The following is a 57,671-nucleotide window of genomic DNA, read 5'->3' as shown; positions in this document are numbered from 1 at the left end:
GGTCTGGCGCACCTCTTCGTTGACGATCAGGTCGACGTAGCGCTGGCGGTAGCGCTGCTCGGTGTCGGTCAGGCCGTGGTGCTTGTCCGGCAATGGGCGCAGGGACTTGGTCAGCAGGCGCACGTTGGTCATTTCGACGTACAGGTCGCCCTTGCCGGAGCGGGCCAGGGTGCCTTCGGCAGCGATGATGTCGCCCAGGTCCCAGGTCTTGACGGCGGCCAGGGTTTCTTCCGGCAGGGTCTTGCGATTGACGTAGACCTGGATGCGCCCGGTCATGTCCTGAATCACCATGAACGAACCACGGTTGAGCATGATGCGACCGGCAACCTTGACCGGAATCGCCGCCTCGGCCAGCTCTTCCTTGGTCTTGTCCGCGTACTTCTTCTGCAGGACGTCGCAATACGCGTCGCGGCGGAAGTCGTTGGGGAAGGCCTGGCCCTTGGCGCGCTCGGCAGCAAGCTTTTCCTTGCGCAGGGCGATCAGGGAGTTTTCTTCCTGTTGCAGGGCTTGCGGGTCGAGTTCTAGGTCGCTCATGTCTTTAAGGTTTCCATCACAGGTTCGTTGCCCCCGGCCCCGGGGCCGGAGTTTGCGGGCAGGCCTCGCTCCCATGGAAGCGTGCCTGCCCACCGCGTGGGTGTCGCGTTACAGCCCTTGCTTGAGGCTGGCGATCAGGTATTCATCGATGTCGCCGTCGAGCACTTTGTCGCAGTCGCTGCGTTCGATGCTGGTGCGCAGGTCCTTGATCCGCGAGGCGTCGAGCACGTACGAGCGGATCTGGTGACCCCAGCCGATGTCGGACTTGGTGTCTTCCAGGGCCTGGGACGCGGCGTTGCGCTTCTGCACTTCCTGCTCGTACAAGCGGGCCCGCAGCATCTTCATCGCAGTGTCTTTGTTCGCGTGCTGGGAACGCTCGTTCTGGCAACTGACCACGGTGTTGGTCGGTACGTGGGTGATCCGCACGGCCGAGTCGGTGGTGTTGACGTGCTGGCCACCGGCCCCGGAGGAACGGTAGGTGTCGATGCGCAGGTCGGCCGGGTTGATCTCGATTTCGATGTTGTCATCGATTTCCGGCGAGACGAATACCGCCGAGAACGAGGTATGGCGACGGTTGCCGGAGTCGAACGGGCTCTTGCGCACCAGGCGGTGCACGCCGATCTCGGTCCGCAGCCAGCCGAAGGCGTATTCGCCCTTGATGTGCACGGTGGCGCCCTTGATCCCGGCGACTTCACCGGCCGACAGTTCCATGATGGTCGCGTCGAAACCGCGTTTGTCGGCCCAGCGCAGGTACATGCGCAGCAGGATGTTGGCCCAGTCCTGGGCTTCGGTGCCGCCGGAACCGGCCTGGATGTCCAGGTAGGCGTTGTTCATGTCCATCTCGCCGCTGAACATGCGACGGAATTCCAGCTTGGCGAGGTTCTCGTCCAGGCGCGTCAGCTCGGCGACGACATCACCGACCGCGCCTTCGTCGTTCTCTTCGACAGCCATGTCCAGCAGGTCGCGGCAATCGGCCAGGCCACTGGACAATTCGTCCAGGGTCTCGACGATCTGCGCCAGCGCAGAACGCTCGCGGCCCAGCTCCTGGGCGTACGAAGGGTTGTTCCAGACATTCGGATCTTCAAGCTCGCGATTGACTTCGGTCAGGCGCTCATGCTTTTGATCGTAGTCAAAGATACCCCCGAATAGTTTCGGAGCGCTCGGACAGGTCCTTGATGGTGTTCAGGATCGGGTTGATTTCCATGGCGGGCAGCACTCGTTGGCGAACTTTTGAAAGCCGGCGAGTATAACGTAATCAGGCGCCAGCGGCAGCCCGCCTGGCGGCTTTAGGGGGAATGAGATTCAGCGCACTGTGGCGAGGGGATTTATCCCCGTTGGGCTGCGAAGCAGCCCCAAATGCAGTCAACTCAGTTTTCCTGGCACACCGAGTTGCCGGGTTTTAGGGCTGCTTCGCAGCCCAGCGGGGATAAATCCCCTCGCCACAATAAACCGCTCCGCCACAAAGGGAACCCTGCCAAGCCGGAGTTTATTCGACTCCAACCCGATTGCGCCCATTGTGCTTGGCCATGTACAGCCCCTTGTCCGCCGCGGAAATCAACTCCCGGCAATCGCTGCCCTGCTGCGGAGTGAAGGTCGAGACGCCGATGCTGATGGTCAGGTTCTCGCCTCCGTCAGGCGTGGTGTGGGGGATTTTCAGGGCGACGACGCTCTGGCGCAGTTTTTCGGCCATCAGCCGCGCACCGCCAGGGGACGTGCCAGGCAAGACCAGCGCGAACTCCTCGCCGCCATAGCGGGCCGGCAGGTCGGAAGGCCGACTGCATGACTCGCGGATCGCCGTGGCGACCTTGCGCAGGGCTTCATCACCCTCGAGGTGGCCGAAGTTGTCGTTGTAGGACTTGAAGTAATCCACGTCGATCATCAACAACGACAGCTGAGATTGGTCCCGCAGCGCCCTTCTCCACTCCAGTTCCAGGTATTCATCGAAGTGCCGGCGGTTCGACAGGCCGGTCAGGCCATCGGAGTTCATCAGCCGTTGCAACACCAGGTTGGTGTCCAACAACTGCTGCTGGCTGACCCGCAACGCGCGAAAGGCCGCGTCGCGCTGCAAGAGCATTTTGTAGGAGCGGGAGTGATAGCGGATGCGCGCCACCAGTTCGATGTTGTCCGGCAATTTGACCAGATAGTCGTTGGCCCCGGCGGCGAACGCCGCGCTCTTGATCAACGGGTCCTCCTTGGTCGACAGGACGATGATCGGAATGTCACGGGTCGCCGGATGACTGCGGTACTCGCGCACCAGGCTCAGGCCGTCGAGGCCTGGCATCACCAGGTCCTGGAGGATCACCGTCGGCTTGATGCGCACGGCGTGGGCGATGGCCTGGTGCGGATCGGAGCAGAAATGGAAATCGATGTTCTGTTCGTTCGACAGCCCGCGTCGCACCGCCTCGCCGATCATCGCCTGGTCGTCGACGAGCAGCACCATGGCGGCATTCTCATCGCGCTTGAAATCGTCGAGCTGTAGATCATTCATGGGGGCTCACCTGAATACTGCCTAGGGTGCGGGGGTTGGTCATTGGGTGAAAATCTCCACCAAGCGTGGCGCTATTTTATCCAGCGCCAGGATCTGCGCAGCCGCGTCGATGGCCACCGCCGCCTTGGGCATGCCGTATACCGCGCTGCTCTGCTGGTCCTGGGCGATGGTCACGCAGCCCTGCTGACGCATGAGTTTAAGCCCTTGCGCACCGTCGCGGCCCATGCCGGTGAGCAAGACGCCCACCGCATCACCGCTCCAGAAGTTGGCGACACTCTCGAAAAACACATCGATGGAAGGCCGATAGATCTCATTGACCGGCTCGGCGGTGTAGGCCAGCGTGCCATTTTTCAACAGGCGCAAATGATGATTGGTCCCGGCCAACAGCACCGTGCCGCTTTGCGGCGTCTCGCCCTGGCGAGCCAGGCGGACGTTGAATCCCGACACGCCGCTGAGCCACTCGGCCATGCCAGCGGCGAACACCTCGTCCACATGCTGGACCAGCACGATCGCCGGGGCGAAGTCGCGCGGCAGCCCCTTGAGCAGCACTTCCAACGCCGCCGGGCCGCCAGCCGACGATCCGATCGCCACCAGGCTGTTGCGTGACACCGACGCCCGCTGGGCAGCCGGCGTGACGCGCTCGCGGTTGCCACGCTCGCCGATCAGCCAGCCGATGTTGGCGATCTTGCGCAACAGCGGTGCCGCGGCGTCCTCGGGCCTGCCGACGCCCAGGGCCGGGGTATCGACCACATCGAGGGCACCGTGGCCCATGGCCTCGAACACGCGATGGACGTTCTGCTGGCTGTCGCCGGTAACGATCACGACGGCGCATGGCGTGTCGGCCATGATCCGCCGGGTCGCTTCCACGCCGTCCATGATCGGCATGAACAGGTCCATCAGGATCAGGTCCGGCGTGTATTCATGACAACGCTGCACGGCCTCGGCGCCGTTGGCGGCCACCCAGACCAGCTGATGCGCGGGCTCGAACGCCAGCGCACGGCGCAGGGCCTCGACCGCCAGGGGCATGTCATTGACGATGGCGATCTTCAAGCGCGTGCTCCTCCGATCAATTCGACCACGGCGTCGAGCAAGGCGTCGTCATGGAAGCTCGCCTTGGCTAGATAATAGTCGGCCCCGGCGTCCAGGCCGCGGCGGCGATCTTCTTCGCGATCCTTGTAGGAAACCACCATCACCGGCAGCGATTGCAAGCGGTTGTCGCGCCGCAGCAGCGACACCAATTCGATACCGTCCATGCGCGGCATGTCGATGTCGGTAATGAGCAAATCGAAATCCTCCGAGCGCAACGCGTTCCAGCCGTCCATGCCATCCACCGCCACTGCCACGTCATAGCCGCGATTGAGCAGCAGCTTGCGCTCCAGTTCTCGCACCGTCAGGGAGTCATCGACCACCAGGATCCGCTTGCGCGGGGCCTGGGCTTCGTTTTGCCGGGCAATGCGTTCCAATCGTCCGGTATCGAGCAGCTTGTCCACCGAGCGCAGCAGGTCTTCCACATCGACAATCAGCACCACCGAGCCGTCGTCGAGCAATGCCCCGGCGGAAATGTCCTGGACCTTGCCCAGGCGCTCGTCCAACGGCAACACCACCAGCGTCCGCTCACCGATGAACCGTTCCACCGCGACGCCATAGATGACCTCCCGTTCGCGGATCACCACGACCTTGAGGACCTGGCCGTTGTTGGGCGTCACCGGACGATTGAGCAATTGCGTGGCGGCCACCAGGCCAACATGGCGCCCCTCATGCCAGAAGTGCTGGCGGCCTTCGACCTGGACGATGTCTTGCGGCGCGAGGTCGCACATGCGCTCGATATGGGCCAAGGGGAACGCGTAGGCTTCGCCGCCGACTTCCACCACCAGGCTGCGCACCACCGACAACGTCAGCGGCACTTCCAGGTGGAAACGACTGCCGGCGCCCGCCGTCTGCTCCAACACCACCGCGCCGCGCAACTGCCGGACCATATGCTGGACCGCATCCAGGCCGACTCCGCGCCCGGACACTTCAGTGACCTTGTCCCGCAGGCTGAAGCCCGGCAGGAACAGGAAGGTCAGCAGTTCCTCTTCGCTCAGGCTGGCGGCGGTCTGCTCGGGAGAAAGCCCGCGCTCGACAATCGTCCGCCGCACCCGCTCCAGGTCCACGCCCGCGCCATCATCCGCCAGCTCCAGTACCAACAGGCCGGCCTGATGGGAGGCGCGCAGGCGAATCAAGCCTTCGGCGGGCTTGCCTGCCAGCACCCGTTGCTCGGGCATCTCGATGCCGTGGTCGACGGCGTTACGCAGCAGATGCGTCAGCGGCGCCTCGAGTTTTTCCAGTACGTCGCGATCGACCTGGGTTTTCTCGCCTTCGATTTCCAGGCGCACCTGTTTGCCCAGGCTGCGCCCCAAGTCCCGGACCATCCGCGCCTGCCCCGCAAGCACATCGGCAAACGGTCGCATGCGACAGGCCAGTGCCGTGTCGTACAACACTTGTGCCCGCTGGCTGGCCTGCCAGGCGAACTCATCCAGCTCAGCGGTTTTCTGCGCGAGCATCTGTTGGGTTTCGGCCAGCAGCCGCCGCGCATCGTTGAGGGCTTCCTGGGCTTGCAGGCTCAGCGCGTGATCCTTGAGATGCACGTTCAGGTCTTCGAGGGCGCGCAGGCCATTGCTTTGCTGGCGCCTGATCCGTTGCATCGTCGCCAGCCAGGGCTTGAGGCGCTGGGTTTCGACGAGGGATTTGCTCGACAGGTCCAACAGGCTGTTAAGGCGTCCGGCCGTGACCCGCAAGACGCGCTCGCCGCCCTCGGTGGTGCGTTTTTTCTTGGCGGTCGGTTCCAGCGGTTCCATGGACATCGGCTCGGGCGCTTCGCTACGCACGGGTTCGGCGGGTATCTCGATGGTCGGCGCCATGACGGTGGGAGTCGGAGCTGGCGTTGCGGACGGATCCAGCAGGTGTCCCAACAACCCGACATAGGCCTCGATGTCCTCGGCAGAAACGCTGTTGCCGGGGGTCGCGATACGCGTCAGCAAGTCCGTGCCCTGCAGCAGCGCGTCGATATGCTCGGCGCGCAAGACCAGCCGCCGCTCCTGGGCGCTGACCAGGCAATCTTCCATCACATGGGCCACGCTGACGCCGGCATCGACCCCGACGATTCGCGCCGCGCCCTTGAGCGAATGGGCCGCACGCATGCACGACTCCAGGTGATCGGCCTGGGTCGGATCGCGCTCCAAGGCCAGCAAACCGGCACTCAATACCTGGGTCTGGGCTTCGGCTTCCAGGCTGAACAGCTCCAGCAACGAGGCATCGCGCATCTGGTCGGGGGTCATGACAGGCTCCGGGACACCGCGGACAGCAATTGCTCTTCGTCCAGCCAACGCAGGCTGCGTCCTTTGTACTGCAACACGCCACGGGTGTACTTGCCCGCCGATGGCGAAGCGTTCGCCAGGATGCGCTCGTCGATGGCATGGATGCCGTCCACTTCATCGACTGGCATCAGCACCGGCCCACCTTGGGCGGCGACGATCAGCATGCGTGGCATGATCCGCCCACCGGAGGGCGCCGGCGAACCCGGCTCCAACCCCAGCAGTTCTACCAACGACAGGCAGGCCACCAGGGCGCCGCGTACATTCGCCACCCCCAGCAGGGCTCGCGAACGCTGGTGGGGCAACGAATGGATCGCCTGCAAGGGCGCCACTTCCACCAGGCTGCGGGTGCTCAGGCCGAGCCACTCTTCACCCAGGCGGAACATCAGCAGCGAGCGCGTGACAATATCGCTGTCGACCGGGGCATAAACCAGCTCCCGCTCATCCTGGCGCAGCGCATAACGGTCGAGCAAACGGGTGGCCGCCGCCGAGTACACCGAGCAGTTGCGGCAATGGATGTGCTCGGCCAGCAAGGGACAGGACTTGTCGCCATGCACGCCGATGCGGTTCCAGCAGTCGTCGATGGCCTGGGCGTCGTCATGGGTCACGTTATAGGAAGCCGAACCGCTCATCGTTTGTGCTCACTGTCTGCCGCGCGACCACTGCGGGCCGCACGTTCCTGCAATCGACGGGCGCCGACCGCGTCTCCCTGGGAAGCCAGCAGCGCCGCCAGATGCACCAGGGCCTCGGCGTGTTGCGGCTCAAGATAGAGCGCCTTGCGATAAAACCCCTGGGCCTCCAGCGCATTGCCGGCCATGTCGCTGAGCAGGCCCAGCCAATAGAAAACCTGGGCGTTCGGCGCGTGGCTGCGCAGATATTCTTCGCACACCGCACGCGCCTCGGCGCTCTTGCCACCGTTGGCCAGGGCGGCGATGTTGGCCAGCAACGTCGCGGCGTCGCTGCTTTTCGGTTCGGTAATCGGCGTCACACTCGCGGCGAATGGTCGCGGCCGACTCACGGGCGCTGCGACGCGCGATGGCGGCTGGCGGATCGGCAGCGGCGTCGGCATCAACGTGGGCAACGGTTGCGGCTCCGGTGCGCCCTGGCGGCTGAAGGCGAACGACTGGGCAATGCCGATCGAACGCATGCCCAGCCGTCCGAGCAAACTGCCCTCGGCGGGACCGATGAACAGCACGCCGTCCTGATGGGTCAGGCGCTTGAGCACCTCGAACACCTGCTGCTGGGTCGGCTGGTCGAAATAAATCAGCAGATTGCGGCAGAACACGAAGTCGTAGGGGGCCTCGTTTACCAGCAACGCCGGATCCAGCACGTTCCCCGTTTGCAGGCGCACCTGTTCGCGTACCCGCTCGTCGAGGCGATAGCCTTCGTCTTCGGCATTGAAATATCGCTCCCGAAAGCCAATGTCCGCGCCACGGAAAGAGTTGCGGCCATAACGCGCTTGCCTGGCCTTGTCCACGGACAAGGGACTGACGTCCATGCCATCGACCTTGAACTGGTGCGGCCCCAGGCCTGCATCGAACAAGGCCATGACGATCGAGTACGGTTCCTCGCCGGTGGAGCACGGCAGGCTGAGGATACGCAGGGCACGCAGGTGCTTGATGTCGGCCAGGCGCTGGGTTGCCAGCCGAGCCAACGTCGCGAAGGACTCGGGGTAGCGGAAGAACCACGTCTCCGGAACGATCACCGCTTCAATCAGCGCCTGTTGCTCCTGGGCGGAGTGCTGCAAGCTTTGCCAGTAGTCATCGGTGGTTCGACCGGGCACGGCAAGGACCCGCTGGCGCACAGCCCGTTCGATAATGGCGGGGCCGACGGAGGTCACGTCCAGGCCGATGCGTTCCTTGAGGAAGTCGAAGAATCGCTGGTCGCTGTTCATGCCCGTTCCTCGAAGTCATCGGGACTTAGCGGCGGCGAGGGAAACAGCAGCGCGCGAACGGATTCGTCGAGCAAGTCGTTGACCCGCACCCATTGCATCATTCCTTGTGCATCTTCGCGTACCGGACCGAGGTAAGGCGCCTGGCGATTGTCCAGGCCATAGGGTTTGAAATCCGCCGGATCACAGCGCAAGGTGTCGGTGGCCTGCTCCAATATCAAGCCCAGCACCTGTCCGGTTTGCTGCGCCCCCGGCCGATACTGCACCAGTACCAGCCGGGTGCTGGTGCGCGCCTCGGCGCTCTGGCCAAAGGTCAACGCGCACAGATCGATCACCGGCACCACCACGCCGCGCCAGGCAAATACCCCCGCGACCCAGGACGGCGTCCGGGCGATCGGCTTGAGTGGCAGGCGCGGCAATACTTCCACCACATCGGTGGCTTGCAGGGCGTAGCGCTCGTTACCGATGCAAAACATCAGGAACAACGTCTGCCGGGCCGCCGAAACGGCGCCACGGCGGGCTTCTGGCTCGCTCATCAGACTTTGAAACGCGAAACGCCGCTGCGCAGTCCCACGGCCACCTGACTGAGTTCGTCGATGGCGGAACTGGCCTGGCGCAGGGACTCCACGGTCTGGCTGCTGGCATCGCCCAATTGCACCAGCGCGTGGTTGATCTGCTCGGCACCGGTGGCCTGGGCCTGCATGCCCTCGTTGACCATCAGCACCCGCGGCGCCAGGGCCTGGACTTGATGGATGATCTGCGACAGCTGTTCGCCCACCTGCTGCACTTCGGCCATGCCTCGGCGCACTTCCTCGGAGAATTTGTCCATGCCCATCACGCCAGCCGAAACAGCGGACTGGATTTCACGGACCATCTGCTCGATGTCGTAGGTGGCAACAGCGGTCTGGTCGGCCAGGCGGCGCACTTCGGTGGCAACGACGGCAAACCCGCGACCGTACTCGCCCGCCTTCTCGGCCTCGATGGCGGCGTTGAGGGACAACAGGTTGGTCTGGTCGGCCACTTTGACGATGGTCACTACCACCTGGTTGATGTTGCCGGCCTTCTCGTTGAGGATCGCCAACTTCGCGTTGACCAGGTCGGCGGCGCCCATCACCGAATGCATGGTGTCTTCCATGCGCGCCAGGCCTTGCTGTCCGGAGCCGGCGGCGACCGAGGCCTGGTCGGCGGCGGTGGACACTTCAGTCATGGTGCGCACCAGGTCGCGGGACGTGGCGGCGATTTCTCGGGAGGTCGCACCGATCTCGGTGGTGGTCGCTGCGGTTTCAGTGGCCGTGGCCTGTTGCTGCCGGGACGTCGCGGCGATCTCGGTCACCGACGTGGTGACCTGGACGGATGAGCGCTGGGCCTGGGACACCAGGGCAGTCAGCTCGGCCATCATGTCGTTGAAACCGGTCTCCACCGCGCCGAATTCGTCTTTGCGCGCCAGGTTCAGGCGTCCGCTCAGGTCACCGCTGCGCATCACTTCGAGGATTTCGACGATGCGGCTCATCGGCGCCATGATCGCGCGCATCAGCAACAGGCCACACAACAAGGCGATGACCAGCGCAACCAGGAATGACAGGCCCATGGCGACCTTGGCGGCCGTCACCGCATCATCAATGGTTTGCATGGCCGTTTCAGCCAGGTCACGGTTGCGGTCGATAATCTGATTCAAATGTCCGCGGCCACCCAACCATGCAGGCGTCAGCTCTTTATCCAGCGCCAGCCGCGCCCCTTCGTAATCCTTGCGCTGGTAAAGATCCAGGACCTTGGCCACGGCCTGGTTGAAGGCTTGGTGATAGCCCTCGAACTCATCGAACGACGCCTGGTCGGCAGGGTTCTGTATCAGTTTTTGATAGTTCTGGATTTCTTCGCGCAGATGCTGCTCGAAGCCTTGATAGCGGGCCTTGTCCTCCGCGGTGATTTCCCGGTTCCCGGAGAGGCCGACGATCTGCTGGGTCAAGACATAGCTGTCTACCCAGCCGCCACGGATCATGGAGCTGTAGTAAACCCCGGGCACCGCATCGACCCGTACCTTTTCTTCACTTTCCTGGATCTTCCACAACCGTGAAAACGAGACAACCACCATCAGCAGCATGATGGCGATGATCACCGCAAAACTCGCCAGGATGCGTTGGCGCAATGTCCAATTCTTCACAGTAAAACCTCGGGACGCTTTGAATTGCCGGGAGTATAGCCGAGGGAGGCGGTGCGTCTGCATGGCGGTTGAGGGAGATTTTTGAAACCGTTTGCTCAAGCGTGAAACACGCACCGTGCCGAGGGAGCTTGCTCCCGCTCGGCGGCGCAGCCGCCGTCAACCGACCGAAAGGGTCCATTGGGAAACGCTGTTGGGGCGGCTTCGCCACCCAGCGGGAGCAAGCTCCCTCGCCACGGTGCGGTGAACTCAATAACATTGGACAACACAACACCATTGAGGGAGGTTAGGCAGCAGCCTGGCGCACCTGCTTCTCCAGTTCTGCCTTCAGCCCCGGCTCCAGCTTGAGTTGGCGCGCCAGTTCGTCGAGGTAGGATTTCTCCATGAAGTTTTCCTCGTCCACCAGCATCACGCTGGCGATGTACATTTCCGCGGCAATTTCCGGCGTGCTGGCCGCTCGGGCCACATCGGCAGGGTCCAGGGGTTTGTTGAGTTCGGCGTGCAACCAGTGCTGCAGTTCCTGGTCGTTGTCGAGCTTGGTGAATTCACCTTCGATCAATTGCCGCTCCCGCTCGTCCACATGGCCGTCAGCCTTGGCCGCCGCGACCAGGGCCTTGAGGATCGCCTGGCTGTGTTGCTCGACTTGCCCCGCCGGGACGCGGTCCAGGGTCTGCGGCTCGGTCTTCGGCGCGTTGCCCTGCTGGGCCTGCCAGTTGCCATAAGCCTTGTAGGCAATCACCCCCAACGCAGCCAAGCCGCCATAAGCCAAGGCCTTGCCACCGAAGTTGCGGGCCTTCTTGTTGCCCAGCAGCAACCCCATGGCCCCGGCGGCCAACGCTCCGCCGCCCGCGCCGGAAAGCATTCCGCCCAGGTTGCCGGAGCCGCCGAGCAACCCGCCCAGGCCGGAAGACGGCTTGCCCTGCGAACCGCCCGCCTTGTTCTGCAGCAGTTCCTGGCCGGACTTGAGAAGCTGATCGAGCAATCCACGGGTGTTCATTTGTTGCCTCCACGTTTTCAGGTCAACTTGAGGCCACCAGCCTAGATCGAAAGTGCCCTGTCGCCCTTGGCGAGATTGCTTCCAGATGTTGCCTGGCACGTCCAGCGTCAGCGCCGGCTCCCATTCTAAAAAAACGATATACACTCGGGGACATCGATAAATTCGCCCCCGGGTATCCCGCCATGATGACGCTGCGCCAGATCCGCCATTTCATAGCCGTGGCCGAAACCGGCTCGATCTCCGCCGCTGCGCAGACTGCATTCATCTCCCAATCCACCCTGACCCTGGCCATCCAGCAATTGGAGGAAGAGATCGGCGTCAGCCTGTTCAGTCGGCACGCCAAGGGCATGACATTGACGCACCAGGGGCACCAATTCCTGCGCCAGGCCCACCTGATCCTGGCCACCGTCGACAATGCCAAGCGCAGCCTGCAACAAAGCACCGACCAAGTGGCTGGCCAAGTCACCGTCGGCGTGACCAGCCTTGTCGCCGGTTACTACCTGGCGGACCTCTTGACCCGTTTCCAGCGCGCCTATCCTAACGTGGCGATCCGCGTCATGGAGGACGAACGACCTTATATCGAGCATCTGCTGGTCAGCGGCGAAATCGATGTCGGCGTCCTGATCCTGTCCAACCTCGAAGACCGCCACGCCCTGCAGACCGAAGTGCTGACCCACTCACCGTATCGCCTATGGCTGCCGGCCCAGCATCCGCTGCTGGAACACGACAGCATCAACCTGGCGGACGTGGCCCGGGAGCCGCTGCTGGAACACGACAGCATCAACCTGGCGGACGTGGCCCGGGAGCCGCTGATCCAGTTGAACGTCGACGAGATGGATCGCAACGCGCAACGCCTCTGGCGCGGCGCAGGCTTGCAGCCGCAGGTCACGCTGCGCACCGCCTCGACCGAAGCGGTGCGCAGTCTAGTGGCCGCCGGGCTGGGCGTGTCGATCCAGCCGGACATGACCTATCGTCCGTGGTCGCTGGAGGGCGACATCATCGAGGCACGCCCGATTGCCGACCTCAACCAGACGCTTGACGTCGGCCTGGCGTGGCGCCGGGGCACGGCGCGACCGGCGTCGGTCGATCCATTCCTGACCGTCGCTCGGGAGCAACGCCCAAGCGGGCGCAAGCCATCTATTTAATCGAACGCAGCCTTGAGTATTTCGAATTTGTCGGCCTTGCGGCTGAGCACTAGTCTTGCTGCATCGCCACAATCCCTTGTGTGAGAACAATCCATTGTGGGAGCGAGCTTGCTCGCGATGGCGGTGTGACAGGCGACATCGATTCGACTGATACACCGTCATCGCGAGCAAGCTCACTCCCACAGGTTCTTTGTTTCAACTGAGACCTATAAAAAATGGCCGGCACGCAAAACCCGTTCTGTACCGCGTTGCTGATCGACGGAGCGTTGGTCCCCGGCGAAGGCGTTGTCGAGCCGATCCTCAACCCCGCCACCGGTGAAGTACTCGTCCACATCGCCGAGGCCAGCCTCGAACAGGTCGAGACCGCGATCCTCGCCGCTCACCACGCCTTCCATGACTGGTCACGCACTACGCCACAACACCGCTCGAACCTGCTGCTGGAAATTGCCAGCGCCATCGAAAAAAACGCCGACGAACTGGCCCGCCTCGAATCACTGAACTGCGGCAAGCCGCTGCACCTGGCCCGCCAGGATGACTTGAGCGCCACGGTGGACGTGTTCCGTTTCTTTGCCGGCGCCGTGCGCTGCCAGACCGGCCAGCTCAGCGGTGAATACCTGCCCGGCTACACCAGCATGGTGCGCCGCGACCCGCTGGGCGTGGTGGCATCGATAGCGCCGTGGAACTACCCGATCATGATGGCGGCCTGGAAAATCGCCCCGGCCCTGGCCGCCGGCAACACCTTGGTGTTCAAGCCTTCGGAGCACACGCCGCTGTCGATCCTGGCCCTGGCGCCGACACTGGCGCAGATCCTGCCGCGCGGCGTCATCAATATCATCTGCGGTGGCGGTGAAGGCGTCGGCAGCCACCTGGTCAGCCATCCGAAGGTGCGCATGGTCTCGTTGACGGGGGATATCGTCACCGGGCAGAAGATCCTCCAGGCCGCGGCGAAAACCCTCAAGCGCACGCATCTCGAACTGGGCGGCAAAGCCCCGGTGATTGTCTGTGACGACGCCGACCTGCGGGCAGTGGTCGAGGGCGTGCGCACCTATGGTTATTACAACGCCGGCCAGGATTGCACCGCGGCCTGCCGGATCTACGCCCAGGCCGGCATTCATGACCAACTCGTGGCCGAACTCGGTGCGGCGGTCGGCAGCCTGCGCTTTGCCGGCAAGCGCGACGCCGACAACGAAATCGGCCCGCTGATCAGCGTCCGCCAACGCGACCGGGTCGCCAGTTTTGTCGAGCGCGCCCTCGGCCAGCCGCATATCGAACGCATCACAGGTGCGGCGGTACATTCCGGCGCCGGTTTCTTTTACCAGCCGACACTGCTGGCCGGCTGCAAGCAAAGTGATGAGATCGTCCAGCGCGAGGTATTCGGCCCGGTCGTCACCGTGACCCGCTTCGACGAACTCAGCCAGGCGGTGGATTGGGCCAATGATTCGGAATATGGCCTGGCGTCCTCGGTGTGGACCCAGAACCTCGACAAGGCGATGCAGGTGGCGGCGCGGCTGCAATACGGCTGCACTTGGATCAACAGCCATTTCATGCTGGTCAGCGAAATGCCCCACGGCGGACTGAAACGTTCGGGCTATGGGAAAGACCTGTCCAGCGACTCGCTCCAGGACTACAGCGTGGTGCGACACATCATGGCCAGGCATGGCCAGCATCTCTAGATAACAGCACTACTCTAATAACAAGCCATTCGTGGCGCTTCACCGGTTCAAAACTGCCCCGACCATAATTAAAGCAAGAGGGATTTCCATGTACGCGCACAAGACCGTATTGCTCAGTGCAATCACCACGGCGTTGCTGACCAGCGTCAGCCTGCAGGCCGCCGAACCGCTCAAGGCCGTTGGTGCTGGCGAAGGCCAACTGGATATCGTCGCCTGGCCGGGCTACATCGAACGCGGTGAAAGCGACAAGGCCTACGACTGGGTCACAGGTTTCGAGAAGGAAACCGGCTGCAAGGTCAATGTGAAAACCGCCGCGACGTCCGATGAAATGGTCAGCCTGATGACCAAGGGCGGCTACGACCTGGTGACCGCCTCGGGCGACGCGTCGTTGCGGCTGATTGCCGGCAAGCGGGTGCAACCGATCAACACCGCACTGATCGCCAACTGGAAAAACCTCGACCCGCGCCTCAAGGATGCGCCGTGGTACGTGGTCAACCAACAGACCTACGGCACCCCGTACCAATGGGGCCCGAATGTACTGATGTACAACACCAGCGTGTTCAAGCAGGCACCGACCAGTTGGAGCGTGCTGTTCAACGCCCAGGATTTGCCCGACGGCAAGCCGAACAAGGGCCGCGTGCAAGCCTACGATGGCCCGATCTACATCGCCGACGCGGCGCTGTACCTCAAGACCGCCAAGCCTGAGCTGGGTATCAAGGACCCGTACCAACTCGACGAGGCCCAATACAAGGCGGTGCTCGAATTGCTGCGGGGCCAACAGCCGTTGATCCATCGCTACTGGCATGACACCACCGTGCAGATGAGCGATTTCAAGAACGAAGGCGTGGTGGCGTCCGGCGCCTGGCCGTATCAGGTCAACGGCCTGATGAACGAGAAACAGCCGATCGCCTCGACCATTCCGAAAGAAGGTGCCACCGGCTGGGCCGACACCACGATGCTGCACGCCGAGGCCAAGCATCCGAACTGCGCCTACAAATGGATGGATTGGTCGCTGCAACCGAAAGTCCAGGGCGACGTCGCCGCGTGGTTCGGCTCCTTGCCTGCGGTGCCGGCGGCGTGCAAGGGCAGCGAGCTGCTGGGCGCCGAAGGTTGCAAGACCAACGGCTTCGATCAGTTCGACAAGATCGCCTTCTGGAAAACCCCACAGGCCGAGGGCGGCAAGTTCGTGCCGTACAGCCGCTGGACCCAGGATTACATTGCGATCATGGGCGGACGCTAAGCGCAGCCGAACACTGTTTTTGTGGCGAGGGGATTTATCCCCGCTGGGCGGCGAAGCAGCCCCAAAGCAGGCGACTCAATCTGTCTGATACCCACAGGTGTCAGGTTTTGGGGGGCTTCGCCCCCAGCGGGGATAAATCCCCTCGCCACGAGTCCGTGCCTGTCCCCTGGTAATGATTTAACGAAAGCCCGCTTTTCCGGAGCCCGCACCATGACGCTTGCAGTCCAGTTCACCCACGTTTCCCGTCAGTTCGGCGAGGTGAAGGCCGTTGACCGGGTCTCCATCGATATCCAGGACGGCGAGTTCTTTTCCATGCTGGGCCCTTCCGGCTCGGGCAAGACCACGTGCCTGCGGCTGATCGCCGGGTTCGAGCAGCCCAGTGCCGGTTCGATCCGCATCCACGGTGAAGAAGCCACCGGGCTCGCGCCTTATCAGCGCGACGTCAACACGGTTTTCCAGGACTACGCCCTCTTTCCCCACATGAACGTGCGCGACAACGTGGCCTACGGTTTGAAAGTCAAAGGCGTGGCCAAGGCAGAACGAATCAAGCGCGCCGACGAAGCATTGGAGATGGTCGCCCTGGGTGGCTACGGCGAGCGCAAGCCGGTGCAGCTTTCGGGCGGCCAGCGCCAACGCGTCGCCCTGGCCCGCGCGCTGGTCAATCGTCCTCGGGTGTTGCTGCTGGATGAACCGCTGGGCGCCCTCGACCTGAAGTTGCGCGAACAAATGCAGGGCGAGTTGAAGAAGCTGCAACGCCAGCTGGGCATCACCTTCATTTTCGTCACCCACGACCAGACCGAAGCGCTGTCGATGTCGGATCGCGTCGCGGTCTTCAACAAAGGTCGGATCGAACAAGTCGATACCCCACGCAACCTCTATATGAAACCGGCAACCACCTTCGTTGCCGAGTTCGTCGGCACCTCCAACGTGATCCGTGGCGAACTGGCCCGGCAATTGAGCGGTCATCCACAGCCGTTTTCGATTCGCCCGGAGCATGTGCGTTTCGCCGAAGGCCCGCTGGCCGGCCATGAAATCGAAATCCAGGGCCTGCTCCATGACATCCAGTACCAGGGCAGCGCCACGCGTTACGAGCTGAAACTCGACAACGGCCAGACGCTGAACCTCAGCCAGGCCAATACCCAATGGGTGGACAACGCGACCCAATACCAGACCGGCCAGCAGCTCACCGTGCGCTGGGCCCGCGAGGCAATGATCGCCCTGAATGACACCGGGGCCGAGGTCTGAAAATGAATACCTTGGCCCTCACGCGAACGCCCGCCCCCGGCTCACCGCTGCGGCGTTTTTCCAACGTGCTGTACCGACGCCCCAACCTGTACCTGTCGATGTTGCTGGTGCCACCGCTGATCTGGTTCGGCGCAATCTACCTGGGTTCGCTGCTGACCTTGCTGTGGCAGGGTTTCTACACCTTCGACGACTTCACCATGGCGGTCACGCCGGACCTGACCCTGGCGAATTTCGCGGCGCTGTTCCAACCGTCGAATTTCGACATCATCGTGCGCACCCTGGCCATGGCAATCGTGGTGTCCATCGCCAGCGCCATCGTCGCCTTCCCGATTGCCTATTACATGGCGCGCTACACCAGCGGCAAGACGAAGGCGTTTTTCTACATCGCGGTCATGCTGCCGATGTGGGCCAGCTACATCGTCAAGGCCTATGCCTGGACGCTGCTGCTGGCCAAGGGCGGCGTGGCGCAGTGGTTCGTCCAGCACCTGGGCCTGGGCCCTGTGTTGCAGTTCGTGCTGGGGATTCCCGGCGTGGGCGGCAGCACCTTGTCCACCTCACACCTGGGGCGCTTCCTGGTGTTCGTCTACATCTGGCTGCCATTCATGATCCTGCCGATCCAGGCGTCCCTGGAGCGTCTGCCGCCGTCGCTGCTGCAAGCCTCGGCGGACCTTGGCGCCAAGCCCCGCCAGACGTTCATGCAAGTGATCCTGCCGTTGTCGATCCCGGGAATTGCCGCCGGCTCGATCTTCACGTTCTCGCTGACCCTGGGGGATTTCATCGTGCCGCAACTGGTGGGACCGCCAGGGTATTTCGTCGGCAGCATGGTCTACGCCCAGCAAGGCGCCATCGGCAACATGCCCATGGCCGCGGCGTTCACGCTGGTGCCCATCGTGCTGATCGCCATCTACCTTTCCATCGTCAAGCGACTGGGGGCTTTCGATGCACTCTGACTCTCAAGCGTCGTGGGGCTTGCGGATCGCGGCATGGGGCGGGCTGGTGTTCCTGCACTTTCCCATCCTGATCATCTTCCTGTATGCCTTCAATACCGAAGACGCTGCGTTCAGCTTTCCGCCCAAGGGGCTGACATTGAAGTGGTTCAGCGTGGCCTTCTCGCGCCCCGACGTGCTGGAGGCGATCAAGCTGTCCTTGCAGGTCGCCGCTGTCGCGACGCTGATTGCCATGGTGCTCGGCACATTGGCCTCGGCAGCGCTGTACCGCCGGGACTTCTTCGGCAAACAGGGCATTTCGCTGATGCTGATCCTGCCGATCGCCCTGCCGGGAATCATCACCGGCATCGCCCTGCTGGCAACGTTCAAGACCCTGGGCATAGAGCCCGGGATGTTCACCATCATTGTCGGGCACGCGACTTTTTGCGTGGTGATCGTCTACAACAACGTTATCGCCCGCCTGCGCCGCACGTCCCACAGCCTGATCGAGGCCTCGATGGACCTGGGCGCCGACGGCTGGCAGACCTTTCGCTACATCGTCCTGCCTAACCTGGGGTCGGCGCTGCTGGCCGGCGGGATGCTCGCGTTTGCCCTGTCGTTCGACGAAATCATCGTCACCACCTTCACCGCCGGCCACGAGCGCACTTTGCCGCTCTGGCTGCTCAACCAGCTCAGCCGCCCTCGCGACGTGCCGGTGACCAACGTGGTGGCGATGCTGGTGATGATGGTGACGATGTTGCCGATATTGGGCGCGTATTACCTGACGCGCGGGGGTGAAAGCGTGGCGGGGAGTGGCGGGAAATAATCAATGAAGATCGCTCATCGCAGGAACCGCAATCCTGTGGGAGCGAGCTTGCTCGCGAATGCGTCGTGTCAGTCGCTGCAAAGGTGAATGACCTACCACTATCGCGAGCAAGCTCGCTCCCACAGGGGACTTGGAAACCATTCAAGAGGACAAGGACATGCAAACCAAACTGCTGATCAACGGCCATCTGGTCAACGGCGAAGGCCCTGGCCAGGCGGTATTCAACCCGGCCCTGGGTCGGGTCCTGGTGGAAATCAATGAAGCCAGCGAGGCCCAGGTCGATGCCGCCGTGCGTGCCGCCGACAGCGCCTTCGAATCCTGGTCGCAAGTGCCACCCAAGGACCGCTCCCTGTTGCTGCTCAAGCTGGCCGACGCCATCGAAGCCAACGGTGAGGAACTGGCGAAGCTGGAATCGGACAACTGCGGCAAACCCTTCAGCGCCGCGTTGAACGACGAGATCCCGGCGATTGCCGACGTGTTCCGTTTCTTTGCCGGCGCCAGCCGCTGCATGAGCGGTTCGGCGGGCGGCGAATACCTGCCGGGGCACACGTCGATGATCCGTCGTGATCCAGTGGGGGTTATCGCTTCCATTGCGCCGTGGAATTACCCGTTGATGATGGTCGCCTGGAAAATCGCTCCAGCCCTGGCCGCCGGCAACACCGTGGTGCTCAAGCCGTCGGAGCAGACCCCGCTGACCGCATTGCGCCTGGCGGAACTGGCCGCGCAGATTTTCCCCGCCGGCGTGCTCAACGTGGTCTTCGGCCGTGGGCAAACCGTCGGCAATCCGCTGGTTACCCACCCGAAAGTGCGGATGGTATCGCTGACCGGTTCCATCGCCACCGGTTCGAACATCATTTCCAGCACTGCCGACAGCGTCAAGCGCATGCACATGGAGCTGGGTGGGAAAGCCCCGGTGATCATTTTCGATGACGCCGACATCGACGCAGCCGTGGAAGGCATCCGCACCTTCGGCTTCTACAACGCCGGCCAGGATTGCACCGCCGCTTGTCGCATCTACGCCCAGCAAGGCATCTATGACCGGTTCGTCGAGAAACTCGGCGCTGCGGTCAGCAGCATCAAGTACGGTTTGCAGAACGAGCCCGACACCGAAATGGGCCCGCTGATCACCGCCCAGCATCGCGACCGCGTGGCCGCTTTCGTCGAGCGGGCCATCGCCCAGCCGCATATCCGCCTGATCACCGGTGGCAAGGCCGTGGACGGCAACGGTTTCTTCTTTGAACCCACGGTGCTGGCCGACGCCCAGCAGGACGACGAAATCGTCCGCCGCGAAGTCTTCGGCCCGGTGGTGTCCGTCACCCCGTTCCTCGATGAAGCGCAAGTATTGGCGTGGGCCAACGACTCGGACTATGGATTGGCCTCATCGGTATGGACCACCGACGTCGGCCGTGCCCATCGCCTGTCAGCGCGACTGCAATACGGCTGCACCTGGGTGAACACTCACTTCATGCTCGTCAGCGAAATGCCCCACGGCGGTCAGAAACGCTCCGGCTACGGCAAAGACATGTCCATGTATGGGCTGGAGGATTACACGGTGGTGCGGCATGTGATGTTCAAGCACTGAGCCGAAATACAGTTGATTCACGACCGGACGACAATGTCCGGTCGTGTTTTTTTAACGGCCATGGCAACACACTCACTTCATTTGTATCTGGCAGGCAATCGCGCCATCAACTCGCCTGTACGCCGCTTCATCTTCGCCCTGCCATGGGTGACCTCGAAGCAATCCTGGGCCCAATCCCTTGCCACAGGGTGTCTCACGGCACGTAACACCACTTCGCCAAGCGCATTGATGCTGAATTCGACAGTACACCCCGGAACCAATTGCAGGGCCTCGCGAATAGCCTTGGGAATGGTCACCCGTCCGTTGCTTGCTACCGTTGACGACATAACGCTCTCCTTTGAAATAGCGTGTTCAAAACTGCGAGACACGCCGCATCGCGTCTACGAGGTAGCGCATGGCGATCCGGTCGTTTTCCGACAACTCTCGATAGCGCTCGACCAACCTCAATTCCTCCAGGCTAAGCCGGCGCGACCGACGCTTGATGCCCAGGCCGGGAAAAACGCCCAGCATTTCGGTGATGCCCTGTAATTTCGTCATGACTTGTCCTTCGTTGCGTCGTTGGCCTGATAGCGCCTGGTGAACGGTTATGCCGGCTATCTCGCTAAAGAATAAGGAGGATTCCAAGCGTGAAAAGCGTTTTTTAGAGTAATTAGTCAAAAAACGCCGAAACGCCGTAAAAAAAAGAAAACTCTGTAAGAAAGTTTGACCGAACCCCGCATTGCCATCTCTCGATCCCATCATTTGCCCTATGATTTTGCGCCTCGGTGAACCGATCCAGCTCTCAGGTATCTGTTCTAACGTCCGTCGCGTTTGGCCAAAGGCATGTCCGAACCCTAATACCAATCCCTGTTCCCAGGATCGGCGCGGGATTGTTTCGATAGAAGGTTGTATTTATGCACCGCAGGAACCTGCTCAAGGCCTCCATGGCCTTTGCCGCCTACACCGGGCTCTCAGCTTCCGGGCTCATGGCTGCACGCGCCTGGGCGGCCGATCAGGCAGCCGATGGCGAAGCCCGGCCGTTCGATTTCGATGCGCTGAAAGACCAGGCCCGGCAGTTGGCCAGGAGCCCCTACACCGACACCAAGCAAGTCCTGCCGCCCACCCTGGCGCAGATGTCGCCCCTGCAATTCAACGCCATCAAGTACGACGCCAACCATTCGCTGTGGAACGCGGTGGACGGCCAGCTGGATGTCCAGTTCTTCCACGTCGGCATGGGTTTCAAGCAGCCAGTGCGCATGTACAGCGTCGATGCGAAGACGCGCATGGCCCGGGAGGTGCATTTCCGTCCGGAGCTGTTCAATTATGAGAAGACCACGGTCAACACCTCGCAACTGACCGGTGACCTGGGTTTCGCCGGGTTCCGGGTGTTCAAGGCACCGGAGCTGGACCGCCACGATATCGTTTCCTTCCTCGGCGCAAGTTATTTCCGCGCCGTCGACGCCAGCGGCCAGTACGGCTTGTCAGCCCGTGGCCTGGCCATCGACACCTACGCCAAGAAGCGCGAGGAGTTTCCGGATTTCACCAAGTTCTGGTTCGAAACCCCGGAAAAGAACAGCACCCGTTTCGTGGTCTACGCGTTGCTCGACTCGCCTAGTGCCACCGGTGCCTATCGTTTTGACATCGACTGCCAACCGACGCGGGTCGTCATGGAAATCGACGCGCATATCAACGCCCGTACCGCCATCGAGCAACTGGGTATTGCGCCAATGACCAGCATGTTCAGTTGCGGCACCGTCGAACGACGCATGTGCGACACCATTCACCCGCAAATCCATGATTCCGACCGGCTGGCCATGTGGCGCGGCAACGGTGAGTGGGTCTGCCGCCCGCTGAACAATCCCGCGACCCTGCAGTTCAACGCCTTCGCCGACAAGAACCCGAAAGGCTTCGGCCTGGTGCAGACCGACCATGACTTCGACAGTTACCAGGACACCGTCGACTGGTACAGCAAACGTCCAAGCCTGTGGGTAGAACCTACGACCGCATGGGGCGAGGGCTCCGTCGATCTGCTGGAGATTCCCACCACTGGCGAAACCCTCGATAACATCGTCGCGTTCTGGACACCGAAAAAACCCGTCGCCGCCGGTGATTCGCTGAACTACGGCTACAAGCTCTACTGGAGCGCCTTGCCTCCGGTCAGCACGGACCTGGCGCACGTCGATGCGACCCGTTCCGGCATGGGCGGCTTCATCGAAGGCTGGGCACCCGGCGAGCATTACCCGACCGTCTGGGCGCGGCGTTTTGCCGTGGACTTCAGCGGCGGCGGCCTCGACCAGTTGCCACCGGGCACCGGCATCGAACCGGTGGTGACCTGCTCCCACGGCGAAGTGAAGGATTTCAATGTGCTGGTGCTGGATTCGATCAAGGGCTACCGCATCACCTTTGACTGGTACCCGACCGACGATCGCGTGGACCCGGTGGAGATGCGGCTGTTCATTCGCTCCAAGGACCGGACCTTGAGCGAAACCTGGTTGTACCAGTACTTTCCGCCGGCGCCGGATAAGCGTAAGTATCCCTGACAGTAATCGAGTGTCTGGACTGGCCCAATCGTCGGATCGCCGCCCGGAGCAAGCTCGCTCCCACAGGGGGATATGTGAACAACACAACTCCACTGTGGGAGCGAGCTTGCTTGCGATGAGGCCGGTCCAACCACCGAATAATCCAGCCCGATAAACAAAAGCCCCGGCCAATACTGACCGGGGCTTTTTGTTTTATCAGGCCCTCAATCCCGCAAATCCGACTCATGGATCGGCTGGTCCCGATGCGTCGCCCGCTGGTACTGCGCCGGCCAGGTGGCCTTGCGTCCGCCCAGGTCATCATCGGCATGCAGCGCCCAATATGGATCACGCAACAGTTCGCGGGCGAGGAAGATGATGTCGGCCTGGCAGGTGCGCAGGATGTGCTCGGCCTGGGCCGGTTCGGTGATCATGCCCACGGTGCCGGTGGCGATTTCCGACTCCTTGCGTACCCGCTCGGCGAAGCGCGTCTGATAGCCCGGGCCGGTGGGAATTTCCGCATTCGCGGCGGTGCCGCCCGACGACACGTCAATCAAGTCCACCCCCAGCATCCTGAAGCGTCGCGCCAATTCCACGGTTTCATCCGGGTTCCAGCCGTCTTCGACCCAGTCGGTGGCGGAGACACGCACGAATACCGGGAGCTCTTCAGGCCAGGCAGCCCTGACCGCTTCGGTCACTTGCAACACCAGCCGGATGCGATTTTCGAACGACCCGCCATATTGATCGCGGCGCTGATTGCTCAACGGCGAAAGGAATTGATGCAGCAGATAGCCATGGGCCGCGTGGACCTCGACGACCTTGAAGCCGGCGGTCAAGGCGCGCTTGGCCGCGTCCACGAATGCCTGGATGACGTCGGCGATCTGCCCCTCGTCCAGTTGGACCGGTTGGGTGTGCTGCGGATCGAAGGCGATCGACGACGGGCCGACCGGCACCCAGCCACCGTCCTCCGGCTTGACGCTGCCATGCTTGCCCAGCCACGGCCGCCAGGTGCTGGCCTTGCGACCGGCGTGGGCGAGTTGAATGCCCGGCACGGCCCCTTGTGCGGTGATGAAACGGGTGATGCGCTGTAGGGGCTCGATCTGTTCGTCGTTCCACAAGCCCAGGTCCTGGGCGGTAATGCGACCATCGGCGGTGACGGCGGTGGCTTCAGTGAAGACCAGCCCGGCGCCCCCCACGGCGCGGCTGCCAAGGTGCACCAGGTGCCAATCGTTGGCCAGGCCATCGGCGCTCGAATACTGGCACATCGGCGACACCGCGATGCGATTGGGCAGGGTCAGTTGACGAAGGGTATAGGGTTCCAGCAGCAGACTCATGGGGCACCTCTCGAATCAGTGGGCAGGCTCCAGGGTTCTGTTTGAAAAGTCGACGAGTGACAAAAGGCGCAACACCCGCCCCCGCGGGCAAAGAAACAGACAAGACGTCACAAGGGCTATCAAGCAGTGCTTAGAGACTAGTCGACAACCTGGGAGGAAGCAGGGTTCAGACCTGAAAAACTGACGGTGTGACGCAACGCCACTCGCTCGAGGCTTGCTCGCATTTTGTGGCGAGGGAGCTTGCTCCCGCTGGGTCGCGAAGCGGCCCCCTGAATTCCAGCCATCACATCGCAAGGGGACGCTGGCGCGTCCAGCGGGAGCAAGCACCCACGCCACAGAGGCCGGGCACAGGATATGAGGGGTGTCTACCGCGGTTCGATATGGGCAATCATCAACTGCACCGTTTCCTGGCCGCGGAACTCGTTGAGGTCGAGCTTGTAGGCGAGTTCGACCCAGCGCACCGTAGGATTTGGCCAGATCTCGCGGTCGATGCCAAAGGCGATGCCATCGAGCTTCACCGAGCCGCACTCGCTTTTGAGGATGACCTTCAGGTGCCGCTCGCCCACCACGCGCTGCTCGACCAACTGGAACACGCCATGGAACATCGGCTCCGGGAAATGCTGGCCCCAAGGGCCGGCGTGACGCAGCGCCCGGGCCAGTTCCAGGTGGAACTCCTCCACCGCCAGGGTGCCGTCGGACAACAGCCGGCCGGTCAGGTCTTCTTCACGCAATTGCCTGCGCACTTCCGCGTCAAATGCCTCGGCGAACATCGGAAAGTTTGCCTCGGGCAACGTCAGCCCCGCCGCCATGGCATGACCGCCGTATTTGCTGATCAGCGTTGGATGCTGCGCGGCAACGACGCTCAGCGCATCACGAATATGAAAACCCGGCACCGAGCGGCCGGAGCCTTTGAGCAAACCGTCTCCAGCATCGGCAAAGGCAATGGTCGGACGGAAATACCGCTCTTTCATCCGCGACGCGAGAATGCCGATGACCCCTTGGTGCCACTGCGGATCGAACAGGCATAAACCGAACGGCATCGACTCCACCGGCAAATCCTTGAGCTGGGCCAGCGCTTCGCGCTGCATGCCCTGTTCGATGGACTTGCGGTCCTGGTTCATGCCATCCAGTTGCGCCGCCATTTCCCGCGCCAGCGTCGGGTCATCGGTGAGCAGGCATTCGATGCCCAGGCTCATGTCATCCAGGCGCCCCGCCGCATTCAGTCGCGGGCCGAGAATGAAACCGAGATCGGTGGACGTGATACGCGACGGGTCGCGCTTGGCCACTTCGAGGATCGCCTTGATCCCGGGACGGGCGCGGCCGGCGCGAATACGCTCCAGGCCCTGGTGCACCAGGATCCGGTTATTGGCGTCCAAAGGAACCACGTCGGCGACGCTGCCCAGCGCCACCAGGTCCAGCAGCTCGCCGATGTTCGGTTGGGGCTTGGTGGCATACCAGCCCAGGCTGCGCAAGCGTGCCCGCAGGGCCATCAGCACGTAAAAAATCACGCCGACGCCCGCCAGTGCCTTGCTGGGAAAATCACAACCCGGTTGGTTCGGGTTGACGATGGCATCAGCCGCCGGCAATTCGAGGCCGGGCAGGTGGTGGTCGGTGACCAGCACTTTGAGACCCGCGGCTTTCGCCGCCGCCACGCCTTCGACGCTGGAAATGCCATTGTCCACGGTGATCAGCAATTGCGGCTCGCGCTCCAGGGCGACTTCAACGATTTCCGGAGTCAATCCGTAGCCATATTCGAAGCGGTTGGGCACCAGGTAATCGACATGGGCCGCACCGAGCAGGCGCAGGCCCAATACCCCTACCGTGCTGGCGGTCGCACCGTCCGCATCGAAATCGCCAACGATCAGGATGCGCTGCCGGTGTTCCAGCGCCGTCACCAGCAGGTCTACTGCGGCGTCGATTCCCTTGAGCTGCTGGTAAGGGATCAGGCGTGCCAGGCTTTTATCCAATTCAACCGCAGATTGCACGCCTCGGGCGGCGTACAGGCGGGTCAACAGCGGCGGCAGGTCACCGAGGAATGGCAGGGTGTCGGGTAACTGGCGGGGTTCTATGCGCATGGGGAAAGACGAAAACTTCTCTTAAAGTGGGAATTCTTGTGGCGAAGGAGCTTGCTCCCGCTGGGCCGGGTTGGCGCTCCAGCGCGCAGCGGCCCTCCTCTTGTGGGCGCTGCGCCCCCAAGCGGGAGCAAGCTCCCTCGCCACGGTGAATCTATGCAATATGGCCCATCATCCACGCTCGCCCAGTAACCACTGCAGCTGCACTTCGTGCTGGCCACGGTCGTCGGTCACGAAAATCGTCCCTTCGCTGATCATCACGTCCCACTTGATGACCCGGGGCATGTCCCGGGCCAGGGTTTCGAGGACTTCCTGGGGCACGGCGGCGATGTTCACGTTCTTCAGCGTCTTCACGGCGGGAATCACCTTGCCTTCCCAGACACGCAGGCTGCCATAGGCCAGCAGGCTGGTGCGCTCGGTGCGGCGCGAGCACCAGGTCAGGCGCTCGGCGTCCGGCTGGCCGACTTCGATCCAATGCAGCACGCGATCGTCCAGGCTTTTTTCCCACAAGGCGGGCTCATCGACGTCTGACAGACCACGACCGAACGACAGCAGCTCGTTGTACCAGAACGCGTAGGCCAGCAGGCGCACGGTCATGCGCTCCTCGGTTTCCGAAGGATGGCGGGCGATGGTCTGCTTCACGCTCTCATACACACTGCGGTCGAGGTCGGTGAGGTTCAGTTCAAACTTGTAGGTCGTGGACGGCTGGGCCATGAACGGGCTTCTTGATACGAGGAAAGGCGGCAAGTCTAACCGATGACACGGACAATCCACGAATTGCCGACCATCAACCTGCGGCGACTGACCTTGGCCTATGATAAAACGCTGTTCTCGTTCCGCCTTTGTCCTACAAGGATTCGTTATGTCGCTTACTGCCAAACCCCTTGCCGGCGTCAAGGTCATCGAACTCGGCACCCTGATCGCTGGCCCTTTCGCCTCGCGCATCTGCGGTGAATTCGGCGCCGAGGTGATCAAGGTCGAATCGCCCGACGGCGGCGATCCGCTGCGTAAATGGCGCAAGCTGTATGAAGGCACGTCCTTGTGGTGGTTTGTCCAGGCGCGCAACAAAAAATCCCTGACGTTGAACCTCAAGCATCCCGAAGGCCTGGCGATCCTTAAACAGCTGATCGGTGAAGCAGACATCCTGATCGAGAACTTTCGCCCCGGCGTGCTGGAAAAGCTCGGCCTGGGCTGGGACGTGTTGCACGCACTGAACCCGAAACTGGTGATGGTCCGGCTTTCCGGTTTCGGCCAGACCGGGCCGATGAAGGACCAACCCGGGTTTGGCGCCGTTGGCGAATCCATGGGCGGCTTGCGCTACATCACCGGTTTCGAGGATCGCCCACCCGTGCGTACAGGAATATCCATCGGCGACTCCATTGCCGCGCTCTGGGGCGTGATCGGCGCGCTGATGGCCTTGCGTCATCGCGAGGTGAATGGCGGCACCGGACAAGTGGTGGACGTGGCGCTGTATGAAGCGATATTCGCCATGATGGAAAGCATGGTGCCGGAATTCGATGTGTTCGGTTTCATTCGCGAACGCACCGGCAACATCATGCCCGGCATCACCCCATCGTCCATCCATACCAGCGCCGACGGCAAGCACGTACAGATCGGCGCCAACGGTGATGCGATCTTCAAGCGCTTCATGCAAATCATCGGCCGTGACGACCTGGCCAACGACCCGCAACTGGCCAGCAATGATGGACGCGACAGTCGCCGCGACGAGCTCTACGGCGTGATCGATCGTTGGGTCAACTCACTGCCGCTGGAGGCTGTCATCGAACAGTTGAACCAGGCTGGAGTCCCGGCCAGTCGGATTTTCAGTGCCGAAGACATGTTCAGCGACCCGCAATTTCTCGCCCGGGAAATGTTCCTGCAGGCCAAGCTGCCGGACGGCAAGGCGTTCAAGATGCCTGGGATCATCCCGAAGCTCTCGGAAACACCTGGCACGTCCGAATGGGTCGGACCGGCGTTGGGCGAGCACAATGCGCTGGTGCTCGGTGAGCTTGGCTACGATGCACAGCAAATCGCCAAACTGCGGGCCGATGGTGCTGTTTGATGCGACCGTGGATCTGCTGTGAACAAAAATCTCGAATTCACCATAGATCCATTGTGGGAGCGAGCTTGCTCGCGATTGCGGTGTGTCCGTTGACGTCGGAATTGGCTGACGCGACGCCATCGCGAGCAAGCCCGCTCCCACCCAGATTCAGCGCGGTCGAGTGGCCGCGCCAAGGCCTGAACGCCAGGCAAAAAGAAACCCCGAGAAGTGGGGAGACAACTCGGGGTTAAACGTGACCATTCAGGTCAGTACAACAAGCGACAAGCACCGGAGCACAATGCTTGCTCTTGTTGGTAAAAGGTCTGACTCACCAGGGTGTAGGAAGGTTCCCTAGGAAATGTCGCTCAATTCGGGACGGTCATGACCTTGTCGCGCGCCAGATTGCGCAATGCCGCAATCACGCAAGGCTCCAAGCGGCCTTCGGCAATCATCACGTCACGATGCAGGCCATCGACCACGTCAGTCAGTTGGCGCTTGTCGGCCAATTGGGCCTGATTGAACGCTCGCTCGACCATGATGGCGCCCGAGCGGTTCTTCAGCGTCACCAGGCACTCGCCCTTGGTACCGGAGGGAGTGAGCGTGACCTGGTACGGGCTCAAGGCTTCATTCAGCAACAGGCTGATACTTTCCATTCGATCACCCTTCATTAGTCCGAAAAAACAACTGCACAGTAAGTGACCGTTGGGCCTGGCGGAAAGTTCGCCAGCGCAACGAAGCGCCACATCCGAGACCTGTTCAAACGAGCATGCGCGTCCAATGTGACAGGCAGACAACAGCCATTGCCCGTCGCCGGGCTCACGCCAGGAACCGGTTCGAGCGCCGCCATCGCCGCCCGACATCGATCCACCCACCCAGGAGCCCTCGCAATTGCCCATCGGCACCATAAAATGGCACCGACCAGTGGTAGATGTCCCGTAATCCGCAGTTGAACATCAGTTGACGGTCAACAAATCGCGGCTTGCGGCTTTGCAATTGCTCCATCAGTTCACCATGCAGCAGCTCGGCAGTCGCCAATGGAAAGGCCGAAGAGTCTGTCAAACGGGTCCCTCGCAGTTTTTCGAAGCGGGTCGAAAACTGTTCCTCGTAACTTCTGTTGCACATGATCAGCCGTCCCTCGAGGTCTCGAATGAAGATCGGATCGGGAATGGCGTCCATCAGGGCTCGCTGGAAGGTCAACTGGTCGTTGAGTACCGCCTCGGCCTTGAGACGCTGATTGATCTGCGCCTGCAGGCGACGGCTCCACAGCAGGGACAACAGGCCGAACACGCCCGCCCCGACCACACACCAATAGCCCCACTGGGAGACACGTGCCCAGAGCGACGGTGCCTGGCGCGGGGCAATACTTGCCAACCATTTTGAGCGCAGCGCACGCATTTCTTCGACCGGGAATGCTTCCAGCGCCTTGTTCAAAATGCCCAGCAAAGGTCGCAGGTCCTGGCGCACAGCCAGATAATCGGGCTCCCATCGACCTTCGAGGTTGCTGCCCACCTGTAGCTGACCTGCGGGATAAAGGTGCGCGCCGGTTTCATTCTCGATGGTGGCATGGGCTTCCCGGCTCTCCACCAGCGCCCTCGCCTCCCAATAGGTCTTGACCGTGCGCAGCTCGATGGCCGGATGGTCGCGCTTGATCTGCGCTTCCAACGCGTGGCGTGCCGGCAACGCCAGGACCTTGCCATTGAGCTGCTCCAGCGAACGGAGCAGTGGCGCTCCGTTGCGCCCGACGAAGACCCAGCCGGAGCCTCCGAACGCATGGCTGAAACTCAGGAACTCCCGGCGCTCGTCGTTCATCGCCAGGGTGGTGGTCATGTCGGCCTCGCCGTTTTGCAACATCACGATCAATTGATCGGGAGAGAACGACTCCCGGTGGACGAACTCAAGGCCGGTCATGTGCGCGATATGTCGCAGAATATCGTCGTTCAGCCCATTCCATCGCCCGCGTTCATCTTTGAACAGGTACAGCGGGAATTGCATCGAGGCAACGACGACACGCGGATTTTCCCTGATCCACCGCAACTCCTCGGCATCAAGCGCCAGCCGCCCGCCCGGCTCGAACGGTGGTTGGCCGGAGGCCGCCAGTTGGGCCGCGCCGCCCCACTGGGTCCAGTACATCAGGACCAGGCCCATCATCCAGCTCAACACTGGTTTGCATCGGATAAAGAACAACATCTGCACTTCCTTCGAAATTACCCGCCCATCCCTCCAAGGGCGAAAACCCGGCCAGTTTGGCATGCAGAAACAAGAAAGCCCGTCAGGAGACGGGCTTCAAAATGTGACAGGTTAGAGCAGTCAGAGAGGCTTGCCGCGATTGCCATGCTGACTGACAAAGGCCTGCACGGCTTTCAAGTCGTTCGGCAACACCGTGCAACGCTCGTTTCGCTCAAACAAATCAGAAAGATGTGCAGGCAGTTCGAGCGCTTTTCCTACGCCCGCCTTCTCCACGGCTTCCGGAAACTTGACCGGGTGAGCAGTGCCCAGGATGACCATCGGGATATCCAGGCTGCGACGGCACTCGCGCGCGGCCCTCACACCAATAGCGGTGTGTGGGTCGAGCAACTCACCGCTTTGCCCGAACACCTCGGCGATGGTCTCGCAGGTCTGGGCGTCATCCACGGCCAGGGAATCGAACAGCTTGCGGGCTTCGGTCCAACGCTCGGCCTCGACGCTGAAACCGCCGCCCTGGCGGAAGCTGTCCATCAGGCTGGCGATCGCCGCGCCGTTGCGACCATGCAGATCGAACAACAGGCGTTCGAAGTTCGACGACACCATGATGTCCATCGACGGCGACAGCGTGGCGTGCAGGGTTTCCTTCACGTACTGGTTGCCGCTCATGAAGCGGTGCAGGATGTCGTTGCGGTTGGTGGCGACGATCAGTTGATTGATCGGCAGGCCCATGTTGCGCGCCAGGTAGCCAGCGAAGATATCGCCGAAGTTACCGGTCGGCACCGAGAACGATACCGAACGGGCCGGGCCGCCCAATTGCAGGGCCGCGTGGAAGTAATAGACGATCTGGGCCATGATCCGCGCCCAGTTGATCGAGTTCACCGCCACCAGCCGCGTGCCCTTGAGGAAACTCTGGTCGGCGAAGCTCGCCTTGACCATTTCCTGGCAGTCATCGAAATTGCCTTCGATGGCGATGTTATGGATGTTTTCGCCGAAGATGGTCGTCATCTGCCGGCGCTGCACTTCCGAGACGCGGTTGTGCGGGTGCAGGATGAAGATGTCGACGTTCTCGCAATGCTTGCAGCCTTCGATGGCGGCCGAACCGGTGTCGCCGGAAGTCGCACCGACAATCACCACGCGCTCGCCACGTTTCTGCAGCACGTAGTCCAGCAGGCGACCGAGCAGTTGCAAGGCGAAATCCTTGAACGCGAGGGTCGGACCGTGGAACAACTCCAAGACCCATTCGTTACCGTTGAGCTGACGCAACGGGGCAATGGCATTGTGGGAAAAGACGCCATAGGTCTCTTCGAGGATCTTCTTGAAATCGGCGTCCGGAATGCTGCCGGCAACAAACGGGCGCATGACGCGGAAGGCCAGCTCGTGATACGGCAGGCCGGCCCAGGAGGCGATTTCTTCCTGGGTGAAACGCGGCAGGTTCTCCGGCACATAGAGACCGCCATCCGTGGCCAGGCCGGCCAGCAGGACATCTTCGAAATTCAGGGCCGGTGCCTGGCCACGGGTGCTGATATAGCGCATAGGGGCAAACCTTCGGTTTGAGCTGCGAGCCTCAAGCTACAAGCTACAAGTGAAAAGCGGGTCGGCTTTTACTTGTAGCGTGCAGCTTAGAGCTTGCCGCTAAATTAGTTCAAATGTTCGACGCGGATACGGACAACCGGGCCAACGACGCCTTGCAGGGCCTCCAACGCGGCAATGGCGTCGTTGATGCGCTGCTCGACCACACGGTGGGTCAGCAGGATCATCGGCACCAGGCCGTCGTGCTCCTCGACTTCCTTCTGCATGATCGACTCGATGTTGATGCCACGCTCCGAAAGGATGCTCGCGACCTGGGCCAATACGCCCGGGTGGTCCTTGGCCTGGATGCGCAAGTAGTAGGCGCTTTCGCAGGCGTCGATCGGAAGAATCGGATGGGCCGACAGCGAATCCGGCTGGAAGGCCAGGTGCGGCACGCGGTTTTCCGGGTCCGAGGTCATGGCGCGAACCACATCCACCAGGTCGGCGATCACCGAGGACGCTGTTGGCTCCATGCCGGCGCCGGCGCCATAGAACAGCGTCGAGCCGGAGGCATCGCCGTTGACCATCACCGCGTTCATCACGCCGTTGACGTTGGCGATCAGGCGATCCGCCGGGATCAGCGTCGGGTGCACCCGCAATTCGATGCCGCTGGCAGTGCTGCGCGCCACGCCCAGGTGCTTGATGCGATAGCCGAGGGCTTCGGCATAGTTCACGTCGGCGGTGGTCAGCTTGGTGATGCCTTCGGTGTAGGCCTTGTCGAATTGCAGCGGGATGCCAAAGGCGATGGAAGCCAGGATCGTCAGCTTGTGCGCTGCGTCGATGCCTTCCACGTCGAAGGTCGGATCGGCCTCGGCGTAACCCAGGGCCTGGGCTTCGGTGAGTACATCCTCGAAGGTGCGGCCTTTTTCGCGCATCTCGGTGAGGATGAAGTTGCCGGTGCCGTTGATGATCCCCGCAACCCAGTTGATGCGGTTGGCCGAGAGGCCTTCGCGAATCGCCTTGATCACCGGGATACCCCCGGCCACGGCGGCTTCGAACGCCACGATCACGCCTTTCTCGCGTGCCTTGGCGAAAATCTCATTACCGTGAACGGCGATGAGCGCCTTGTTCGCGGTGACCACATGCTTGCCATTCTCGATGGCCTTGAGTACCAGCTCTCGGGCAACGGTATAGCCGCCCATCAGCTCTATCACGATGTCGATCTCAGGGTTCGTGGCCACTTCGAAGACATCGTTGGTAATCGCAATACCGGTCGTCTGGAACTGAGGCTTTGGCGTGCGCATGGCAATTTGTGCCACTTCGATTCCACGCCCGGCACGACGAGCAATTTCCTCGGCGTTGCGCTGAAGTACGTTGAAGGTGCCGCCACCGACGGTACCTAACCCACAGATGCCTACTTTGACCGGATTCACTCTTGACTCCCCATGAAACGGCCGACGCAAGGTCGGCCGTGAAATACAGCCGCGCAGCAACGCGACTTTGTGTTTAACGGCCCGACGAAGGTTTTCGCCGAGCCGTGATCTTCAAAAGCGGATCGACCCTGGTCATTTTACGCTCAGGGCCAGTTTGGCGACTTGCGGCGCCGGCTGATAGCCCGGAATTACCTGGCCGTCTGCCAAAACGATAGCCGGCGTGCCGTTCACGCCGATGGACTGGCCGAGGGCGAACTGCTTGGAAACCGGGTTCTCGCACTTGGCGGCCTTGATTTCCTTGCCGTCGACCATCTTGTCCATGGCCGCCTTCTTGTCCTTGGAGCACCAGACCGCCTGCAGCTGCTCGTCACCCGGCGAACCCAGGCCCTGGCGCGGGAACGCCACGTAGCGCACTTCGATACCGCGCTTGTTCAGCTCCGGCACTTCAGCGTGCAGCTTGTGGCAATACGGGCAAGTGGTGTCGGTGAATACGGTGATGTGCGACTTGGTCTCGCCGATCGCCGGGTAGACCACGGTCTCGGCAACCGGGATGCCGTTGATCAGCTTGGAGATGCCCTGGCGCTCGGTGATCTCGGTGAGATTGACCGGCTTGCCATCCTTGAGCGCGAACAGGTTGCCCTGGACGATGTACTGGCCGTCGGCACTGGCGTACAGCACACGGCTGCCCTTGAGCTTGACTTCATACAGGCCGGACATCGGGCTGGCGGTAATGGCTTCGATCGGCACTTCGAGCTCAAGGTTGGCCAGGCTCTTGCGGATGGCCTGGTCGGCCGCGTCATCGGCGATGGCAAAGGTACTGGCCAGCGCAATGGCGGCGGCGGTGAACATCTGGATCAAACGCATGGGGACTCCTGAGGCGAACAAATGGGACGAGGAAACGCCGACCCGCAGATTCGGGTTCCAGCCGCCCACTGTGCAAACCGGGAAAGCCTACCACATAAGGGTGGCGTGGCCGAATGCCGCTGACACACGACGTTTTGTAGTCACATACAGAATTGATGGCGGCTGACACACAGCTATCGCGAGCAAGCTCGCTCCCACACTTTGATCGGTGCCAGGCCGGGATCGCGCGCCCAACACGGATCCCTGTGGGAGCGAGCTTGCTCGCGATGGCGTCAGCATTGACAACATCGCGGCAGGCTCAGCCCCGGGGATGGTGCTTGGCATGCAAGTCCTGCAACCGCGCCCGGGCCACATGGGTGTAGATCTGGGTTGTGGATAGATCGCTGTGCCCCAGCAGCATCTGCACCACTCGCAAGTCGGCGCCGTGATTGAGCAGGTGCGTGGCGAAGGCATGCCGCAAGGTGTGCGGGGAAAGCGATTTATTGATCCCGGCTACCTTGGCCTGGTGCTTGATGCGGTGCCAGAAGGTCTGGCGGGTCATCTGCTCGCCGCGCAAGCTGGGAAACAGCACGTCGCTGGGACGCCCGCCCAGCAGATCATGACGGGCATCGCGCATGTAACGCTCAACCCAGACGATCGCCTCCTCGCCCATCGGCACCAGGCGTTCCTTGCTGCCCTTGCCCATCACCCGCAGCACGCCCTGGCGCAGGTTCACCTGTTCGAGCGTCAGGCTGATCAACTCAGTGACGCGCAGGCCACAGGCATACAGGACTTCCAGCATGGCCCGATCACGCTGGCCGATGGGGTCGCTGAGGTCGGGGGCCGCCAGCAATGCTTCCACATCTGCCTCCGACAAGGATTTGGGCAGCGGACGCCCCAGCTGCGGCATTTCCACGCGCAAGGTCGGGTCCACCGCGATCAACTTTTCTCTCAGCAAATAGCGATAAAACCCACGCAAACCGGAAAGAAATCGGGCAGTGGAGCGCGGTTTGTAGTTCTGCTCCAGGCGCCACGCCAGATGATCGAGGATCAGCTCCCGGCCGGCGTTTACCAACTCCAGATTCTTTTCCTGCAACCAGCCGTTGAACAGGGCCAGGTCGCTACGATAGGCGCCGCGGGTGTTATCGGAAAGCCCTTTTTCCAGCCACAGGGCGTCGAGAAACTGGTCTATGAGCGGATGATCGATGGCGGGCATAAAAACTCTTGAAGGATACGGGCACACACGGCGTCGAAAGGGCCATAAAGCTATGCAGAGTGCTCAAAGCACAAATCGCAGGCAACAAAAAAGCAGCCCGCAGGCTGCTTTTTTTGCATCGGAAGCTGGACTTAAGCCAGTTTTTCCTTGATGCGAGCTGCTTTACCCGACAGGTCACGCAGGTAGTACAGCTTGGCTTTACGTACGTCACCGCGACGCTTGACAGCCATGCTGTCGATTTGCGGGCTGTAGGTCTGGAAAGTACGCTCTACGCCAACACCGTTGGAGATTTTACGAACGGTGAATGCACTGTTTACGCCGCGGTTACGCTTGGCGATAACAACACCTTCGAACGCTTGCAGACGCGCACGGTCGCCTTCCTTCACTTTCACCTGAACGACAATGGTGTCGCCCGGGGCAAAGGTAGGGATCTCTTTGGTCATCTGCTCTGCTTCGAGTGCAAGGATGATTTTGTTAGTCATGCTGTGCTCCTAAGGCAAGTCATCGGACTTACCATCGATACGTTGTTAACTATCGTCCCGCTCGCGGATGTATTCCTCGAGCAGCTTCTTCTCTTCTCCAGAAAGCGAGCGGCTTTCCAGAAGATCGGCGCGTCGTTCATAGGTCCGACCAAGGGACTGCTGTAAACGCCAACGCCGGATGTGCGCGTGGTTGCCACTCAGCAACACGTCGGGAACACGCTGATCCGCATACACCTCCGGTCGGGTGTAGTGCGGGCAATCCAGCAGACCATCCGTAAAGGAATCTTCCTCGGCGGAATCCGCATGCCCTAAAGCTCCAGGCAGCAGTCGTGTAACCGCATCGATCAGGACCATCGCCGGCAGCTCGCCGCCAGACAATACATAGTCGCCAATCGACCACTCTTCATCGACATGAGCCTCAATGAAACGCTCGTCAATGCCTTCATAACGGCCGGCAATCAAGATCAATGCATCCGAATTCGCCAGCTCGCGTACCGCCGACTGAGTCAGCTGACGGCCTTGGGGCGACAGGTAAATTACCTTCGCCGCCTCCCCGGCTGCTGCCTTGGCCTGAACCAGTGCATCTTCCAGGGGCTTGATCTTCATCACCATGCCCGGACCACCGCCAAACGGGCGATCGTCCACAGTGTGATGCCGATCCGTGGTGTAGTCTCGCGGATTCCAACAGGTGAGCTGCAACAGCTCCTGTTTCACCGCGCGGCTGGTTATGCCGTATTCGCTGATGGCGGAAAACATCTCGGGAAACAGCGTGATGACTTCAACGCGCAAATTAGCCACGTTTAGAAATCCGCATCCCATTCCACCTTCATCTCGCCTGCTTCAAGGTCGACTGCCAACACGCATTGCTCGGTATAGGGCAACAGGCGTTCGCGATCATCCAGGCTGCCGACGCAAGGCTTGACCACCATGACATCGTTCGAACCGGTCTCGAGCAGGTGATCGATCTTCCCGAGCAATTGCCCGAGGTGGTCGATGACCTTCAGACCCACCAGCTGGTACCAGTAGTACTCGCCGTCGGTCAGTTCAGGGAACAGGTTGCGCGGCACACAGATCTCATAACCGGCCAGAAGACGTGCTTCTTCACGATCATCGAGATCCTTGAGCTTTGCGACCAGGAACTTGTCGTTCCCGCGTCCGCTGACCAGCTCCACCTGTTTCACGCTACCTTCGCGCTTGAGCGTCCAGGTTTTGTAGTCCAACAGGTTCTTGATCGGATCAGTAAAGGAATACACCTTCACTTCGCCGCGAACGCCATGTACAGAGTAGATCTTGCCGACAACGATCAAATCACCGGCATCTTTTGGCGTCGCGTTCATATTGCTCAGGCCGCGGCCTTAGCCGATTCCTTCAACAACTGAGCAACGCGCTCAGAAGGTTGTGCACCAACGCTCAGCCAGTAGGCTACGCGCTCTTGGTTCACGGACAGACGAACTTCCTGACCACGGGCAACAGGGTTGAAGAAACCAACCTGCTCCTTGTGGGAACCGTCACGCGGATTGCGGCTGTCGGTTACGGTCAGGTGGTAAAACGGGCGCTTTTTGGAGCCGCCAAGGGCAAGACGGATTGTTAGCATGTGAACATCGTTCCTGTAGTCGGTGCTGCAAATCTAAATGCACAGCGGGCATAGGTGCCCGAAAGGCCGCATATTCTAAGGAATATCCGGACTTTTGCAAATGACTTTTTCCGGCGCCTGGTGCCGTGCAATCAAGATCTGCCATGAAGCCGTCATTAAAAACGGCAGGTCAGCTCCCGCCTGGCGCGGGTTTGCTGGAGATCCCCGCATCCGTGCGGGGCAACGCCGACATGACAGCCGGCGCAGATTCTTTACATTTTCGGCATGCCGCCGCCGGGCAACATACCGCCCATGCCGCGCATCATCTTGGCCATCCCGCCCTTGGCGGAGAATTTCTTCATCATCTTCTGCATCTGCTTGTGCTGCTTGATCAAGCGACCGATGTCCTGCACCTGGGTGCCGGAACCCATGGCGATACGGCGCTTGCGCGAACCGCTGATCAGCTCAGGGTCGCGGCGCTCGGCCGGGGTCATGGAGTTGATGATGGCTTCCATCTGCTTGAACTGTTTTTCCGCCGCGCCCTGGGCATTGCCCATCTGCGCCAGGTTTACGCCACCGATGTTCGGCAGTTTGTCCATGAGGCCGCCGAGGCCGCCCATGTTCTTCATTTGTTGCAACTGGTCGCGGAAATCCTCGAGGTCGAAGCCCTTGCCCTTCTTCAGCTTCTTGGCCAGTTTGTCGGCCTTGTCCTTGTCGAGTGTCGCTTCCGCCTGTTCGATCAGGCTGAGCACGTCGCCCATGCCGAGGATGCGCGAAGCGATACGCTCGGGGTGGAACGGCTCGAGCGCTTCGCTCTTCTCGCCCATGCCGATGAACTTGATCGGCTTGCCGGTGATGGCGCGTACCGACAGCGCGGCACCGCCACGGGCGTCGCCGTCGACCTTGGTCAGGATCACGCCGGTCAGCGGCAGTGCATCACCGAAGGCCTTGGCGGTGTTGGCCGCGTCCTGGCCGGTCATGGCATCGACGACAAACAGGGTTTCTACCGGGTTGATCGCGGCATGCAGCGCCTTGATCTCGCCCATCATCTCTTCATCGATGTGCAGGCGACCGGCGGTATCGACGATGACCACGTCGATGAACTTGAGCTTCGCTTCCTTTATAGCCGCCTGGGCGATGTCCACCGGCTTCTGGCTCAGGTCGGACGGGAAGAACGTCACGCCGATATCGTTGGCCAGGGTTTCCAGCTGCTTGATTGCCGCCGGACGGTAGATGTCCGCGGACACCACCATTACCGATTTTTTCTTGCGCTCTTTAAGGAAGCGCGCCAGTTTGCCAGCCGTGGTGGTCTTGCCCGCGCCCTGGAGACCGGCCATCAGCACTACCGCTGGCGGTACGGCGCTCAGGTTCAGGTCTTCGTTGGCGGCGCCCATCAGGCTTTCGAGCTCGGCCTGGACGATCTTCACGAAGGCCTGGCCCGGCGTCAGGCTGCGCGACACTTCGGTGCCAACGGCGCGTTCCTTCACCGAATTGACGAAGTCCTTGACCACCGGCAGGGCGACGTCGGCTTCGAGCAACGCCATGCGCACTTCGCGCAAGGTGTCTTTGATGTTGTCCTCGGTCAGCTTCGCCTTGCCGGTGACATGGCGCAGCGTCTGCGAGAGACGGTCGGTTAGGTTTTCAAACATGCGCGATCCTTTCAGGCCCAGATATGACCGGGATAATGGCGGCCCAGACCGTGAAATATGTGCTCGGCGAGCCTGCGGCGTGGGCAGGTCGCGGATTATAGCGAAGAAGCGTGCGGCGTACACCTTGCAGTGGTCTTTCGTGTGGAGGGGGTTCTATGCCAAACTCAGCGCCTTTCGGGCTTGCCTAACAGGACTTATGCTCCCCTTGTCACCCAGTTTGCTTGCTTCCCTCGCCGCCGCCTGCCTGTACGCCGCTGCGACCCTCTATCAAGGCACCCGCCTGGCCTCCGGCGCCAAGGCGAACAAACGCCTGCTGGTCACGCTTGGCGTGCTGGCGGTGCTCGGCCATGCGGCCAGCCTTTTTACCCACTTGATGACGCCGATCGGCCTGGGCCTGGACTTCTTCAACGCCGCCAGCCTGATTGCCGTCGCGGTGATCGCCCTGACGCTGCTGGCCTGCTCGCGCATACCCGTGGAAAACCTGCTGGTGCTGTTGTTCCCGCTGGGGCTGGCCACGGTGCTGCTGGCGCAGTTCGCGCCGTCGGGCACGGTGCAGATCATCGACGAAGAGCCGGGCATCCTCGCCCATATCCTGCTGTCGATCCTCGCCTACGGCCTGTTTACCATCGCGGTATTCCAGGCGCTGCTCCTGCTGGTGCAGGACCATCAACTCAAGCACAAGCACCCGTCCGGGCTGATCCGCAATTTCCCTCCGCTGCAAACCATGGAAAGCCTGCTGTTCGGTTTCCTCTGGGCCGGCTGGACCCTGCTGTCGCTGTCGCTGATCTCCGGCTGGCTGTTCGTCGAGAACCTGTTCGCCCAACACCTTGTGCACAAGACCTTGCTGGCATGCCTGGCGTGGGTGGTGTTCAGCGTGCTGCTGTGGGGCCGCAACCGTCTCGGCTGGCGTGGCCACAAGGCGATTCGCTGGACACTGGCGGGGTTCTGCCTGCTGATGCTGGCGTACTTCGGCAGCAAGTTGGTCCGCGAATATATCCTGCATATCTGACGGACGAGTCTGATGGAGAGCCTGCCCGTAGGGCCCATGTTTGCGGTAATGGTCGTGCTGATCCTCTGGTCGGCCCTGTTCACGGCCATCGAAGCTGCCCAGCAACACTTGCTGGCCCAACGCCGCGCCTCGCGCGCCAGTGACAAACCGCTGGCGCGCCTGAGCTTCCCCTTGGCCAGCCTGATCCTGTGCAATACCTTCTGCCGTGCCCTGGCCGTGGTCATCGCCACGTTGCTGGCACTCTTCACCTGGCTGGAAAACGGCCCCTGGCTGGCCTGGCTCGGCACCAGTGCGGCCCTGCTGGTGTTCGCCGATTACCTGCCTCGCACCTTGGCGAGCCGTTTTCCCGATGCCGTATTGGGCTTGGGCAACACGTTGCTCGGCGTACCACTGAAAATTCTCTACCCCGCCGCCTGGCTGCTCAATGGCCTCAGCCAATTGCTGCTACGCCCCTTTGCTCGTAAGGCCCGCGCAGTCCAGCAAAGCGACGATGAACCACCCGCAACGCCCCGCGCCGAACAGGAACAGGAGCAGGGCAACGGTCGGGTACACCCGATTTCCGGCATCCATGCGCTGGACAACATCACGGTCAACGACATCCTCGTGCCCCGCAGCGAGGTGGACGGGATCAACCTGGACGACCCCATCGGCGAGATCATCGAGCAGTTGCGCCTGAACCGGCGAACCCGGCTGCCGGTGTTCCACAGCGACATCAACCAGGTCGAAGCAGTGCTCAACACCCGACAGATCCGTCATATGCTGGCGGATGCGAGCCTGACCCAGGAGGCGCTGCTCGCCGCCTGCCACGAGCCGTACTTCGTGCCTGAAAGCACACCGCTGCAATTGCAGTTGCTCAACTTCCACAAACAGCAGCGGCGCCTGGGCATGGTGGTGGACGAGTATGGCGAGGTGCTGGGCATCGTGACCCTGGAGGACATTCTCGAAGAAATCGTCGGCGAGTTCGAAAGCGAGCACAGCCTCGACAACCCGCATGTCCATCCTCAACCCGATGGGCGCTTGATGATCGATGGCGCGGCATCGATCCGCGAACTGAACAAGACCCTCGGCTGGCACCTGCCCTGCGACGGTCCCAAGACCCTCAACGGCTTGGTGACCGAAGCGTTGGAGACCATCCCGGAAAGCCCGGTGTGCCTGAAGATCGGCCGCTATCGGCTGGAAATCATCGAAACCGTCGACAACCGCGTCAGCCAAGTGCTGGTGTGGCATAACAGTACGGTGCCGACTTTTTCCTGAATCCCAACAGTTCAAGGTAAAACACCGTCGTGGCGAGGGGATTAATCCCCGCTGGGCTGCACAGCAGCCCTAGAACCCAACAACTCGGTGTGCCAGGCAAATTGATTGAGTGCATTTGGGACTGCTTCGCAGTCCAGCGGGGATAAATCCCCTCGCCACAAAAAGCTCATCGTCGACACTGATATTGTGCGCGGGCTCACTTGTTGATTCGTTAGCCTCCTTCTTATACTCAATTCGCTTATCCAGCCCCGCCCAAGCCCCGAGCCTACCCTGCGCACGGAAGGTTCCGGGTCGTTCACCGCAATATCCGCTTGATCCCTGCGACTGTTCCTACCCGGAACAGCGACAGCGCCCACCCCACATCCCTGGGTATTCGACCATAATAATTCGCTCCAACGGAGCACATGACTGTCAGGGATAACCGCATGACAACCACCACCTGCAACGACGCCGTGCCTGTCCAGCCGACCAATTCGGCCAGCCGCGTGGCGACCGCGAGTTTCATCGGCACCGCCATCGAGTTCTACGATTTCTACGTCTATGCCACCGCCGCCGCCCTGGTGATCGGGCCGGTGTTCTTTCCGCAAACCTCAGGCACGGCACAGATGCTGTCGTCCTTCCTGACCTTCGGCATCGCCTTCCTTGCCCGTCCGCTGGGCTCGGCGCTGTTCGGCCACTTCGGCGACCGCATCGGACGCAAATCGACACTGGTGGCATCGCTGCTGCTGATGGGCGTCTGTACAACCCTCATCGGTGTGCTTCCCGGCTACGCCAGCATCGGCGCCTGGGCCCCCATCCTCCTGTGCCTGCTGCGTTTCGGCCAAGGGCTGGGGCTTGGCGGTGAATGGGGCGGCGCGGCCTTGCTGGCCACCGAGAACGCGCCCAAAGGCAAGCGTGCCTGGTTCGGCATGTTCCCCCAACTGGGCCCTTCCATCGGTTTCCTGGCGGCGAACGGGCTGTTCCTGACCCTGGCCATGACCCTGGATGACGAGCAGTTCCGGTCCTGGGGCTGGCGGATTCCGTTCCTGCTCAGCGCCGTACTGGTGATTGTCGGCCTCTACGTACGCCTCAAGCTCCATGAGACGCCGGTGTTCGCCAGCGCCATGGCCCGCCAGGAACGGGTGAAAATCCCTTTGGTCGAGCTCTTCAGCCAGTACTGGGCGCCCACATTGCTCGGCGCGGCGGCGATGGTGGTGTGTTACGCCCTGTTCTACATCTCCACGGTGTTTTCCCTGAGCTATGGCGTTGCGAGCCTGGGCTACAGTCGCGAGACGTTCCTTGGCCTGCTGTGCTTTGCGGTGTTGTTCATGGCCGCCGCGACACCGCTGTCGGCCTGGGCCAGCGACCGATTTGGCCGCAAGCCAGTATTGATCGGCGGCGGCCTGCTGGCGGTGGCCTCGGGCTTCCTCATGGAACCCTTGCTGACCCAAGGGTTCACTGGCGGCGTGGCGCTGTTCCTGTGCATCGAACTGTTCCTGATGGGCGTGACCTTCGCCCCGATGGGCGCGTTGCTGCCGGAGCTGTTTCCCACGCACGTTCGCTACACCGGTGCTTCGGCGGCCTACAACCTGGGCGGTATTGTCGGCGCCTCCGCCGCACCGTTCTTCGCCCAGAAGCTGGTGGCGATGGGTGGCCTGAGCTACGTCGGCGGGTACGTTTCCGGGGCCGCCGTGCTCAGCGTGATCGCGGTAATGTGCCTGAAGGAAACGCGTCATAACGACTTGAACCGGGTCGCCTGACGCGCCTCTGCAGGAGCTGCCGCAGGCTGCGATCTTTTGATCCTTGATCTTTCGCTTGAAACTCAAGCATCAGGAGAAAGATCGCAGCCTCGCTTCGCTCGGCAGCTCCGGACCAACGCGCTCCAATGAAATAGCCGTTAACAATCCCCCCATTGAAACCACCCCCCACCTGCCCCATCTAAGATCCATACTCCATTGCGCAGGTGCCCCATGAGCGACCAGCACTCTACTGAAGCCACGAACGAATACGCTGAATCCGAGCACATCGAACACACTTCCTCCGGCACCGGCCTGGCCCTGCCTGGCCAGAGCCTGCCGGACAAGGTCTACATCATTCCGATCCACAACCGCCCGTTCTTCCCGGCCCAGGTGCTGCCGGTCATCGTCAATGAAGAGCCGTGGGCCGAAACCCTGGAATTGGTGGCCAAGTCCGAACATCACTCTCTGGCGCTGTTTTTCATGGACAGTCCCCAGGAAGACCCGCGTCATTTCGACACCTCGAAACTGCCGCTGTACGGCACGCTGGTGAAGGTCCACCACGCCAGCCGTGAAGCCGGCAAATTGCAGTTCGTCGCCCAGGGCCTGACCCGCGTGCGCATCCGTACCTGGCTCAAGCATCATCGCCCGCCGTACCTCGTGGAGGTCGAGTACCCGCACCAGCCAAGCGAGCCGACCGATGAGGTCAAGGCCTATGGCATGGCGCTGATCAACGCGATCAAGGAGCTGCTGCCGCTCAACCCGCTGTACAGCGAAGAGCTGAAGAACTACCTCAACCGCTTCAGCCCCAACGATCCATCGCCGCTGACAGACTTCGCCGCCGCGCTCACTTCCGCCACCGGCAGCGAGCTGCAGGAAGTGCTCGATTGCGTGCCGATGCTCAAGCGCATGGAAAAAGTGCTGCCGATGCTGCGCAAGGAAGTCGAGGTCGCGCGGCTGCAAAAGGAGATTTCCGCCGAGGTCAACAGCAAGATCGGCGAACATCAGCGCCAGTTCTTCCTCAAGGAACAGCTCAAGGTCATCCAGCAGGAGCTGGGGCTGACCAAGGACGATCGCAGCGCCGACCTGGAACAATTCGAGCAGCGCCTGGAAGGCAAGGTCCTGCCCGCCCAGGCCCAGAAGCGCATCGAAGAGGAAATGAACAAGCTCTCGATCCTGGAGACCGGTTCACCGGAATACGCCGTCACGCGCAATTACCTGGATTGGGCGACATCGGTGCCGTGGGGCGTGTATGGCCAGGACAAGCTCGACCTCAAGCACGCCCGCAAGGTACTCGACCAGCACCACGCCGGCCTGGACGACATCAAGGACCGCATCCTCGAATTCCTCGCCGTGGGCGCCTATAAAGGCGAAATCAGCGGCTCCATCGTCTTGCTGGTGGGCCCACCGGGCGTGGGCAAGACCAGCGTGGGCAAATCGATCGCCGAATCCCTCGGGCGGCCGTTCTACCGTTTCAGCGTCGGCGGCATGCGCGACGAAGCCGAGATCAAGGGCCATCGGCGCACCTACATCGGCGCTCAGCCGGGCAAGCTGGTGCAGGCGCTCAAGGACGTCGAAGTGATGAACCCGGTGATCATGCTCGACGAAATCGACAAGATGGGCCAGAGCTACCAGGGCGACCCGGCGTCAGCGCTGCTGGAAACCCTCGATCCCGAGCAGAATGTCGAATTCCTCGACCATTACCTCGACATGCGCCTGGACCTGTCGAAAGTGCTTTTCGTCTGCACCGCCAACACCCTGGACTCGATCCCCGGCCCGCTGCTGGACCGCATGGAAGTGATTCGCCTGTCGGGCTATATCACCGAAGAAAAGGTCGCCATTGCCAAGCGCCACCTTTGGCCCAAGCAACTGGCCAAGGCCGGCGTGTCCAAGGGCAGCCTGAGCATCAACGACAGCGCCCTGAAGGCCCTTATCGACGGCTACGCCCGTGAAGCCGGGGTGCGCCAGTTGGAGAAGCAACTGGGCAAACTGGTGCGCAAGGCCGTGATGAAACTGATCGACGATCCAAAAGCAGTGATCAAGCTCGGACCGAAGGACCTCGAGGCCTCCCTGGGCAAACCCGTGTTCCGCAACGAACAGGTGCTGTCCGGCGTCGGGGTGATCACCGGCCTGGCCTGGACCAGCATGGGTGGCGCCACGTTGCCGATCGAAGCAACGCGGATCCACACCCTCAATCGCGGCTTCAAGCTGACCGGGCAACTGGGCGAGGTGATGAAGGAATCGGCGGAAATTGCCCACAGCTATGTCAGCTCGCACCTGAAGCAGTTCGGCGGTGATCCGAAGTTCTTCGACGAGGCCTTTGTCCATCTGCACGTACCGGAAGGCGCCACGCCGAAGGACGGGCCGAGTGCCGGCGTGACCATGGCCAGCGCCCTGCTGTCCCTGGCGCGCAACCAGCCGCCGAAGAAAGGCGTGGCCATGACTGGCGAACTGACCTTGACCGGGCACGTGCTGCCGATTGGCGGCGTACGCGAGAAGGTCATCGCGGCGCGACGACAGAAGATCAACGAACTGATCCTGCCGGACGCCAACCGAGGTAACTTCGAGGAACTGCCGGATTATCTGAAGGAAGGCGTCACGGTGCATTTCGCCAAGCGGTTTGCAGATGTGGCGAAGGTGTTGTTCTGATCGTTCTCTAGTGCTTGTACTGGCCTCATCGCGAGCAAGCTCGCTCCCACAGGGGATTTGTGGTTCTCACAATACTTGTGATCCATCCCAAATTGTGTGGGAGCGGGCTTGCTCGCGAAGGCGCCATCCGCACCCGCGCACTTCCACCTGACACACCCAGTAGCATCTTCGGTTATGCTCGCCGCTCGTCGTGAATGCCGGAGTCTTTATGTCCCTCACCCGCCTGCTCGTCCCGGCCAGCCTCGCCCTGCTGACCGCTTGCGCCACACAGCCGAAACAGAACGTGACGCTGGAAAAGCAAAGTCAGTGCCCTGTACGACTAAATAGCGGGCAGAACCTGATCCTGAGCCTGCCGAGCAACCCCACCACCGGCTATCGCTGGAGCATCCAGGACTCGGCCGGCGGCGTTCTAAAAGGCCTTGGCCCGGAGGTCTATCGCAACCCCGAGGACGCTGGCGTGGTCGGCGCCGCCGGGGTATCGACCTGGCGTTTCCAGGCGTTTGCGGGTGGCACCGGGCGCTTGCGCCTGACTTATCAACAGCCGTGGGCACCGGAAGTGCCGCCCGTGGAAACCTTTGATTGCGCCATTTCGGTGAATTGAGCAGGGGTTGGCTGATAGGCAAACGCCCATTTGAAAGCCGCACAGAACCGATGATTTTCTGGTTAAAATGCCGGCCTTTTCGCCCCCCTGCCGCTGGAACCGCCGTGAGCAAAGAACCCGATCGCCTATTCGCCCAACCCTTGGCCCAGGTGCCTGACTTCGCCTTCAATGAAGACGTGGTACGGGTGTTCCCGGACATGATCAAGCGTTCGGTGCCAGGCTACCCGACCATCGTCGAGAACCTCGGTGTGCTCGCGGCGCAATTTGCCCAGCCCAACAGCGTGCTGTACGACCTGGGATCGTCCCTCGGCGCGGTGACCCAGGCCCTGCGCCGCCATGTGCGCACCGACGGTTGCCGGGTGATTGCGGTGGATAACTCGGCGGCCATGGTCGAGCGCTGCCGCGAATACCTCAACGGCCAGGACTCGATGTTCCAGGAGTTGCTGCCAGTGGAGGTGATCGAGGGCGACATCCTGGCCCTGGCGTTCCAGCCGGCCTCGGTGGTGGCGTTGAACTTCACCCTGCAATTCATCGCGCCGGACCAGCGCACCGCGCTGCTCGGCCGCATCCGCCAATCGTTGCTGCCCGGTGGCGCCCTGATCCTTTCAGAGAAGCTGCGCTTCAACGATGCCGAGGAACACGCGCTGCTCACCGACCTGCACGTGGCCTTCAAGCGCGCCAACGGCTACAGCGAACTGGAAATCGCCCAGAAACGCAGCGCCATCGAAAATGTCATGAAGCCCGACAGCCTCGAAGAACACCGCGAGCGCCTGCTGGCGGCCGGGTTCTCGAAAGTCGTGCCGTGGTTCCAGTGTCTTAACTTCGCCTCGTTGATTGCCTTGCCATGATTGATCTGTCTCCCCTTGCCCGCCACCTGGCCGGCACGCCCCTGGCCGATTGGGCCGCGACGCTGCAGGCGCAGCTGGACGCCAAGATGGAAAAGGGCCACGGCGACCTGGAGCGTTGGCAAAGCGCGCTCGATGCGCTGCCTGTCTTGCAGCCCACCACCGTGGATCTGCTGAATGGCCTGACCCTCGACACCGATTGTTCCGACGAGACCCGGGCGCAAATGCGTACCGCGTTGATGGGCCTGTCGCCATGGCGAAAAGGGCCTTTCGACCTGTTTGGCGTGCACGTCGACACCGAATGGCGCTCGGACTGGAAATGGTCGCGCGTCGCCCCGCATCTCGATCTCAAGGGCAAGCGCATCCTCGATGTGGGCTGCGGCAATGGTTACTACATGTGGCGCATGCTCGGTGCCGGGGCGGACACGGTGATCGGTGTCGACCCCAACTGGCTGTTCTTCTGCCAGTTCCAGGCGGTGCAGCGCTACCTGTCGCAGCCCAACGCCTGGCACCTGCCGTTCCCCTTCGAGGCCCTGCCGCCGGAGCTGGAAGGCTTCGACACGGTGTTCTCCATGGGCGTGTTCTACCACCGCCGCTCGCCGATCGAGCATTTGCTCGCCTTGAAGGATTGCCTGGTCAAGGGCGGCGAACTGGTGCTGGAAACCCTAGTGATCGAAGGCGACGAACATCAGGTGTTGGTGCCGGAGGACCGCTACGCGCAGATGCGCAACGTGTGGTTCCTGCCGTCAGTGCCCGCACTGGAACGCTGGCTGCGCCGCGCCGGGTTCAGCGATGTGCGCTGCGTCGACGTGAGCCTGACCACCGTGGAAGAACAACGCAGCACCGAGTGGATGAAATATCAGTCGCTGAGCGATTTCCTCGACCCTGAAGACCACAGCAAGACCATCGAAGGCCTGCCGGCGCCGATGCGGGCGGTGATTGTGGCGCGCAAATAACCAGTCCAAGCACCACAAAACCCCTGTGGGAGCGAGCTTGCTCGCGATGGCGACCTGACATTCAACAGAGATGTCGCCTGACAGACCGCTATCGCGAGCAAGCTCCCACAGGGGGTCAGTGTTCAGTCTGAAGACTTGGCTCTTCGGGCCTTGAAGAATTCACTCAGCACCGCGCTGCACTCCTCAGCCAACACCCCACCCTCGAACATCACCCGATGGTTCAGGAAGCCCTGGCTGAAAAACTGTCCCTGGCTCTGCACAATCCCTGCCTTGGGCTCCAGCGCTCCATAGACGACCCGGGCGATACGTGAATGAACGATGAGGCCGGCGCACATGCTGCACGGCTCCAGGGTCACATAGAGGGTGCTGCCCGGCAGGCGATAGTTGCTCACCGCCTGGGCGGCGACGCGGATGGCGACCATTTCCGCGTGGGCGCTGGGGTCGTGGCCGCTGATCGGGCAGTTGAAGCCGCGCCCGATGATCTCGCCATCCTGCACCAGCACCGCGCCCACCGGCACTTCGCCCAGCGCCGCGCCTTGTGCCGCGAGAGCCAGGGCTTCGCGCATGAAATCCTGGTCACGGCTGCGGTCAATGATCCTGGCGGGGCGAATCTGGCGCATCACGCCACCTCGATGGCGGCCATCAGGCCGGTTTCCATGTGGTCGATCACATGGCAATGGAACATCCACACGCCCGGATTATCCGCCACCAATGCCACCTGCGCCCGCTCGTTCTTGCCCAGCAGGTAGGTGTCGGTGAAATACGGGATGACTTTGTGGCGGTTCGACGCAATCACCTTGAAGCTCATGCCGTGCAAATGGATCGGATGCTGATACTGGGTCATGTTTTTCAATTCAAAAATGTAGCTCTGGCCTTTCTTCAGCGTGGCGATCGGCCGGTCGGCGCAGGTTTTGTCGGTGATGTCCCAAGCCTTGCCGTTGATCTGCCACAGGCTCGGCGGCTTGCCGTTGTCAGTGTTGACCGACACCGAGCCGACCCATTCGAAATTGAAGTTGAGTTTCTCGGCATTGGCCAGGTCCGGCTCCGACACCGGGTTGGGCGGTAATGCAGGCGGCCATGGGCTCGGCGCGTCGTTATTGGGTACCGAACGCAATGTCCCCAGGCGTACCGGGCCATTGCGCAACGACAATTCTTCGCCGGCCGGCGGCGCCTTGATCGCCAGGCAGATGCGCATGCCCGGCCCCAGCCAGTATTCCTTGCCCAATGGGCGCGGCTCGATGGGGTTACCGTCCAGCGCATAGATCTGCGCTTCAACGCCAGGAATGTTGATGCGATAAGTGAGCGTGTTGTCGAGGTTGAGCAAGCGCACGCGAGTGATCTGCCCGGCCGGCAAATCGATGACCGCCTGCGGCACACCGTTGATGGTCGACAACCGCCCGGCCGTGCCACCACGCGCCGCCTCGCGGGGAATGCTGAACTCGACGAACTGGCCCTGCTCGTCCACGTGCCAGCTCTTGAGGCTCAAGGTCTGTTCGAACTTGAAACCGGTCGGCTCGCGCTCTTCGATGATCAGCGGCCCGACCAATCCTCGTCCAAGCTCTTCGCTGCTGTTGACGTGGGGGTGGTACCAATAGCTGCCGGCGTCCGGCACACGGAACTTGTAATCGAAATATTCACCCGGCAACACCGGTAGCTGCGAGACGTACGGCACGCCGTCCATTTCCAGCGGCAAGCGGATGCCGTGCCAATGAATCGTGGTCGCGACCGGCAGGTGATTGATGAAACGCACCCGCAGCCATTCGCCCTGGCGGACCCGCAGTTCGGTGCCCGGCGCTGACGGACCAAACGCCCAGGCCTGGGTCTTGTGCCCGGCCACCAGTTCCACGTCCAAAGGCGCGGCGATCAATTCATAGTCGTGACCGGCGTCAGCATCGGCCATCTTGCCCAGCCAATACCGCGACGCACCGCCTGCACCCACGCCAACGACAACAAGACCGGCCAGGCCACCGAGAATTTGGCGACGGGTAAAGGACATGAACGCGACTACCTCTGCATCTGCGACGGACCGGTGGGCCCGCAAAAGGCGAATACGATACACCCGCAGATGAGAAACGGTAAGGAAACGAAGATGAAAAAAACCTGTGGTGGTCACTTCCCGACAAAAGAATGAACCGAGCGGTCAGCGCGCGTTTACCCCCCGAGGCGTAAAAAAGGCCAGCGCCGCCGCGACGACGAACAAGGCAGGCACATCGCCGAGCAAGTGCCCGTAGTGCGACATCCCGTCCATCCCGACGCCAAACGACTGCACCGCCATGATCGCGCCATGCACGATGCTCGACCACACCGTGAACCCGATCAGGCTCAAGTGTTTCATCGGCTCGCGGGAGGCCCTCAGCAGGAACACGCCGAGCGTCGCGTAGATGCCGACAATCATCAGCGGATAGTCGGAATGGCCGCTGTGCCATGCCCAGCCGGACGGCCACAGGATCATCAGCGGCCAGATCGCGAAAACGGCAATCAGACCAACCAGGATCAAGACGATGCGCAGGGCGGCGAGTTTTTGAACGTCGTTCATGGCGGGCTCCTGGATTGCGGGTGTGTTACACCGCAATGGGTGCCAGGAGTATAGAACGCGTCTGGAAATCCACATCGACCTCCCATGTGACGAAGGAGCTCGCTCCCGTTGGGCTGCGCAGCAGCCCTCCAAGATTGTCACACAACCAAAGCGTCCAGCTCTTTAAAAGCCACGCCAGGAAATCGTCGACCTTCTTTCGCAACGTTGACCTGCAAGGCCACCTGCGCGACATCCAGCACGTTCCCGGCAAGCGAATAGCTGCCCTTGGCCTGGAGCCAGCTGAGAACGTCCGCCAAATGCCAAATGGATGTACTGCCCTCATGCACCGGCGTAGGGAAGCTGCCCGGATGAGCCAACATCAGCTTGCGCATGTTCTGCCGAGACACGCCTACGATCTCGGCGACATCTGTCAGACCGACTAAATCAGGCGCAACCTCGATCAACTTGGCCGATGGCACCGCGCGCTGGACATCGGCCAGAGCGCTAAGCACGGCCTCGACCGCATCAGGCGCATCGCGAGTGAACTCAAGCGCCATCCGTCCGGGCTGCCCGATACCAACCAGGGCATCGTCGCAGCCCGCTTCACCCAGCCGCTCGACCAATTCATCCATGGCACAGCCGTCATCAACAAGCTGATATTTCAAGGTAAAGATATATTCCATCGTTCTATTCTTAGCATCGTGATCCGCATCGCGCTGATTGCGATGCCTCGAGCAATTCTCCACGACGCGTCTCAACGCTCGCGCGTGGTTGCCTGGGTTCTTCGGCGTGCTCCATATCGAAGTGATGCAGAACTCACCGCAACGGCACTCCACGTCTTTGGACGGGCAGTAAAACCGCCCCCAAGCGTGGCTGCCGCCGACTTCTATGCGCCAGCCGTGCCCTTCGGCATGCCTTAACGCTTCCTCAATCTCTTTTTTCGGGTGCGTTGGACGAGTCATCCGTGATCTCCAGTATTCGCATGAAACGCAGGGTTGTCAAATGACAACCCTGCGCACTCTTTCAAACGCAGCATTCAGCCGCGCTCACGTTGGTCGATAGCAACTTGATGAACTGTGCGCGGACGTCGGTGAGCACGCGCCAGCGTTTGCGAGCACGCCGGCGAAACCAGCCGGGCATCGCCGCCGATGGTAAGCACTCTTCTGCGCCTATTGAGGCAAGAAATCGTAGCGAAAGGTGACGGTGGCGCTTGGCACTCCAGCGGGAGCCAGCTGTCTCGCCGCGGTTCCGGGTCGACGGAACGGTCCTGTGGGGGGAGCTTCCAAGTCCGGAAGCAATTAAAGGAAAATTGCCGGCTGAGAATCGAGTACGTTTCAAGCTATGTGTTTGCCTGACAAGCATCCCCCACCTTCCGTACAATGCCGCCGTGGCTATGGAACACCTTCCTTCTATCCCTCATGACCTAGGGGTTCCGCTCTCCACACCGCGCCTGCTTCTTGCAGGCGTTTTCATATCGACTGCACACGCGACGCTGCTGCCCAATCACAACGGCGGCCAAAGGGAGAATCAAGCATGAATCAGGAGCTGTTCCTGCGTCGCCGCAGCAAGGTTCACGTCCCGACGGGCACCGGCGGTGCCACGCGCGCCCAGGTCGCGTCGGCTGTCCAGGAAATCGCCGCGTTCCGATGCGTGCTATCGGAACCATTGATTGAGCGCATCATCATGCTCTCGGCGGCAGAACTCACACACTGGCTGCGCGAAATTGTCGGGGTACTTCGGCGGCAGACCGGCGCCCATGTGCACCACAGGCCGCTTTACCCAGCCTTTCCAGAACAAGTACTGAAGGCTTCCGAAGCGGAGTTGTATCTTACCGCCGTCTTGCACTACCTCACGCTTTGGCGTTTGCCACCCGAAGAGCACCCTCGACCTGTGATGTTGGAAGGGAATTTCGTATCCCGGGTCATCGAACTGGGAAGCGTCTCTGAATTCGAGTCGATGCTCGAACCGCTGGTTTCCGCGCGTACCTCGCTCTCCGATGAGGAAACTACTGATGTCGTCTGGTTTATCCGAGCGTACAAAGGCGACGTGTTCCGTCTGCTGCCGGAAGCCGTACCGTTTCGGGAAACCCGTGCATTGGTTGGCGGCGCACTGCTCCGGCATGTAGCCAGCGATGCACGGCTGGACGCCTTCCTGGAACGAAACGTCGAAACGGCGACGGACGTGCTACGACTGGCGGTCGCATTGACTGGAGGAGACGTGTCGCTGACGACAGCTTCGACTCGTTTCACGGCGATGAAGCGCGCGACGCGCCGTCTGCTGTTGCGCCTACTCGATCGCGCACCCAGCGCTGCGGAAGATGTGATGCGCCATGCCGAACGCTGGAAGCGCTTGGCCGAAGTGCTGCATCCGGGGGAGTATGCGGATAAGTACCCACGCGCTCTCGCCGCCATCACGGCAGCGCGCCGCAACGACGCGCCGGCCTCGTTTGGATCACGTGTCGAAACACTGCTTGCCCAGCGTCAGATCGCCGCGCTTACGCCCATACTGCAGGATCGTCCCGGTGAGTTCGCTCGACGGCTGGATGTGACCTTGCGCCGTGCGACCGATCCAGATGCCGTGCTCGATGCTTTCGAGGCTGTCGCGACGCAGGTCTCTTCACCCATCCTGCTGCAGGTGCTGGCCCAAGTAAGAGCCCCGCGTCCCCTGCCCTTGCGGGCCTTCACACCGAAAGGAGCCTTGGCCAAAGTCTATGGCATCAAGGATCGACGTGAACCTCTCACACCCGAGGTGTTGGCACGTGCGGCCCAAATTTGCGAGGACGCTCTGATCAAGCGTTTCGCGTCGCTGCCTCCGTTAGGCCGCTGCTTCATTGATCCCTCACTGCACGAATACAGAGTGCCACTTGCGCAGCGTGCCGCATCGAAGTCGCTGCGTACGCTGGTGCGAGGCAGCCGGTTGCCTATGCCTGACACGCGTTTCATTCGCCTGTTCCTCTGGTGGAAAAACGGCGGTCAACGCACAGACATCGACTTGTCCGCTGCTTTTTTCAACACCCGTTTCGTGTTCATGCAAACTGTCTCGTACTACAACCTGAAGGCGTTCGGTGGTTACCACAGCGGTGACATCGTCGACGCGCCCCACGGCGCTTCGGAATTCATCGACCTTGACGTTGATGCCCTCCTCGAGAAGGGTATTCGCTACGTCGTCACGTCCATCAACTCTTATACCGAGCAGCCGTACTGCGACCTTCCCGAATGCTTCGCTGGCTGGATGGCCCGTGCTGACGTGGCCTCGGGTGAAGTATTCGAACCGCGATCCGTGATCGACCGTCTCGACATCGCGTCCGATACACAGATCTGTCTGCCGTTCGTGATGGACTTGCAGGAGCGGCGCGTGATTTGGGCCGATCTAGGGCTCACATCTTCACCACGATGGAACAACGTTCAGAACAACCTGAGTGGGATATCGTTGATGCTGCGGGCCTTGGTGCACACGCCACGTCCGGATCTGGAGACGCTGTTCGATCTACATGTGCGTGCGCGAGGAGAACGGGTGGCTTCGCCGGAACAGGCACAGGCGGTATTTTCGCCTCACCAAGGGGTTACGCCGTTCGATACGGATTTGATTCGAGCAGAGTTTCTCTGATGCCTGAACCAGCCTTCGACATGATCGCCGCGTGCCTGGCCCTGTCAGCCATCGATTAGAACGGGATAAAAATGATTAGATAACAAGCGCCGCGCACAAAAACGATTATTTCTAACAACCGGCTCGTCAGAGTGAAGGAAGAGGCTGAAGACGCCCCTTCCTCCCTCCGATGACAAAATCGACGTTGCATCGATTTCAGAACCGCAGGGGATAATTATCCCCTGGGATGTCCCATCACTCCCACTCAATCGTCGCCGGCGGCTTGCTCGACACGTCATACGTCACGCGAGAAATGCCTTCGATTTCATTGATGATCCGCCCGGAAACGGTTTCCAGCAGCTCGTACGGCAGGTGCGCCCAGCGAGCGGTCATGAAGTCGATGGTTTCCACGGCGCGCAGGGCCACGACCCAGGCGTAGCGACGGCCATCACCGACCACGCCCACCGATTTCACCGGTTGGAACACCACGAACGCCTGGCTGACCTTGTGGTACCAGTCGGCCTTGCGCAGTTCTTCGATGAAGATGTGGTCGGCGCGACGCAGCAGGTCGGCGTATTCCTTCTTCACTTCACCGAGGATCCGCACGCCCAGGCCCGGGCCCGGGAATGGGTGGCGGTAGACCATGTCGTACGGCAGGCCCAGTTCCAGGCCGAGGCGACGCACTTCGTCCTTGAACAGTTCGCGCAGTGGCTCGACCAGCTTGAGGTTCATCTCTTCCGGCAGGCCACCGACGTTGTGGTGGGACTTGATCACGTGGGCCTTGCCGCTCTTGGCGCCGGCCGACTCGATCACGTCGGGGTAGATGGTGCCCTGGGCCAGGTACTTGATGTTGTCCAGCTTGCAGGATTCGGCATCGAACACGTCGATGAAGGTACGGCCGATGATCTTGCGCTTCTTCTCCGGGTCGGACTCACCGGCCAGGTTGTTCAGGAACTGCTCTTCGGCGTTGGCGCGGATCACCTTGACGCCCATGTTCTCGGCGAACATGGCCATCACTTGCTCGCCTTCGTGCAGGCGCAACAAGCCGTTGTCGACGAACACGCAGGTCAGCTGGTCGCCGATGGCCTTGTGCAGCAATGCGGCAACCACCGAGGAGTCGACGCCGCCGGACAGGCCCAGCAACACGTTGTCGGTACCGACCTGGGCGCGGACCTGGGCGATGGCGTCTTCAGCGATCTTCGACGGGGTCCACAGGGCTTCGCACCCGCAGATGTCGAGGATGAAGCGCGACAGGATGCGGCCGCCCTGCTTGGTGTGGGTCACTTCAGGGTGGAACTGCACGCCGTAGTAGCGACGATCATCGTTGAACATGCCGGCAATCGGGCAGCTCGGAGTGCTGGCGAGGACGTGGAAGTCTTCCGGCATCTTGGTGACTTTGTCACCGTGGCTCATCCACACGTCGAGGCCGAACAGGCCATCAGCGTCGACGTGATCTTCGATGCCGTCCAACAGGCGGCTCTTGCCGACCACGTCGACACGAGCATAACCGAACTCACGCAGGTCCGAACCTTCGACCTTGCCGCCCAGTTGTTCAGCCATGGTCTGCATGCCGTAGCAGATGCCGAAGACCGGCACGCCCAGGTCGAACACGGCTTGCGGGCAGCGCGGGCTGTCGGCTTCGTGCACGGACTCGGGGCCGCCAGCGAGGATGACGCCCTTAGGCGCGAATTCGCGAATCGCTTCGTCATCCATGTCGAACGGATGCAGTTCGCAGTACACGCCGATCTCACGCACGCGGCGGGCGATCAGCTGGGTGTACTGGGAACCGAAGTCGAGGATCAGGATGCGGTGAGCGTGAATGTCGAGGGCCATGACTCATTCTCATGTAGTGAATCAGAAACAACTCGGGGCTGAATGAACAGCCCCGGTGATTAACGTTTTGCTGAAGGCCTTAACCTACGCGGTAGTTTGGCGCTTCCTTGGTGATCTGCACGTCGTGGACATGGGACTCGGCCATGCCGGCGCCGGTGATGCGCACGAATTCAGGCTTCGTGCGCATCTCTTCGATGTCGGCGCTGCCGGTGTAGCCCATGGAAGAACGCAGGCCGCCCATCAGTTGATGGATGATAGCGCTCAGGGTGCCCTTGTACGGCACGCGACCTTCGATGCCTTCCGGCACCAGCTTTTCGGCCCCTGCGGAGGAGTCCTGGAAGTAACGGTCGGAAGAACCCTGGGCCTGGGACATGGCGCCCAGCGAACCCATGCCGCGATAGGCCTTGTAGCTACGGCCCTGGAACAGTTCGATCTCGCCCGGCGCTTCTTCGGTACCGGCGAACATCGAACCCATCATCACGCAGTAGGCACCGGCGACGATGGCCTTGGACAGGTCACCGGAGAAGCGGATACCGCCGTCGGCGATCAACGGCACGCCCGTGCCTTCAAGGGCGGCGGCGACGTTGGCGATGGCGCTGATCTGCGGCACGCCGACACCGGCGACGATGCGGGTGGTGCAGATCGAGCCAGGGCCGATACCGACCTTCACGGCGTCGGCGCCGGCGTCGGCCAGGGCCTTGGCGGCAGCGCCAGTGGCGATGTTGCCGCCGATCACCTGCACTTCAGGGAAGTTCTGCTTGACCCAGCGCACACGGTCGATCACGCCTTTGGAGTGACCGTGGGCGGTGTCGACCACCACCACGTCGACACCGGCGTTGACCAGGGCCGCGACACGGTCACCGGTGTCCTTGCCGGTGCCGACGGCGGCGCCGACGCGCAGACGACCTTGGTCGTCCTTGCTGGCCAGCGGGTAGGCCTTGGCTTTTTCGATGTCGTTGACGGTCATCATGCCCTTGAGGGCGAACTTGTCGTCGACGATCAGCACGCGTTCGATGCGGTGCTTGTGCAGCAACTCGCGGACTTCGTCCTTGCTGGTGCCTTCCTTGACCGTGACCAGGCGCTCTTTAGGCGTCATCACTTGGCGGACGGTGGCATCCAGGCGGTTCTCGAAACGCACGTCGCGGGACGTGACGATGCCGACCAGGTCGCCATCGTGCAGCACCGGAACGCCGGAGATGTTGTGCATGCGGGTCAGTTCGAACAGATCCCGGACCGTGGCGTCAGCCTCGATGGTGATCGGATCCTTGACCACGCCAGCCTCGAACCGCTTGACCTTGCGCACTTCGGCGGCCTGCTGTTCGATGGTCATGTTCTTGTGGATGATACCGATACCGCCTTCCTGGGCCATGGCAATGGCCAGACGGGCTTCGGTCACGGTGTCCATGGCGGCGGAAACCAGGGGGATATTCAGTTCGATGCCACGGGTGAGACGGGTTTTGAGACTGACTTCGTTAGGCAGTACTTCGGAATAACCGGGCACTAGGAGAATGTCGTCGAAGGTCAGAGCTTCTTGGCTGATACGCAGCATCGCGGGGGCTCCCGAGCGGGAAAATGGAAGCGCGCCATTATACTCATGCACCCCGTCTGGCTCAATGTAAAACTCTGTCTATTATTGGCGGGGTGATTGACGGGCTGAAACCACCGCACGCACATCCAAAACACTGGATGCTTTTGTGGCGAGGGGATTTATCCCCGTTGGGGTGCGAAGCGCCCCCAGGATCTCTTTTACTGCAGTGTGTCAGCCCTGACGTCGGGGGCTGCTTCGCAGCCCAGCGGGGATAAATCCCCTCGCCACAAAAGCA

Annotated in this window: 49 protein-coding genes and 1 pseudogene (1 of these 50 running past the window's edge); 17 read left to right on the top strand and 33 right to left on the bottom strand. The window is 61.6% G+C overall.

Translation table 11 applies throughout. The features are described 5' to 3' along the window. The 10 genes from lysS to JMN22_RS13410 all read right to left on the bottom strand — a co-directional run. A protein-coding gene (lysS, locus tag JMN22_RS13455) for a lysine--tRNA ligase (protein ID WP_198796325.1) crosses the window boundary here: on the bottom strand, positions 1–534 show its start. It extends 969 nt beyond the left edge of the window; only the first 534 of its 1,503 coding nucleotides appear in the window; the start codon lies at positions 532–534; the stop codon falls past the left edge of the window. A 108-nt stretch (positions 535–642) separates the two neighbouring features. Further along, positions 643–1,738 (bottom strand): peptide chain release factor 2 gene (gene prfB, locus JMN22_RS13450; protein WP_095963568.1). Its coding sequence is split into 2 segments (ribosomal slippage): positions 643–1,665 and positions 1,667–1,738, totalling 1,095 coding nucleotides; the frame shifts between segments, so codons are not numbered across the junction. A 282-nt stretch (positions 1,739–2,020) separates the two neighbouring features. Next, positions 2,021–3,022, bottom strand: a complete 1,002-nt coding sequence (locus JMN22_RS13445) for a response regulator (protein ID WP_198796324.1) — start codon at positions 3,020–3,022, stop codon at positions 2,021–2,023. A gap of 39 nt (positions 3,023–3,061) precedes the next feature. Beyond that, positions 3,062–4,072, bottom strand: a complete 1,011-nt coding sequence (locus JMN22_RS13440) for a chemotaxis response regulator protein-glutamate methylesterase (protein ID WP_198796323.1) — start codon at positions 4,070–4,072, stop codon at positions 3,062–3,064. Next, positions 4,069–6,339, bottom strand: coding sequence for a hybrid sensor histidine kinase/response regulator (locus JMN22_RS13435; protein WP_198796322.1), 2,271 nt, complete (start codon positions 6,337–6,339; stop codon positions 4,069–4,071). The genes JMN22_RS13440 and JMN22_RS13435 overlap by 4 nt, the downstream gene beginning before the upstream one ends. After that, complete coding sequence (locus JMN22_RS13430; protein ID WP_198796321.1) at positions 6,336–7,007, bottom strand: chemotaxis protein CheW; 672 nt, start codon at positions 7,005–7,007, stop codon at positions 6,336–6,338. Before JMN22_RS13430 ends, JMN22_RS13435 begins: the two co-directional genes overlap by 4 nt. Beyond that, positions 7,004–8,269: a CheR family methyltransferase gene (locus JMN22_RS13425; RefSeq protein ID WP_198796320.1), complete on the bottom strand. Its 1,266-nt coding sequence runs from the start codon at positions 8,267–8,269 to the stop codon at positions 7,004–7,006. Before JMN22_RS13425 ends, JMN22_RS13430 begins: the two co-directional genes overlap by 4 nt. After that, the gene (locus JMN22_RS13420) at positions 8,266–8,802 is read right to left on the bottom strand and encodes a chemotaxis protein CheW (RefSeq protein WP_198796319.1); all 537 of its coding nucleotides are present in this window, start codon (positions 8,800–8,802) and stop codon (positions 8,266–8,268) included. The genes JMN22_RS13425 and JMN22_RS13420 overlap by 4 nt, the downstream gene beginning before the upstream one ends. Continuing rightward, the gene (locus tag JMN22_RS13415; protein WP_198796318.1) at positions 8,802–10,424 is read right to left on the bottom strand and encodes a methyl-accepting chemotaxis protein; all 1,623 of its coding nucleotides are present in this window, start codon (positions 10,422–10,424) and stop codon (positions 8,802–8,804) included. Before JMN22_RS13415 ends, JMN22_RS13420 begins: the two co-directional genes overlap by 1 nt. A 283-nt stretch (positions 10,425–10,707) precedes the next feature. Then, positions 10,708–11,418 carry a tellurite resistance TerB family protein gene (locus JMN22_RS13410; protein WP_030139537.1) on the bottom strand — a complete coding sequence of 237 codons (711 nt, stop codon included), beginning with the start codon at positions 11,416–11,418 and terminating at the stop codon, positions 10,708–10,710. A 182-nt stretch (positions 11,419–11,600) separates the two neighbouring features. On the opposite strand from JMN22_RS13410, the gene JMN22_RS13405 reads away from it, so the two are divergent. From JMN22_RS13405 to JMN22_RS13375, 7 genes are all read left to right on the top strand, one after another. Further along, positions 11,601–12,563: a LysR family transcriptional regulator gene (locus JMN22_RS13405; RefSeq protein WP_198796317.1), complete on the top strand. Its 963-nt coding sequence runs from the start codon at positions 11,601–11,603 to the stop codon at positions 12,561–12,563. A 215-nt stretch (positions 12,564–12,778) separates the two neighbouring features. Continuing rightward, complete coding sequence (locus tag JMN22_RS13400; protein WP_198796316.1) at positions 12,779–14,236, top strand: gamma-aminobutyraldehyde dehydrogenase; 1,458 nt, start codon at positions 12,779–12,781, stop codon at positions 14,234–14,236. An 88-nt stretch (positions 14,237–14,324) separates the two neighbouring features. After that, positions 14,325–15,476, top strand: coding sequence for a putative ABC transporter substrate-binding protein YdcS (gene ydcS, locus JMN22_RS13395; RefSeq protein WP_030139540.1), 1,152 nt, complete (start codon positions 14,325–14,327; stop codon positions 15,474–15,476). A 210-nt stretch (positions 15,477–15,686) separates the two neighbouring features. After that, on the top strand, positions 15,687–16,721 hold the full coding sequence (locus JMN22_RS13390; RefSeq protein WP_030139541.1) for an ABC transporter ATP-binding protein: 1,035 nt from the start codon (positions 15,687–15,689) through the stop codon (positions 16,719–16,721). Between the two features lie 2 nt (positions 16,722–16,723). Beyond that, positions 16,724–17,671, top strand: a complete 948-nt coding sequence (locus JMN22_RS13385; protein WP_030139542.1) for an ABC transporter permease — start codon at positions 16,724–16,726, stop codon at positions 17,669–17,671. After that, positions 17,661–18,473: an ABC transporter permease gene (locus tag JMN22_RS13380; RefSeq protein ID WP_030139543.1), complete on the top strand. Its 813-nt coding sequence runs from the start codon at positions 17,661–17,663 to the stop codon at positions 18,471–18,473. Before JMN22_RS13385 ends, JMN22_RS13380 begins: the two co-directional genes overlap by 11 nt. Before the next feature lie 157 nt (positions 18,474–18,630). Then, the gene (locus JMN22_RS13375; protein WP_198796315.1) at positions 18,631–20,055 is read left to right on the top strand and encodes a gamma-aminobutyraldehyde dehydrogenase; all 1,425 of its coding nucleotides are present in this window, start codon (positions 18,631–18,633) and stop codon (positions 20,053–20,055) included. Positions 20,056–20,132: 77 nt separating this feature from the next. Here the strand turns inward: JMN22_RS13375 and JMN22_RS13370 are convergent, their stop codons facing one another. Together JMN22_RS13370 and JMN22_RS13365 are read right to left on the bottom strand one after the other, a co-directional pair. Further along, positions 20,133–20,381 carry an AbrB/MazE/SpoVT family DNA-binding domain-containing protein gene (locus JMN22_RS13370; RefSeq protein WP_030139545.1) on the bottom strand — a complete coding sequence of 83 codons (249 nt, stop codon included), beginning with the start codon at positions 20,379–20,381 and terminating at the stop codon, positions 20,133–20,135. 25 nt (positions 20,382–20,406) lie between these two features. Further along, on the bottom strand, positions 20,407–20,592 hold the full coding sequence (locus JMN22_RS13365; RefSeq protein WP_030139546.1) for a hypothetical protein: 186 nt from the start codon (positions 20,590–20,592) through the stop codon (positions 20,407–20,409). A 356-nt stretch (positions 20,593–20,948) separates the two neighbouring features. Between JMN22_RS13365 and JMN22_RS13360 the strand changes: the two genes are divergently transcribed. After that, positions 20,949–22,574, top strand: a complete 1,626-nt coding sequence (locus JMN22_RS13360) for a glucan biosynthesis protein D (RefSeq protein ID WP_198796314.1) — start codon at positions 20,949–20,951, stop codon at positions 22,572–22,574. Between the two features lie 203 nt (positions 22,575–22,777). Here JMN22_RS13360 and JMN22_RS13355 read toward each other — a convergent pair whose 3' ends face one another. From JMN22_RS13355 to JMN22_RS13345, 3 genes are all read right to left on the bottom strand, one after another. Next, positions 22,778–23,884 carry an NADH:flavin oxidoreductase/NADH oxidase gene (locus JMN22_RS13355; RefSeq protein WP_198796313.1) on the bottom strand — a complete coding sequence of 369 codons (1,107 nt, stop codon included), beginning with the start codon at positions 23,882–23,884 and terminating at the stop codon, positions 22,778–22,780. Between the two features lie 365 nt (positions 23,885–24,249). After that, complete coding sequence (gene recJ, locus JMN22_RS13350; RefSeq protein WP_198796312.1) at positions 24,250–25,959, bottom strand: single-stranded-DNA-specific exonuclease RecJ; 1,710 nt, start codon at positions 25,957–25,959, stop codon at positions 24,250–24,252. 168 nt (positions 25,960–26,127) lie between these two features. After that, positions 26,128–26,670, bottom strand: a complete 543-nt coding sequence (locus JMN22_RS13345; RefSeq protein WP_030139550.1) for a YaeQ family protein — start codon at positions 26,668–26,670, stop codon at positions 26,128–26,130. 148 nt (positions 26,671–26,818) lie between these two features. On the opposite strand from JMN22_RS13345, the gene JMN22_RS13340 reads away from it, so the two are divergent. Continuing rightward, entirely contained in the window at positions 26,819–28,018 is a 1,200-nt protein-coding gene (locus JMN22_RS13340) for a CaiB/BaiF CoA transferase family protein (protein WP_030139551.1), read from the top strand. Positions 28,019–28,362: 344 nt separating this feature from the next. On the opposite strand, the gene JMN22_RS13335 is transcribed toward JMN22_RS13340, so the two are convergent. The 11 genes from JMN22_RS13335 to ffh all read right to left on the bottom strand — a co-directional run bounded on the left by JMN22_RS13335 (position 28,363) and on the right by ffh (position 38,886). Next, complete coding sequence (locus JMN22_RS13335; protein WP_030139552.1) at positions 28,363–28,650, bottom strand: DUF3509 domain-containing protein; 288 nt, start codon at positions 28,648–28,650, stop codon at positions 28,363–28,365. Positions 28,651–28,813: 163 nt separating this feature from the next. Beyond that, positions 28,814–30,184, bottom strand: a complete 1,371-nt coding sequence (locus JMN22_RS13330; RefSeq protein ID WP_198796311.1) for a transporter substrate-binding domain-containing protein — start codon at positions 30,182–30,184, stop codon at positions 28,814–28,816. A gap of 120 nt (positions 30,185–30,304) precedes the next feature. After that, positions 30,305–31,714, bottom strand: coding sequence for a threonine synthase (gene thrC, locus JMN22_RS13325; RefSeq protein WP_198796310.1), 1,410 nt, complete (start codon positions 31,712–31,714; stop codon positions 30,305–30,307). Positions 31,715–31,818: 104 nt separating this feature from the next. Beyond that, positions 31,819–33,123 carry a homoserine dehydrogenase gene (locus JMN22_RS13320; RefSeq protein WP_030139555.1) on the bottom strand — a complete coding sequence of 435 codons (1,305 nt, stop codon included), beginning with the start codon at positions 33,121–33,123 and terminating at the stop codon, positions 31,819–31,821. Between the two features lie 132 nt (positions 33,124–33,255). Beyond that, a complete protein-coding gene (locus JMN22_RS13315) occupies positions 33,256–33,987 on the bottom strand; it encodes a DsbC family protein (protein WP_198796309.1) in 732 nt (243 codons plus the stop codon). A gap of 298 nt (positions 33,988–34,285) precedes the next feature. Further along, entirely contained in the window at positions 34,286–35,182 is an 897-nt protein-coding gene (gene xerD / locus JMN22_RS13310) for a site-specific tyrosine recombinase XerD (protein ID WP_030139557.1), read from the bottom strand. A 131-nt stretch (positions 35,183–35,313) separates the two neighbouring features. After that, positions 35,314–35,664: a 50S ribosomal protein L19 gene (gene rplS / locus JMN22_RS13305; protein WP_030139558.1), complete on the bottom strand. Its 351-nt coding sequence runs from the start codon at positions 35,662–35,664 to the stop codon at positions 35,314–35,316. A gap of 45 nt (positions 35,665–35,709) precedes the next feature. Then, positions 35,710–36,483, bottom strand: a complete 774-nt coding sequence (gene trmD, locus JMN22_RS13300; protein ID WP_187293314.1) for a tRNA (guanosine(37)-N1)-methyltransferase TrmD — start codon at positions 36,481–36,483, stop codon at positions 35,710–35,712. Beyond that, complete coding sequence (gene rimM / locus JMN22_RS13295) at positions 36,465–37,001, bottom strand: ribosome maturation factor RimM (RefSeq protein WP_030139560.1); 537 nt, start codon at positions 36,999–37,001, stop codon at positions 36,465–36,467. The genes trmD and rimM overlap by 19 nt, the downstream gene beginning before the upstream one ends. A 5-nt stretch (positions 37,002–37,006) precedes the next feature. Beyond that, positions 37,007–37,258, bottom strand: coding sequence for a 30S ribosomal protein S16 (gene rpsP / locus JMN22_RS13290; RefSeq protein WP_003198088.1), 252 nt, complete (start codon positions 37,256–37,258; stop codon positions 37,007–37,009). Between the two features lie 251 nt (positions 37,259–37,509). Beyond that, the gene (gene ffh, locus JMN22_RS13285; protein WP_030139561.1) at positions 37,510–38,886 is read right to left on the bottom strand and encodes a signal recognition particle protein; all 1,377 of its coding nucleotides are present in this window, start codon (positions 38,884–38,886) and stop codon (positions 37,510–37,512) included. A gap of 196 nt (positions 38,887–39,082) precedes the next feature. On the opposite strand from ffh, the gene JMN22_RS13280 reads away from it, so the two are divergent. The 7 genes from JMN22_RS13280 to cmoB all read left to right on the top strand — a co-directional run bounded on the left by JMN22_RS13280 (position 39,083) and on the right by cmoB (position 47,915). After that, complete coding sequence (locus tag JMN22_RS13280) at positions 39,083–39,895, top strand: cytochrome C assembly family protein (protein WP_030139562.1); 813 nt, start codon at positions 39,083–39,085, stop codon at positions 39,893–39,895. 12 nt (positions 39,896–39,907) lie between these two features. Continuing rightward, positions 39,908–41,149, top strand: a complete 1,242-nt coding sequence (locus JMN22_RS13275; protein ID WP_198796308.1) for a CNNM domain-containing protein — start codon at positions 39,908–39,910, stop codon at positions 41,147–41,149. A 425-nt stretch (positions 41,150–41,574) separates the two neighbouring features. Further along, positions 41,575–42,888, top strand: a complete 1,314-nt coding sequence (locus JMN22_RS13270; protein WP_198796307.1) for an MFS transporter — start codon at positions 41,575–41,577, stop codon at positions 42,886–42,888. A 210-nt stretch (positions 42,889–43,098) separates the two neighbouring features. Further along, positions 43,099–45,513, top strand: coding sequence for an endopeptidase La (lon, locus tag JMN22_RS13265; RefSeq protein ID WP_030139565.1), 2,415 nt, complete (start codon positions 43,099–43,101; stop codon positions 45,511–45,513). A gap of 208 nt (positions 45,514–45,721) precedes the next feature. Beyond that, entirely contained in the window at positions 45,722–46,114 is a 393-nt protein-coding gene (locus JMN22_RS13260) for a protease inhibitor I42 family protein (RefSeq protein ID WP_198796306.1), read from the top strand. A gap of 104 nt (positions 46,115–46,218) precedes the next feature. Next, positions 46,219–46,962, top strand: a complete 744-nt coding sequence (gene cmoA, locus JMN22_RS13255) for a carboxy-S-adenosyl-L-methionine synthase CmoA (RefSeq protein WP_030139567.1) — start codon at positions 46,219–46,221, stop codon at positions 46,960–46,962. Continuing rightward, positions 46,959–47,915 (top strand): tRNA 5-methoxyuridine(34)/uridine 5-oxyacetic acid(34) synthase CmoB, encoded by a 957-nt coding sequence (cmoB, locus tag JMN22_RS13250; protein WP_198796305.1) that lies wholly within the window; start codon positions 46,959–46,961, stop codon positions 47,913–47,915. The genes cmoA and cmoB overlap by 4 nt, the downstream gene beginning before the upstream one ends. Before the next feature lie 122 nt (positions 47,916–48,037). On the opposite strand, the gene tadA is transcribed toward cmoB, so the two are convergent. From tadA to JMN22_RS13225, 5 genes and pseudogenes are all read right to left on the bottom strand, one after another. After that, the gene (gene tadA / locus JMN22_RS13245) at positions 48,038–48,535 is read right to left on the bottom strand and encodes a tRNA adenosine(34) deaminase TadA (protein WP_198796304.1); all 498 of its coding nucleotides are present in this window, start codon (positions 48,533–48,535) and stop codon (positions 48,038–48,040) included. Then, positions 48,535–49,911 carry a multicopper oxidase family protein gene (locus JMN22_RS13240; protein WP_198796303.1) on the bottom strand — a complete coding sequence of 459 codons (1,377 nt, stop codon included), beginning with the start codon at positions 49,909–49,911 and terminating at the stop codon, positions 48,535–48,537. The genes tadA and JMN22_RS13240 overlap by 1 nt, the downstream gene beginning before the upstream one ends. Positions 49,912–50,055: 144 nt before the next feature. Then, entirely contained in the window at positions 50,056–50,451 is a 396-nt protein-coding gene (locus JMN22_RS13235; RefSeq protein ID WP_030139571.1) for a DUF6632 domain-containing protein, read from the bottom strand. 137 nt (positions 50,452–50,588) lie between these two features. Continuing rightward, entirely contained in the window at positions 50,589–51,113 is a 525-nt protein-coding gene (locus JMN22_RS13230; RefSeq protein WP_198796384.1) for a helix-turn-helix transcriptional regulator, read from the bottom strand. Positions 51,114–51,122: 9 nt separating this feature from the next. Then, a pseudogene (locus tag JMN22_RS13225) lies at positions 51,123–51,392 on the bottom strand (hypothetical protein); the annotation flags it as partial. Positions 51,393–51,963: 571 nt separating this feature from the next. On the opposite strand from JMN22_RS13225, the gene JMN22_RS13220 reads away from it, so the two are divergent. Continuing rightward, positions 51,964–54,036, top strand: a complete 2,073-nt coding sequence (locus JMN22_RS13220; RefSeq protein WP_198796302.1) for a TerD family protein — start codon at positions 51,964–51,966, stop codon at positions 54,034–54,036. 234 nt (positions 54,037–54,270) lie between these two features. Here JMN22_RS13220 and guaA read toward each other — a convergent pair whose 3' ends face one another. After that, the gene (guaA, locus tag JMN22_RS13215; protein ID WP_030139575.1) at positions 54,271–55,848 is read right to left on the bottom strand and encodes a glutamine-hydrolyzing GMP synthase; all 1,578 of its coding nucleotides are present in this window, start codon (positions 55,846–55,848) and stop codon (positions 54,271–54,273) included. A 79-nt stretch (positions 55,849–55,927) separates the two neighbouring features. Beyond that, complete coding sequence (gene guaB, locus JMN22_RS13210) at positions 55,928–57,397, bottom strand: IMP dehydrogenase (RefSeq protein ID WP_030139576.1); 1,470 nt, start codon at positions 57,395–57,397, stop codon at positions 55,928–55,930. Positions 57,398–57,671 lie beyond the last annotated feature (274 nt).

Source organism: Pseudomonas sp. HB05 (genome assembly GCF_016756915.1).
Taxonomy (GTDB): Bacteria; Pseudomonadota; Gammaproteobacteria; order Pseudomonadales; family Pseudomonadaceae; genus Aquipseudomonas; species Aquipseudomonas alvandae.
The sequence above is the reverse complement of the archived record's forward strand: the minus strand, read 5'-3'. Positions and strand labels throughout refer to the sequence as shown.

What these genes read in the sequence shown, in the direction of transcription:
- ydcS (WP_030139540.1), top strand. Translation starts at nt 14,325, where the DNA reads ATGTACGCGCACAAGACCGTATTGCTCAGTGCAATCACCACGGCGTTG.
- trmD (WP_187293314.1), bottom strand. Translation starts at nt 36,483, where the DNA reads ATGGGATGCGGATTTCTAAACGTGGCTAATTTGCGCGTTGAAGTCATC.
- rpsP (WP_003198088.1), bottom strand. Translation starts at nt 37,258, where the DNA reads ATGCTAACAATCCGTCTTGCCCTTGGCGGCTCCAAAAAGCGCCCGTTT.
- JMN22_RS13420 (WP_198796319.1), bottom strand. Translation starts at nt 8,802, where the DNA reads ATGAGCGAGCCAGAAGCCCGCCGTGGCGCCGTTTCGGCGGCCCGGCAG.
- JMN22_RS13435 (WP_198796322.1), bottom strand. Translation starts at nt 6,339, where the DNA reads ATGACCCCCGACCAGATGCGCGATGCCTCGTTGCTGGAGCTGTTCAGC.
- JMN22_RS13400 (WP_198796316.1), top strand. Translation starts at nt 12,779, where the DNA reads ATGGCCGGCACGCAAAACCCGTTCTGTACCGCGTTGCTGATCGACGGA.
- lon (WP_030139565.1), top strand. Translation starts at nt 43,099, where the DNA reads ATGAGCGACCAGCACTCTACTGAAGCCACGAACGAATACGCTGAATCC.
- JMN22_RS13360 (WP_198796314.1), top strand. Translation starts at nt 20,949, where the DNA reads ATGCACCGCAGGAACCTGCTCAAGGCCTCCATGGCCTTTGCCGCCTAC.
- JMN22_RS13390 (WP_030139541.1), top strand. Translation starts at nt 15,687, where the DNA reads ATGACGCTTGCAGTCCAGTTCACCCACGTTTCCCGTCAGTTCGGCGAG.
- ffh (WP_030139561.1), bottom strand. Translation starts at nt 38,886, where the DNA reads ATGTTTGAAAACCTAACCGACCGTCTCTCGCAGACGCTGCGCCATGTC.
- rplS (WP_030139558.1), bottom strand. Translation starts at nt 35,664, where the DNA reads ATGACTAACAAAATCATCCTTGCACTCGAAGCAGAGCAGATGACCAAA.
- JMN22_RS13375 (WP_198796315.1), top strand. Translation starts at nt 18,631, where the DNA reads ATGCAAACCAAACTGCTGATCAACGGCCATCTGGTCAACGGCGAAGGC.
- JMN22_RS13280 (WP_030139562.1), top strand. Translation starts at nt 39,083, where the DNA reads ATGCTCCCCTTGTCACCCAGTTTGCTTGCTTCCCTCGCCGCCGCCTGC.
- JMN22_RS13410 (WP_030139537.1), bottom strand. Translation starts at nt 11,418, where the DNA reads ATGAACACCCGTGGATTGCTCGATCAGCTTCTCAAGTCCGGCCAGGAA.
- guaB (WP_030139576.1), bottom strand. Translation starts at nt 57,397, where the DNA reads ATGCTGCGTATCAGCCAAGAAGCTCTGACCTTCGACGACATTCTCCTA.
- thrC (WP_198796310.1), bottom strand. Translation starts at nt 31,714, where the DNA reads ATGCGCTATATCAGCACCCGTGGCCAGGCACCGGCCCTGAATTTCGAA.
- JMN22_RS13405 (WP_198796317.1), top strand. Translation starts at nt 11,601, where the DNA reads ATGATGACGCTGCGCCAGATCCGCCATTTCATAGCCGTGGCCGAAACC.
- JMN22_RS13365 (WP_030139546.1), bottom strand. Translation starts at nt 20,592, where the DNA reads ATGACGAAATTACAGGGCATCACCGAAATGCTGGGCGTTTTTCCCGGC.
- JMN22_RS13385 (WP_030139542.1), top strand. Translation starts at nt 16,724, where the DNA reads ATGAATACCTTGGCCCTCACGCGAACGCCCGCCCCCGGCTCACCGCTG.
- xerD (WP_030139557.1), bottom strand. Translation starts at nt 35,182, where the DNA reads ATGCCCGCCATCGATCATCCGCTCATAGACCAGTTTCTCGACGCCCTG.
- JMN22_RS13445 (WP_198796324.1), bottom strand. Translation starts at nt 3,022, where the DNA reads ATGAATGATCTACAGCTCGACGATTTCAAGCGCGATGAGAATGCCGCC.
- JMN22_RS13230 (WP_198796384.1), bottom strand. Translation starts at nt 51,113, where the DNA reads ATGGAATATATCTTTACCTTGAAATATCAGCTTGTTGATGACGGCTGT.
- JMN22_RS13315 (WP_198796309.1), bottom strand. Translation starts at nt 33,987, where the DNA reads ATGCGTTTGATCCAGATGTTCACCGCCGCCGCCATTGCGCTGGCCAGT.
- JMN22_RS13370 (WP_030139545.1), bottom strand. Translation starts at nt 20,381, where the DNA reads ATGTCGTCAACGGTAGCAAGCAACGGACGGGTGACCATTCCCAAGGCT.
- JMN22_RS13235 (WP_030139571.1), bottom strand. Translation starts at nt 50,451, where the DNA reads ATGAACGACGTTCAAAAACTCGCCGCCCTGCGCATCGTCTTGATCCTG.
- rimM (WP_030139560.1), bottom strand. Translation starts at nt 37,001, where the DNA reads ATGAACGCGACGCCAAAAGATGCCGGTGATTTGATCGTTGTCGGCAAG.
- JMN22_RS13355 (WP_198796313.1), bottom strand. Translation starts at nt 23,884, where the DNA reads ATGAGTCTGCTGCTGGAACCCTATACCCTTCGTCAACTGACCCTGCCC.
- JMN22_RS13330 (WP_198796311.1), bottom strand. Translation starts at nt 30,184, where the DNA reads ATGTTGTTCTTTATCCGATGCAAACCAGTGTTGAGCTGGATGATGGGC.
- guaA (WP_030139575.1), bottom strand. Translation starts at nt 55,848, where the DNA reads ATGGCCCTCGACATTCACGCTCACCGCATCCTGATCCTCGACTTCGGT.
- JMN22_RS13260 (WP_198796306.1), top strand. Translation starts at nt 45,722, where the DNA reads ATGTCCCTCACCCGCCTGCTCGTCCCGGCCAGCCTCGCCCTGCTGACC.
- cmoB (WP_198796305.1), top strand. Translation starts at nt 46,959, where the DNA reads ATGATTGATCTGTCTCCCCTTGCCCGCCACCTGGCCGGCACGCCCCTG.
- tadA (WP_198796304.1), bottom strand. Translation starts at nt 48,535, where the DNA reads ATGCGCCAGATTCGCCCCGCCAGGATCATTGACCGCAGCCGTGACCAG.
- JMN22_RS13220 (WP_198796302.1), top strand. Translation starts at nt 51,964, where the DNA reads ATGAATCAGGAGCTGTTCCTGCGTCGCCGCAGCAAGGTTCACGTCCCG.
- JMN22_RS13380 (WP_030139543.1), top strand. Translation starts at nt 17,661, where the DNA reads ATGCACTCTGACTCTCAAGCGTCGTGGGGCTTGCGGATCGCGGCATGG.
- JMN22_RS13275 (WP_198796308.1), top strand. Translation starts at nt 39,908, where the DNA reads ATGGAGAGCCTGCCCGTAGGGCCCATGTTTGCGGTAATGGTCGTGCTG.
- recJ (WP_198796312.1), bottom strand. Translation starts at nt 25,959, where the DNA reads ATGCGCATAGAACCCCGCCAGTTACCCGACACCCTGCCATTCCTCGGT.
- JMN22_RS13430 (WP_198796321.1), bottom strand. Translation starts at nt 7,007, where the DNA reads ATGAGCGGTTCGGCTTCCTATAACGTGACCCATGACGACGCCCAGGCC.
- JMN22_RS13345 (WP_030139550.1), bottom strand. Translation starts at nt 26,670, where the DNA reads ATGGCCCAGCCGTCCACGACCTACAAGTTTGAACTGAACCTCACCGAC.
- JMN22_RS13270 (WP_198796307.1), top strand. Translation starts at nt 41,575, where the DNA reads ATGACAACCACCACCTGCAACGACGCCGTGCCTGTCCAGCCGACCAAT.
- JMN22_RS13240 (WP_198796303.1), bottom strand. Translation starts at nt 49,911, where the DNA reads ATGTCCTTTACCCGTCGCCAAATTCTCGGTGGCCTGGCCGGTCTTGTT.
- JMN22_RS13335 (WP_030139552.1), bottom strand. Translation starts at nt 28,650, where the DNA reads ATGGAAAGTATCAGCCTGTTGCTGAATGAAGCCTTGAGCCCGTACCAG.
- JMN22_RS13340 (WP_030139551.1), top strand. Translation starts at nt 26,819, where the DNA reads ATGTCGCTTACTGCCAAACCCCTTGCCGGCGTCAAGGTCATCGAACTC.
- JMN22_RS13425 (WP_198796320.1), bottom strand. Translation starts at nt 8,269, where the DNA reads ATGAACAGCGACCAGCGATTCTTCGACTTCCTCAAGGAACGCATCGGC.